General features: G+C 43.0%; 44 protein-coding genes, 1 pseudogene and 1 other annotated feature. Of the genes and pseudogenes, 24 read left to right on the plus strand and 21 right to left on the minus strand.

Annotated features, from left to right (window positions below; all coding sequences use genetic code 11):
• Window positions 1-172: 172 nt before the first annotated feature.
• The 3 genes from AC1DIV_RS22725 to mnmL all read right to left on the minus strand — a co-directional run bounded on the left by AC1DIV_RS22725 (window position 173) and on the right by mnmL (window position 2,233).
• A complete protein-coding gene (locus tag AC1DIV_RS22725) occupies window positions 173-568 on the minus strand; it encodes a hypothetical protein (protein WP_063595932.1) in 396 nt (131 codons plus the stop codon).
• Window positions 569-704: 136 nt separating this feature from the next.
• Window positions 705-1,277: a tRNA 5-(aminomethyl)-2-thiouridylate-methyltransferase MnmM gene (gene mnmM / locus AC1DIV_RS22730; RefSeq protein ID WP_252267924.1), complete on the minus strand. Its 573-nt coding sequence runs from the start codon at window positions 1,275-1,277 to the stop codon at window positions 705-707.
• Window positions 1,274-2,233 carry a tRNA modification radical SAM protein MnmL/YtqA gene (gene mnmL / locus AC1DIV_RS22735; protein WP_048686310.1) on the minus strand — a complete coding sequence of 320 codons (960 nt, stop codon included), beginning with the start codon at window positions 2,231-2,233 and terminating at the stop codon, window positions 1,274-1,276. Before mnmL ends, mnmM begins: the two co-directional genes overlap by 4 nt.
• A 168-nt stretch (window positions 2,234-2,401) precedes the next feature.
• On the opposite strand from mnmL, the gene AC1DIV_RS22740 reads away from it, so the two are divergent.
• From AC1DIV_RS22740 to AC1DIV_RS22760, 5 genes are all read left to right on the plus strand, one after another.
• Window positions 2,402-2,908, plus strand: a complete 507-nt coding sequence (locus AC1DIV_RS22740) for an SMI1/KNR4 family protein (protein WP_052137365.1) — start codon at window positions 2,402-2,404, stop codon at window positions 2,906-2,908.
• 96 nt (window positions 2,909-3,004) lie between these two features.
• A complete protein-coding gene (locus AC1DIV_RS22745) occupies window positions 3,005-3,268 on the plus strand; it encodes a DUF2524 family protein (protein ID WP_034310579.1) in 264 nt (87 codons plus the stop codon).
• 153 nt (window positions 3,269-3,421) lie between these two features.
• Window positions 3,422-3,652, plus strand: a binding site (T-box leader).
• A 53-nt stretch (window positions 3,653-3,705) separates the two neighbouring features.
• Window positions 3,706-6,120 (plus strand): leucine--tRNA ligase, encoded by a 2,415-nt coding sequence (gene leuS, locus AC1DIV_RS22750; protein ID WP_161922125.1) that lies wholly within the window; start codon window positions 3,706-3,708, stop codon window positions 6,118-6,120.
• Window positions 6,121-6,457: 337 nt separating this feature from the next.
• Window positions 6,458-9,625, plus strand: a complete 3,168-nt coding sequence (locus AC1DIV_RS22755) for an Ig-like domain-containing protein (RefSeq protein ID WP_477577443.1) — start codon at window positions 6,458-6,460, stop codon at window positions 9,623-9,625.
• A 127-nt stretch (window positions 9,626-9,752) separates the two neighbouring features.
• Window positions 9,753-9,974, plus strand: coding sequence for a hypothetical protein (locus tag AC1DIV_RS22760; protein ID WP_340877859.1), 222 nt, complete (start codon window positions 9,753-9,755; stop codon window positions 9,972-9,974).
• 571 nt (window positions 9,975-10,545) lie between these two features.
• On the opposite strand, the gene AC1DIV_RS22765 is transcribed toward AC1DIV_RS22760, so the two are convergent.
• The 3 genes from AC1DIV_RS22765 to gltC all read right to left on the minus strand — a co-directional run bounded on the left by AC1DIV_RS22765 (window position 10,546) and on the right by gltC (window position 12,777).
• On the minus strand, window positions 10,546-11,118 hold the full coding sequence (locus AC1DIV_RS22765; protein WP_340877857.1) for a hypothetical protein: 573 nt from the start codon (window positions 11,116-11,118) through the stop codon (window positions 10,546-10,548).
• Window positions 11,119-11,247: 129 nt separating this feature from the next.
• Entirely contained in the window at window positions 11,248-11,742 is a 495-nt protein-coding gene (locus AC1DIV_RS22770; RefSeq protein ID WP_048686288.1) for a spore coat protein, read from the minus strand.
• A gap of 132 nt (window positions 11,743-11,874) precedes the next feature.
• Window positions 11,875-12,777, minus strand: coding sequence for a glutamate biosynthesis transcriptional regulator GltC (gene gltC, locus AC1DIV_RS22775; RefSeq protein WP_063589861.1), 903 nt, complete (start codon window positions 12,775-12,777; stop codon window positions 11,875-11,877).
• Window positions 12,778-12,910: 133 nt separating this feature from the next.
• On the opposite strand from gltC, the gene gltB reads away from it, so the two are divergent.
• Entirely contained in the window at window positions 12,911-17,461 is a 4,551-nt protein-coding gene (gltB, locus tag AC1DIV_RS22780; protein WP_340877854.1) for a glutamate synthase large subunit, read from the plus strand.
• Between the two features lie 16 nt (window positions 17,462-17,477).
• A complete protein-coding gene (gene gltD, locus AC1DIV_RS22785; protein WP_340877853.1) occupies window positions 17,478-18,959 on the plus strand; it encodes a glutamate synthase small subunit in 1,482 nt (493 codons plus the stop codon).
• A 250-nt stretch (window positions 18,960-19,209) separates the two neighbouring features.
• Here the strand turns inward: gltD and AC1DIV_RS22790 are convergent, their stop codons facing one another.
• The 3 genes from AC1DIV_RS22790 to AC1DIV_RS22800 form a co-directional block, all read right to left on the minus strand.
• Window positions 19,210-19,803 (minus strand): MEDS domain-containing protein, encoded by a 594-nt coding sequence (locus AC1DIV_RS22790; RefSeq protein WP_340877852.1) that lies wholly within the window; start codon window positions 19,801-19,803, stop codon window positions 19,210-19,212.
• 90 nt (window positions 19,804-19,893) lie between these two features.
• Window positions 19,894-20,529 (minus strand): FusB/FusC family EF-G-binding protein, encoded by a 636-nt coding sequence (locus tag AC1DIV_RS22795; protein ID WP_034310600.1) that lies wholly within the window; start codon window positions 20,527-20,529, stop codon window positions 19,894-19,896.
• Between the two features lie 143 nt (window positions 20,530-20,672).
• Window positions 20,673-20,936, minus strand: a complete 264-nt coding sequence (locus AC1DIV_RS22800) for a CD3324 family protein (protein ID WP_034310602.1) — start codon at window positions 20,934-20,936, stop codon at window positions 20,673-20,675.
• A 358-nt stretch (window positions 20,937-21,294) separates the two neighbouring features.
• Here AC1DIV_RS22800 and AC1DIV_RS22805 point away from each other — a divergent pair, with 358 nt between their 5' ends.
• The gene (locus AC1DIV_RS22805; protein WP_096340928.1) at window positions 21,295-21,939 is read left to right on the plus strand and encodes an SDR family oxidoreductase; all 645 of its coding nucleotides are present in this window, start codon (window positions 21,295-21,297) and stop codon (window positions 21,937-21,939) included.
• Window positions 21,940-21,981: 42 nt separating this feature from the next.
• Here AC1DIV_RS22805 and AC1DIV_RS22810 read toward each other — a convergent pair whose 3' ends face one another.
• Window positions 21,982-22,548 (minus strand): sugar O-acetyltransferase, encoded by a 567-nt coding sequence (locus AC1DIV_RS22810; protein ID WP_340877850.1) that lies wholly within the window; start codon window positions 22,546-22,548, stop codon window positions 21,982-21,984.
• Between the two features lie 359 nt (window positions 22,549-22,907).
• Between AC1DIV_RS22810 and brnQ the strand changes: the two genes are divergently transcribed.
• The 4 genes from brnQ (at window position 22,908) to AC1DIV_RS22830 (ending at window position 28,612) form a co-directional block, all read left to right on the plus strand.
• Complete coding sequence (gene brnQ / locus AC1DIV_RS22815; RefSeq protein WP_230178467.1) at window positions 22,908-24,239, plus strand: branched-chain amino acid transport system II carrier protein; 1,332 nt, start codon at window positions 22,908-22,910, stop codon at window positions 24,237-24,239.
• A gap of 723 nt (window positions 24,240-24,962) precedes the next feature.
• On the plus strand, window positions 24,963-25,829 hold the full coding sequence (locus AC1DIV_RS22820) for an ATP-binding protein (protein ID WP_289351195.1): 867 nt from the start codon (window positions 24,963-24,965) through the stop codon (window positions 25,827-25,829).
• A 15-nt stretch (window positions 25,830-25,844) separates the two neighbouring features.
• A complete protein-coding gene (locus AC1DIV_RS22825; protein ID WP_340877848.1) occupies window positions 25,845-27,761 on the plus strand; it encodes a vWA domain-containing protein in 1,917 nt (638 codons plus the stop codon).
• 155 nt (window positions 27,762-27,916) lie between these two features.
• Window positions 27,917-28,612, plus strand: coding sequence for a TrkA C-terminal domain-containing protein (locus tag AC1DIV_RS22830; RefSeq protein ID WP_477577462.1), 696 nt, complete (start codon window positions 27,917-27,919; stop codon window positions 28,610-28,612).
• Between the two features lie 49 nt (window positions 28,613-28,661).
• On the opposite strand, the gene AC1DIV_RS22835 is transcribed toward AC1DIV_RS22830, so the two are convergent.
• Window positions 28,662-28,781 (minus strand): DUF4023 family protein, encoded by a 120-nt coding sequence (locus AC1DIV_RS22835; protein ID WP_053536616.1) that lies wholly within the window; start codon window positions 28,779-28,781, stop codon window positions 28,662-28,664.
• Window positions 28,782-29,892: 1,111 nt separating this feature from the next.
• Here AC1DIV_RS22835 and AC1DIV_RS22840 point away from each other — a divergent pair.
• The 7 genes and pseudogenes from AC1DIV_RS22840 to eutC all read left to right on the plus strand — a co-directional run.
• On the plus strand, window positions 29,893-30,180 hold the full coding sequence (locus tag AC1DIV_RS22840) for a hypothetical protein (RefSeq protein WP_323598594.1): 288 nt from the start codon (window positions 29,893-29,895) through the stop codon (window positions 30,178-30,180).
• A gap of 427 nt (window positions 30,181-30,607) precedes the next feature.
• Window positions 30,608-31,981: a sensor histidine kinase gene (locus AC1DIV_RS22845; RefSeq protein WP_477577445.1), complete on the plus strand. Its 1,374-nt coding sequence runs from the start codon at window positions 30,608-30,610 to the stop codon at window positions 31,979-31,981.
• A 9-nt stretch (window positions 31,982-31,990) separates the two neighbouring features.
• The gene (locus AC1DIV_RS22850) at window positions 31,991-32,575 is read left to right on the plus strand and encodes an ANTAR domain-containing response regulator (RefSeq protein WP_048686321.1); all 585 of its coding nucleotides are present in this window, start codon (window positions 31,991-31,993) and stop codon (window positions 32,573-32,575) included.
• Window positions 32,576-32,720: 145 nt separating this feature from the next.
• Window positions 32,721-33,992, plus strand: coding sequence for an ethanolamine utilization protein EutH (gene eutH, locus AC1DIV_RS22855; protein ID WP_034310619.1), 1,272 nt, complete (start codon window positions 32,721-32,723; stop codon window positions 33,990-33,992).
• Window positions 33,993-34,010: 18 nt separating this feature from the next.
• Complete coding sequence (locus AC1DIV_RS22860; RefSeq protein WP_477577446.1) at window positions 34,011-35,417, plus strand: ethanolamine ammonia-lyase reactivating factor EutA; 1,407 nt, start codon at window positions 34,011-34,013, stop codon at window positions 35,415-35,417.
• A gap of 18 nt (window positions 35,418-35,435) precedes the next feature.
• On the plus strand, window positions 35,436-36,800 hold the full coding sequence (locus AC1DIV_RS22865; RefSeq protein WP_477577448.1) for an ethanolamine ammonia-lyase subunit EutB: 1,365 nt from the start codon (window positions 35,436-35,438) through the stop codon (window positions 36,798-36,800).
• A 23-nt stretch (window positions 36,801-36,823) separates the two neighbouring features.
• Window positions 36,824-37,558 (plus strand): annotated as a pseudogene (gene eutC / locus AC1DIV_RS22870) (ethanolamine ammonia-lyase subunit EutC); the annotation flags it as partial.
• Between the two features lie 160 nt (window positions 37,559-37,718).
• On the opposite strand, the gene AC1DIV_RS22875 reads toward eutC, so the two are convergent.
• Window positions 37,719-38,444 carry a DUF4261 domain-containing protein gene (locus AC1DIV_RS22875; RefSeq protein ID WP_340877839.1) on the minus strand — a complete coding sequence of 242 codons (726 nt, stop codon included), beginning with the start codon at window positions 38,442-38,444 and terminating at the stop codon, window positions 37,719-37,721.
• 260 nt (window positions 38,445-38,704) lie between these two features.
• Between AC1DIV_RS22875 and AC1DIV_RS22880 the strand changes: the two genes are divergently transcribed.
• On the plus strand, window positions 38,705-39,424 hold the full coding sequence (locus AC1DIV_RS22880) for a YebC/PmpR family DNA-binding transcriptional regulator (RefSeq protein WP_477577450.1): 720 nt from the start codon (window positions 38,705-38,707) through the stop codon (window positions 39,422-39,424).
• A 99-nt stretch (window positions 39,425-39,523) separates the two neighbouring features.
• Here AC1DIV_RS22880 and AC1DIV_RS22885 read toward each other — a convergent pair whose 3' ends face one another.
• Window positions 39,524-40,930, minus strand: coding sequence for a polysaccharide deacetylase family protein (locus tag AC1DIV_RS22885; RefSeq protein WP_477577452.1), 1,407 nt, complete (start codon window positions 40,928-40,930; stop codon window positions 39,524-39,526).
• A gap of 189 nt (window positions 40,931-41,119) precedes the next feature.
• Between AC1DIV_RS22885 and AC1DIV_RS22890 the strand changes: the two genes are divergently transcribed.
• Both AC1DIV_RS22890 and rsiV read left to right on the plus strand, forming a co-directional pair.
• Window positions 41,120-41,635: a sigma-70 family RNA polymerase sigma factor gene (locus AC1DIV_RS22890; RefSeq protein ID WP_133352702.1), complete on the plus strand. Its 516-nt coding sequence runs from the start codon at window positions 41,120-41,122 to the stop codon at window positions 41,633-41,635.
• Window positions 41,620-42,489 (plus strand): anti-sigma-V factor RsiV, encoded by an 870-nt coding sequence (gene rsiV / locus AC1DIV_RS22895; protein WP_340877837.1) that lies wholly within the window; start codon window positions 41,620-41,622, stop codon window positions 42,487-42,489. Before AC1DIV_RS22890 ends, rsiV begins: the two co-directional genes overlap by 16 nt.
• Window positions 42,490-42,575: 86 nt before the next feature.
• Here the strand turns inward: rsiV and AC1DIV_RS22900 are convergent, their stop codons facing one another.
• The gene (locus tag AC1DIV_RS22900) at window positions 42,576-42,800 is read right to left on the minus strand and encodes a hypothetical protein (protein WP_034310640.1); all 225 of its coding nucleotides are present in this window, start codon (window positions 42,798-42,800) and stop codon (window positions 42,576-42,578) included.
• 338 nt (window positions 42,801-43,138) lie between these two features.
• Here AC1DIV_RS22900 and AC1DIV_RS22905 point away from each other — a divergent pair, with 338 nt between their 5' ends.
• Window positions 43,139-44,632, plus strand: coding sequence for a peptide MFS transporter (locus AC1DIV_RS22905; RefSeq protein ID WP_048686254.1), 1,494 nt, complete (start codon window positions 43,139-43,141; stop codon window positions 44,630-44,632).
• Between the two features lie 278 nt (window positions 44,633-44,910).
• Here AC1DIV_RS22905 and AC1DIV_RS22910 read toward each other — a convergent pair whose 3' ends face one another.
• From AC1DIV_RS22910 to AC1DIV_RS22935, 6 genes are all read right to left on the minus strand, one after another.
• Window positions 44,911-45,231, minus strand: a complete 321-nt coding sequence (locus tag AC1DIV_RS22910; protein WP_477577453.1) for a hypothetical protein — start codon at window positions 45,229-45,231, stop codon at window positions 44,911-44,913.
• A gap of 37 nt (window positions 45,232-45,268) precedes the next feature.
• Window positions 45,269-45,514 (minus strand): alternative ribosome rescue factor ArfA, encoded by a 246-nt coding sequence (gene arfA, locus AC1DIV_RS22915; RefSeq protein WP_340877832.1) that lies wholly within the window; start codon window positions 45,512-45,514, stop codon window positions 45,269-45,271.
• Between the two features lie 38 nt (window positions 45,515-45,552).
• Entirely contained in the window at window positions 45,553-45,825 is a 273-nt protein-coding gene (locus AC1DIV_RS22920) for a YesK family protein (RefSeq protein ID WP_477577454.1), read from the minus strand.
• A 585-nt stretch (window positions 45,826-46,410) separates the two neighbouring features.
• The gene (gene bioA / locus AC1DIV_RS22925) at window positions 46,411-47,793 is read right to left on the minus strand and encodes an adenosylmethionine--8-amino-7-oxononanoate transaminase (protein WP_477577456.1); all 1,383 of its coding nucleotides are present in this window, start codon (window positions 47,791-47,793) and stop codon (window positions 46,411-46,413) included.
• Entirely contained in the window at window positions 47,790-48,497 is a 708-nt protein-coding gene (bioD, locus tag AC1DIV_RS22930; protein WP_477577458.1) for a dethiobiotin synthase, read from the minus strand. Before bioD ends, bioA begins: the two co-directional genes overlap by 4 nt.
• Entirely contained in the window at window positions 48,476-49,060 is a 585-nt protein-coding gene (locus AC1DIV_RS22935) for a biotin transporter BioY (RefSeq protein ID WP_063595970.1), read from the minus strand. Before AC1DIV_RS22935 ends, bioD begins: the two co-directional genes overlap by 22 nt.
• Window positions 49,061-49,509: 449 nt before the next feature.
• Between AC1DIV_RS22935 and bioB the strand changes: the two genes are divergently transcribed.
• Window positions 49,510-50,475: a biotin synthase BioB gene (bioB, locus tag AC1DIV_RS22940; RefSeq protein ID WP_048686316.1), complete on the plus strand. Its 966-nt coding sequence runs from the start codon at window positions 49,510-49,512 to the stop codon at window positions 50,473-50,475.
• Between the two features lie 203 nt (window positions 50,476-50,678).
• On the opposite strand, the gene AC1DIV_RS22945 is transcribed toward bioB, so the two are convergent.
• Window positions 50,679-50,846 (minus strand): hypothetical protein, encoded by a 168-nt coding sequence (locus AC1DIV_RS22945; RefSeq protein ID WP_477577460.1) that lies wholly within the window; start codon window positions 50,844-50,846, stop codon window positions 50,679-50,681.
• Between the last annotated feature and the right edge of the window lie 453 nt (window positions 50,847-51,299).

A 51,299-nucleotide genomic window follows, 5' to 3' on the forward strand; every position in this document is an offset into this window, starting at 1 on the left:
AACTTCAAATATTTTCTGAAGATCCATATAGCTGTGCTTTCCTTCAAGGTAAAGTCGTACAATGAATATTTTCTGTTCGGCAGAAAAATTAGCCATAAAAAACACCCCGTAAATGTTAGTTTGGTGTCTAACATTTACGGGGCAGTTCATTGACTTCGGCAGTTTTTTTGGATCAGCCTGCGTTTTTAAGCAATTCGTTCGACTTGATGACCGGTGCCCAGAAAGTAACCGGATACATAAATTGGTTCAAATGAGTAAGTTCCTTTTTGTTGGATAATGCAGTGGATAGGAGATAAATGGATTTGAAGGTCAAGTCATTGGCGAATAGGTCCAAAAGCGTCGCTTTCATATTCATGATCGCTTCATGGTTTTGGGTGGAAATCATTAAATCGAGCTGTGGCAGGAACTTATCAAAATGATGGTCAAATTGTTTGAGGTCCTCCATGGTTTTTTGTTCTTCTGTCAAAGAGTTGAGCGAGCTGACAAAATCCCCGTATTGCTCACTTGAATCCCTTTTGATTTTTTCAGTCAATATATCGGTCAGTAATGAAGTAGGCAAATGTTCCATTTTCTGCACCCTCTTATCTATTTTCTATCATTATAATCATTTTAGACGAAAAATTCAAAAAGTTATGATTGGTAATTCTGCTGCCTGCGAGCTGGGATTGAAAAAACACCGTTCGTATCGAACGGTGTCGGATTTATCATCTCTTTTCAATCGCGACAATGAATGGCGGATTGTTTGCTTGGTTGATGAACCCGTATCTCAGGATATGGGCTTTCTGTTGAGGGAAGTTCTCTACATAATCCATCAATGCATCCCGTTCTGCCGATCCTCCTGGATGACCATGGTAAATGACGAGGATGATGATCCCTTCAGGCGCCAGCAGTTCGAACAACTGTTCAATGGCTGATATCGTCGTCTCGGCTTGGGTGATGATTGATTTGTCTCCGCCAGGTAGGTAGCCCAGGTTGAAGATGGCACCTGTGACCTTTCCGGAATGTTCTTTCTTGATATATTTGCTTAAATGTTCATGCCCAGCGTGAATGAGAGTGCAGCGCTTTTGTAAATTCTCGGCGTTCAGTTTTGCCGCTGTGGCTTCGATCGCTTCTTTCTGAATATCAAAACTATAGACATGTCCGTCTGCACCTGTAAGTCCTGCAAGAAAGACGGTATCAAAGCCGTTGCCCATCGTGCCATCTATGGTTATATCCCCGGGGCGGACCGCTTTTTCCAGCAGAATCCTGGCGAAAGGCAAAATTCGATCTAGCTTCATGATTGTACCTCCATGTGATGATTTTTCCCCTGCCAGCTGTTGCGGCGTTTCAGTTCGGCGTCAATGGCATTCAGGACATCCCATTTATTGACGCTCCACATTGGACCGATCATCAAATCGATCGGACCGTCACCCGTAATGCGATGAACGATCATTTCTGGAGGGATTATTTCCAGCTGGTCACATACAAGGCTGACATAATCGTCACGGTCAAGAAACTCGAGCAGGCCTTTTTCATATTGTTTGACCATCGGTGTCCCTTTTAATAGATGAAGTAAATGGATCTTTATCCCCTGCACATCGAGTTTGGCGACTTCACGGGCTGTTTCCATCATCATGCCGTAATCTTCCTGAGGAAGGCCATTGATGATATGGGAGCAGACGCGGATGCCATGTTTGCGCAGTTTATCGACGCCTTCTTTGTAGCAATCGAAGTCATGGGCGCGGTTGATCATCGTTGCGGTCTTTTCATGGACCGTCTGGAGACCCAGCTCGACCCAAAGGTAAGTGCGTTCGTTCAATTCCGCTAAATACTCGACTACATCATCTGGAAGGCAATCCGGGCGTGTCGCGATGGAGAGTCCGACGACACCTTCCTGGGTCAATACACTTTCATATTTCTCGCGAAGCTCTGCCACGGGTGCATGCGTATTCGTGAATGCTTGGAAATAGGCCATATATTTTCCATCTTTCCATTTATGGTGCATCCGTTCGCTGATTTTCTTAAACTGGACGTCCAAGGGTTCAACCCTGCTGCCAGCGAAGTCACCAGAGCCTGAGGCACTGCAGAAGGTACAGCCGCCATGTGCGACGGTGCCATCACGGTTCGGACAGTCAAAACCGCCATCCAGGGCAACTTTAAAGACCTTATGTCCAAAATGTTCTCTCAGGTGGTAATTCCATGTATGATATCGTTTGTTGTCCGTTGCATATATAAACGGGTTTGCTTGATTCAAATCAGCAACCTCCTAAATAAAATAAAGCGCAACATATATTATACAACATTCTCGCAGCTAGGTCTTTTTTTGAAAAATAAGCGTATACTGTATACTTGAAGGCTAAATATTTTGCTGCTATTTCCAGTTTATCTTTGAATGACTATATCCAATCGGGAGCTGATGGACATGACCGGTCAAGTTGAAGAAGCGATCAAACAAATGAAAAAGAAATTAGCCGAAAATAATCAGGTGATCGAAGTAAATGAAGATGGGTTCACATACAAAGCCACTTGCACCTTCAATTCACCTGCTTCGGATGAACAAATTCATTCCTTTGAAAAGAAAACCGGACTGCTTCTGCCTGAGGATTATAAGGAGTTTTTAAAAATAACCAATGGATGCCGTCTGTTCGATAATGTGGAATCAGGCGGGGAAAACGATTTATACAGCTTGGATGATATTATTAATTACACATATGAAAATTCCTACGAGGGATGCTATAAAGTGGCCTGCATTTATCAAGATAATATTGTGATCGATGGGGAAGCCGTCGCCAAAGGCGATAAGGAGTATTTAATGGTAAAAGGCCATATCGATGATTTTGAAGAAGGCGAGAAGCTCCATATGGGCTTTGCCGAATGGATCGAGCAGTTCATTTCCCATCAAGGTGAGAAGTTTTGGGATAAAGGTTGATTGCTCAAAAAAAAATGATAATCCTCCCGTTATTTGCTCAAACTAGAAAAGATGATTCCGTATCATCCAAATGAGACGCGAAGGAGAGGGTTTGAAATGGCAACCAGACAATCCGTCGATCATTTTTTAGAGCAATGTGAAGGGGCTCTCCATTTTGCAGAGTTTGAATTTAACGAGGCCTCACGGCAGGAGCATTATGATGATGAACAATTTCAAAATTCGCAAAGGTATATCGAAGAGGCTTTGACGGATATGGAACGATTGTATGCCAGTTCGAATGACCAGCAACGGGAAATGCTTTCGCGGATGAAGCAGCAGTTGAACGAATTGAGGAATGAAATGATTTTACTGCGACATTAAATGGAAGCAGGGGAGCTATGAATGAATAGCTCCCTTTTTTGCACGAATTTTCCTGAATTCGCATATATAATGAAAAACCTGTCGATAATGTTTATGTACGGCTATTGCAATTATCGGTGAAATTGACTAGAATGAAATAAAATCAATATTCTCATAAAGACTATGATGAGGAATAGTAGCGGTTTAAACCAGTAAAGAGAGTTGACGGATGGTGCAAGTCAACCTGGGACGGTCGCGAACTCGCCTTGGAGTCCCGGGTGTGAATTAATAAGTAATGCCTGGCGTTTTAATCCATGTTACGGATGTTTTAAGCTGGGCGGATTTTAGCTATCGCCAATGTGGGTGGTACCGCGGGAAGATATACATAATCCTCTCGTCCCTATTTTGGGATGAGGGGTTTTTTATTGTTTTTTATACGGAAATTAGGAGGAAATCATATGAGTTTTGACCATAGAAGCATAGAAACGAAATGGCAAAAGTATTGGGAAGGCAATAAGACATTCAAAACGGGTGAAGAAAGCGGCAAACGCAAATTCTACGCGCTGGATATGTTCCCTTATCCTTCAGGGGCTGGTCTTCATGTCGGGCACCCGGAAGGTTATACGGCAAGCGACATCCTGGCACGGATGAAACGGGCACAGGGGTATAATGTATTGCATCCGATCGGCTGGGACGCTTTTGGACTTCCGGCAGAGCAATATGCGATCGATACGGGAAATGATCCAGCTGAATTCACGGAGCACAACATCAATACGTTCCGCCGCCAAATCAAAGCCCTTGGTTTTTCTTATGACTGGGATCGTGAAATAAACACGACAGATCCCGACTATTACAAATGGACGCAATGGATCTTCTTGAAATTATATGAAAAGGGTCTTGCCTATATTGATGAAGTGGCCGTTAACTGGTGTCCTGCACTTGGCACGGTATTGGCGAATGAAGAAGTCATCGATGGGAAAAGTGAGCGTGGAGGCCATCCTGTTGAGCGCCGCCCAATGAAACAGTGGATGCTTCGCATCACGGCGTATGCTGATCGTTTAATCGACGATCTTAATGATGTGGATTGGCCGGAAAACATCAAGGATATGCAGCGTAACTGGATTGGCCGTTCCGAGGGAGCGGAGGTTACATTCAATATCGATGGCTTTGATGAAACATTCACGGTGTTCACGACTCGTCCGGATACGTTATTCGGTGCAACATATGCCGTATTGGCACCTGAACATCCGTTTGTCGATAAAATTACGACAGCTGATCAAAGTGCGGCAGTTGAAGCCTATTTAGATGAAGTGAAACATAAAAGCGACTTGGAAAGAACAGACTTGGCAAAGGATAAATCAGGCGTGTTCACGGGGGCTTATGCGATTAACCCGGTAAACGGCGAAAAAATGCCGATCTGGATTGCCGATTATGTGTTGATCAGCTACGGAACAGGAGCAATCATGGCCGTTCCTGCCCATGATGAGCGAGATTATGAATTCGCAGTAAAGTTCGACTTGCCGATCAAGGAAGTCGTAGCTGGCGGAGACGTAACAAGTGAAGCATATACAGGCGATGGACTTCATGTGAATTCGGAATTCCTTGATGGGTTGAATAAGGAAGAAGCCATTTCGACAATGATCAAATGGCTGGAAGAAAAAGAAATCGGCACGAAGAAAATAACATACCGCCTTCGCGACTGGTTGTTCAGCCGTCAGCGTTACTGGGGTGAACCGATTCCAATCATCCATTGGGAAGACGGCACGATGTCTCCAGTGAAGGAAGAAGAACTTCCATTGATTTTACCGAAAACTACGGACATCAAGCCTTCGGGTACAGGCGAATCACCACTTGCGAACATATCGGAATGGGTGAATGTAACGGATGAAAACGGACGAAAAGGACGCCGTGAGACGAATACGATGCCACAGTGGGCAGGAAGCAGCTGGTACTTCCTTCGTTATATCGATCCGGATAACAAAGAAGCACTTGCCGATCCTGAGAAATTAAAAGAATGGATGCCGGTCGACATTTATATTGGCGGCGCTGAGCATGCGGTGCTTCACTTGCTTTACGCTCGTTTCTGGCATAAATTCCTGTACGATATCGGTGTCGTGCCAACGAAGGAACCGTTCCAGAACCTATTTAACCAAGGAATGATCCTTGGTGAGAATAATGAAAAAATGAGTAAATCCAAAGGGAACGTCGTGAATCCGGATGATATCGTGGAAAGCCATGGTGCCGATACACTTCGCATGTACGAAATGTTCATGGGGCCATTGGATGCTTCGATTGCCTGGTCCACAAACGGATTGGACGGTTCTCGCAGATTCCTTGACCGTATCTGGCGTTTATTAGTCAACGATGACGGGACGATCACAGATAAGATGACAGAGACGGATGACACGGGCAAGCTCGAAAAAGTCTATCATCAAACGGTTAAAAAAGTGACCGAGAACTATGAGGAATTGAAATTCAATACGGCGATTTCACAATTGATGGTATTCATTAATGATGCTTATAAAGCGGATTCGCTTCCTAAGGTGTATATCGAAGGCTTCGTAAAGCTGCTTGCACCAGTTGCACCGCATATCGCCGAGGAGCTTTGGTCTAAACTGGGCCATTCCGAGAGTATCACGTACGGAACATGGCCGGCTTTCGACGAAGCGAAGTTAGTGGATAACGAAGTCGAAATCGTCATCCAAATCAACGGAAAAGTCAAAGCGAAATTAATGGTGCCGACTGACACTACGAGAGAAAAACTGGAAGAAATCGCGATGGGTGATGATTCCATCAAAGAACAAATCGATGGGAAAACCGTTCGTAAAGTGATTGCCGTACCAGGTAAATTAGTCAATATCGTCGCAAACTAAATAAAAATGATTGGAAGCTGTCCCGCATATTTATACTGCTGGGACAGCTTTTTTTCGTGGTAGTGGCTGACCATAGGAAAAAGGTCATGTTAGGATACTCACCGATTTAACTCTATTAGCGATCAATCTGCCAAATGGACATCTACTATCGTCATGAGAGGAAATCGGAACGTAAATAACTTGCTTAATTGGTTCATGCGAATCATTTTTCAGCTCTTTGGCCTAATAAATCAAGCATTTGACATAAAAAAGGGAAAAAAATTGGTTGATAAAATTTTACAGTGTGATAGTTTGGTATAGTACTATATTTTTTTAACCAATTATTGGAGGGAAAACCGTGAAATTTAAGAATGTGAGTCGAATTACGGCGTTTGCACTAATTTTTGCACTGATTTTCAGCTTGATGGTTCCACTGAATTCTCAAGCAGCAGCTGCAACACCCATTGAAAATGTAAAAACGATTAAAAATGGGGACACTCTGGACGGAAAGTTTGAAAAACCGGATGTTCAATGGTACCAAATCAGTCCCACAACAGAAGAAGTACAAAAGTTCTCCCATATTGAGTTCGAAGTCAATTCGGACAAAATCTTGAATATCTCCGTATATCAAGATAAAGAAAAAGCAGAAAAAGATGAGAGCAATTATATTATCTCTTCTTATCCTGATGAAAAAGCTGTAGTCGATTTCCCATATGCTTGGGAAGGCACATATTATGTTAAAGTTGAATATTTCGGCGATACGGATGATGAGGGAAATCCCATCCCGGATGCGGAAAATGTAGCTGAATATTCCATCAATGCGCATTCAGTAACATTGCCGCCATCTGCCGGGGACGAAGGGGAGGAGCTTGAATCTTGCCCGGTTGAAGTCAGTGTAAACGATAAGAAAACAGGAGAATCCATGTTGAAAACACTCCGCGTGTTTAGAGATGAAGTTCTCACGAAGTCGTCTGAGGGACGTACCCTTTCCTCTTTATATTATAAAGCTTCGCCATTCCTGGCCCTCCATCTGGCAGGTAATAAAACGGCAAGGGAAGCCGTTTATAATCACTTAGTCGAGATTAAGCCCCTTATCGAGGATCTTAATGAAAATGGAGCAAGCAGTACGGCAGTCATTAGCAACAAGCAGCAAGAAGCGATCAAGGCCTTATTCAAAAAGTCGGCAGATGTTGCTCCGGCCGGATTGAAAAAGGATATGGACGCCATTGCAAAGAAAATCAATCTTGATAAGCTTGCAGGTGAGAGGATCGTCGATATCGCAAGCAAAGCGGGAATCGAACTTCCTGCTTCGAAAAATGTAAAGAACAAATATATCGTCAAACTTAAACCTGGGAAGTCATTAAGCGCTGTCCAATCCAAGATAAGCGGAAAAGGATATGGAACATTATCGGCACCTAAGCAACAAGAGGTTCTGTATGATGATATGTATGTCGTCGAGTTAAAGAACCAAGCTAAAATGAGCACAGCAGCTCTATCCGGTATCGAAAAACTTCCAGAAGTGGAATATATCGAAGCGGTAAAAACGTACAAAGCACTTTCTGCCGACATTCAATCACCGTATCAATGGTCTTTGAATAACGCCGGTGGGGAAGAAGGCGTAAAGGGAGCGGACATCGATAACGAAAAACTGCAGAACCTTATTAAGAAACGCAATTTAAAAGATACGTTGGTAGCGGTTATCGACACAGGTGTCGATGATTCACTTGCGGATCTACAGAGTGTCGTTGAAATGGAGTCAGGTAAGAATTTCATCGATAAGAAAGAAAAAGCAATCGATGACAATGGCCATGGTACACATGTATCCGGAATCATCGCTGCCAAAGCAGATAACGGTTATTCCATGCAAGGAATCAATCCGGCAGCTAAAATCATGCCTGTGAAGGTCTTGGACTCTTCAGGATTTGGAGACAATGAGAAAATTGCACTAGGCATTAAATATGCCGTGGATCATGGTGCAAAGGTCATAAACCTTAGCTTGGGCGGAGAATATAGCAGGACGATCGAATATGCCTTGAAACATGCCGCTGCCAAGAATGTAATGGTTGTCGTGGCAAGCGGTAATGATGGGATGGAAGGTCTTTCTTATCCTGCATCATCAAAATACGCCATATCCGTCGGTGCAACTAATGCCCTTGATTTAGTATCCGATTATTCCAATTATGGATCGAAGTTGGACATGGTCGCACCAGGGACAGCCATCCCAAGCCTTGTGCCTAACGGGAATGTTACTTACATGGATGGTACATCAATGGCAGCTCCCCATGTTGCGGCAGCTACAGCCTTATTATTATCCGGAAACCCTGGGTTGAAAGTGAATGAAGTAAGGGAAATCCTTCATGAGACATCGGAATATGTCGCTTTTGAAGAAGAAGATAATGTAGACCCTTATGAGGACTATGTACCGGAAGATGGCGAAATCATCATACCGGAAGAAGAACTTCCTGTCGGAAAAGATTTAGTCTCTGGATACGGAAGATTGAATGCGTACAGTGCACTTAGTGCAGTGGACTTGAATGCTAAAGTCAATCTTGTGATGGATACGCAAACAAAACTGACTGGTTCAGCTAAAAAAGGGTCAGTGATCGAAGTGAAAAGCGGAAGCAAAACACTCGGTAAAGGAACGGCGTCAGCCAACGGAACGTTCAGCGTTACGATTCCGGTCCAAAAAGCTGAGCAGCTGCTTACTGTGAATATCTCTGATTCTTCCAAACTAGCAGTATCTTCAATCAAAGTATTCGTGAATAAGGGTGCAACCCCTAACAAGCCAACTGTCAAAGCTTTAAGCGACAAAGATACGTATGTAACGGGTCAATCGCAAGCGGACATGAAAATCTCGATCAAAAATAGTGCCAAAAAAGTGATTGGTTCAGGTAACACGGACAGCAAAGGGAATTTCAAAGTGAAAATCAGCAAGCAAAAGGCCGGAACTAAACTTTCAGTCACGGCTACGGACTTAGCAAAACGTGAAAGCAAGGCGGCAACCGTGACTGTTCTCGATAAAACCGCCCCGGATGCACCGAAAGTGAATGAAGTAAGCGATAAAGCTACTTCAGTAACTGGTAAAGCGGAAATCGGTTCAACCGTTACCGTGAAGCACAGCAATAAAAACATCGGAACGGCAAAAGCTGATAGTAAGGGGAACTTCTCCATTAAAATCAGCAAGAAAAAAGCTGGCTCCGCATTATACGTCTCAGCAAAAGACAAAGCGGGCAATACAGGAAAAGCAGCAAAAGTAACGGTTAAAGATAAAACCGCTCCAGGTACACCGAAAGTGAATGAAGTAAACGATAAAGCAACAAAAGTAACAGGTAAAGCGGAAATCGGTTCAACCGTTACCGTGAAGTACAGCAATAAAAACATCGGAACGGCAAAAGCTGATAGTAAGGGGAACTTCTCCATCAAAATCAGCAAGAAAAAAGCAGGCTCCGCATTATACGTCTCAGCAAAAGACAAAGCGGGCAATACAGGAAAAGCAGCAAAAGTAACCGTTAAAAAATCTAAATAAATAGTAGGTGAAGGCCGTTTAACTACATGTTAAACGGCCTTTTTTTGTGAGCGCGGTGTTTTTGCTATGAGCGTGCCTTTTTCCGAGCTGTGATGCTAGAAAATGATTTGTCATGTGCATTTTCTTCATGATGTCAGATTTGGCATGTCCCATTTTAATTATGAAACTTCACATACTCGCCGTTCGCTTGCAAACGATTCAATGGGATATCGACGAAAAAGTGAAAAAGCCAATCGTGATCGAACTTAAAAAGGGCTATAACGTATATATCGATAAAACGGGAAAAGATGGTTACATATCGAATGAAGGTGATCTGGTATTGGAGAGAGAAATAATGAGGACTGAGTAATTTAAGGTGATTTAATACCAGCTTAATTGAGTGATAAGTTTTCTTAGATTCAAATTCCATGATCGTTTCTTAAAATGATAATATTTATTTACTTCCGAAATGATAAGGAATCAAGCGCAAAAGCGGATTCCTTATTTCAAATGTATATACCGAGGGCGGGATTTTCGAGGGTCCATATATCCACCGGTTATTTGATGTCCGAGAGAGCTCGCAATGACTACTGCTGCAAAGAGGAGGATGATTTTCTTCAAATTAATGATCTTCTTTCCGTTTTATTATTTTTAAAGATTACACCCAAATACCTCTTCCTTCAACCCCTTTTTAAAATGTAGAAAAATTTACTACCATCCTATAACTTGGACTGACTCAACTATCAAATGAGCAAAATCAGTCATCCAATGTTTTTTTTCATCTTTAACCATTAGATGACAAACATTTTTTGATTCTTCAAATGCCTCATTTACTTTCTAGAATTCATAGGGTTTAACGTTCAACTTTTGCAATAGTATCGTGTTAAAACAAACTTGCCCCTGCATTTGTCAGCTCATTTAGTAAATTCACTTCTTAGAAGTTAGACCACATCGTATTCCTTCAACTCGTCCATATGGCTATCACTATCGCCATGAAAATCAGTGGGAAGTGAATGTATGCCTTCCTGATTGCTTGAATAACAAATGCTCGCCAATACTGGCTTGTTATCTTTCTTTATAACGATTTTATCTGGACTGCCCGATACGCTGGCATCCTTCTTTTCGATTTTTTCAGGATAAGTAAACGTATCCGTACCATCATGGTTTTGAATGCTGACGTTGAACATCGATCGTTTTTGATCATCATCCGTTTTCGATGTCGTAAAGATGATTGTCCCATTCTTTTCAATCCCCGTTGTCATGCGTCCCATTTCAGGTTCGACAAGTTTGCCAAATTCATATTTTTCGACCCAGACGGACATCTCCTTGTATGTATCATCCACACTGAAATCGATAAGAAAGGAATGTTCACTTGAATTCTCGAGGATGGCTTTCTCCCTTGCTGTCAGCTCTGGAACTGAAAGGATATTCTCGGATTTTTGATCATCGGCCTTACAAGCAACTAAAGAAAAGGAGAGCAGGGATAGGATGATGGATAAATAGATCTTTTTCATGATTTTCACCCCTTGAACACTAATAACCTAATTAAATCCAATTCTTATATATTATAACATTATAATGAAAAACGGAATCGGAACGCGGCAAAAAAGGCAAGCAATCGGTATGCTTGCCTTTTTTCGCATTTAGAAAGGTTGGGAAAGAGCCTTATTGGCAACATCGACGTCATTTTGAAGCAATTGGTTCAAATCGTAAGCAGGATAGAGGTTTCTTTCATAAAGGTAGTTGAATATCTTGGCATGGGTATCGATGGCTCCATTTAAATGTTTCTTAAATACCTTTCGAAGGGAAGGGGTGGCTGTTTCCGTAATCGCCATTGCGTAATTTTTGATAGATGATTTGGCAAAGCCCAGCAATTCCCCGGCAGCGGCGGCCGATGCGTCATCCCTTGATACATCGTCGTCCCTACCTGTTTTAGGCGTCAACGGGTAAAATTGCAGCAGCTCCATGATGTTTTGGGTAAGGGTGTCGATCGTTTGCTTATATATCGTTTTTAGAATGGGGTCTTTTATTTTTGGATAGGCTTTTTTGAATTTCATAAGGGCATTGGACTGGGCGGCGACCAACTCATGAAGCTCGAGTGTTTCATGCCAAGCAAGATGTGAATGGGTGGGTTGCATGTAAATTCCTCCTGAACGAATAATCTTGATACATTATTCGTTCAGTGGGCTATAGGTAAGTTGTCTAGTGAAATATTTATGGGAAGATCTGTCCCATCTTCAATTTCCATTAACAGTTTTGAAGGCCATGTTTTATTGATATTGTTCGAGAACAGAGAAGAACTTTTTGGCAAATTGGTAAAAAAGTTTTTCTGATGGAGCCAAGTCCCTGTTTTTAGGAGTGATGATGCCGACCGTCCGTTTGACTTCGGGTGTATCGATCGGGATCTTGACAGTGAGTCTTGGAATGACTTCATAAAAGGTACTGTCAGGGAGCAGACTGACTCCGATTCCGGCAGAAACGAGCCCTTTTATGGAATCCATGTCTTCACCTTCCGAGGCGATGTTCGGTGTGAAACCGGCTGCTTTGCACGCTTCGAGAGCGATAGTGTGAAAGATATATCCTTTTGGAAACAAGACGAAGGGATCATTTCTTAAATCACTTAGGCGCACACTCTTCCTATCAGCCAATGGGTGAGTGATTGGCAATAAAGCGGATATGTTTTCCGTGAATAGGATATGACCCTCGATATCTGGATCGTTTGTCGGGATCGGTCCAAGGAAGGCTAATCCGATTTCGCGATTTTTGACAGCTTCCTTTAAAGAGGAATAAGATCCCTGTCTTAAGTGGAAGCCGATATTCGGCTGCTCATCTTTAAAAGCGGAAATGACGGTAGGCAGTAAATGGGTGGAGAGGCTCGTCGGGAACCCGATTTTAATGCTTCCGTGTTCAGGGTCCAAAAACTCCTCAATTTGATATTTGGCATATTCAATCGCCTGTATCGCCGTTTTGGCATGGATCAAGAAAATTTTACCAATTGGGGTTAACTGGATATTCCGGCCGATTTTCTCGAATAAAAGTACGCCAAGCTCATCTTCCAGTCTGGAGATTTGCCGGCTGATTGCTGATTGTGCGATATGCAGGTGTTCTGCGGCTTCTGAGACGTGTTCCCTCTCGGCGACTTCAACAAAATAACGTAATTGTCGTAGTTCCATTTATTCATCCTCCTGCCATTCATCTCAAATTGAGATGGATTCTACTAGAATTATATATTGTTTATATCGATTTGAAAACCTAGAATAAATGTAAGTGACATAACGGTGTAAGAATACGATGGGGGCGATTAATATGACATACAATCAAATACCAAAAGCACGAGGGCTCTACCATCCTGAATTTGAACATGATGCATGTGGGATCGGTTTATACGCTCATTTAAAAGGGCTTGCTACACATGACATCGTCAAACAAGGACTGAATATGCTGTGCCAATTAGATCATCGCGGCGGACAAGGCAGCGATCCCCTTACAGGAGATGGCGCAGGATTAATGGTACAGATTCCTGATGAATATTTCAGGCTGGCATGCCCGGAAATGAATTTGCCGGCAAAAGGACGCTATGGTGTAGGCATGCTCTTTTTCTCTAACAATGATGATGAACGGAATGAAATCGAAGCTCGTTTGAATGCATTTATCGAACAAGAGGGCCAAACGTTATTAGGCTGGAGAACGGTTCCTGTTGATGCAACGAAAATCGGGGAGGTCGGCAAGGAGACATGTCCGACGATCCGCCAAGTATTCATCGGGGCAAGCGTAGAGATGACCGATGATTTAGCTTTTGAGCGTAAATTGTTCGTTATTAGAAAACAAGCTGAAAACTGGGCCCGGGAACGCGGCAATCGTTTTTATTTTGCCAGCCTTTCAAGTGCTACGATCGTATACAAAGGATTGTTGACGCCAGAGCAGGTGGATGCTTTTTATCTTGATCTCCAACAGGAGTCTTTCGTTTCCGCTTTCGCTTTAGTGCATTCCCGCTTCAGTACGAATACTTTTCCTAGCTGGGAACGGGCACATCCAAACCGTTACCTGATCCATAATGGTGAAATCAATACGCTTAGAGGTAATGTGAATTGGATGAAAGCGCGTGAGCAGCAGTTTGTTTCGGAAGCATTCGGGGATGACCTGCAAAAGGTCCTGCCTATTCTGGATATAGACGGCAGTGATTCCTCGATTCTTGATAATGCACTTGAATTCTTCGTGCTTGCCGGGCGTAAACCGGCACATGCGGCGATGATGCTCATTCCTGAACCGTGGACGGAAAATCCGCATATGACGAAGGAAAAGAAAGCATTTTACGAATATCATAGCATGCTCATGGAGCCATGGGATGGACCGACGGCCATATCCTTTACGAATGGCAAGCAAATCGGCGCCATCCTTGATCGAAATGGTTTAAGGCCGGCAAGGTATTATGTAACAAAAGATGATTACATCATTTTCTCCTCTGAAGTCGGCGTGATCGATGTGGAGCCGGAGAATGTATTATATAAAGATCGTTTAAGCCCAGGCAGAATGCTTTTAATAGATTTAGAGGAAGGCCGTATTGTTTCCGATGAAGAGATCAAGTCGGAAATGGCGCAGGAAAATCCATACCAGCAATGGCTGGACGAACAGCTTGTTCAATTAAGTGACGAAGAACCTGTCCTCGAAGGGGAGCCTTTGAGTGATTTATTATTCAGGCAAAAAGCGTTCGGATACACGTATGAAGATGTCCAAAAGTATTTACTGCCGGTCATTAACGAAGGTAAAGATCCACTGGGCAGCATGGGCAATGACATTCCGTTAGCGGTCTTATCAGATCGCCCGCAATCGCTTTTCAACTATTTCAAACAATCTTTTGCACAGGTAACCAACCCGCCGATCGATTCGCTGCGTGAACAGATCGTCACGTCAACGATGACATTTCTCGGTGCGGAAGGAGATTTGCTGAAGCCGGATGAAACGAACAGCCGCCGCATTCAATTGGATTCACCTGTTTTGACGCCAGGTCAAATGCAGCAGTTGAAAGAAAATGCCTATCCTGAATTCAGGAGCAAAGTCATTCACACTTTATTTTCAGAAGATTTAGAGAGTGGACTCGATCGCATCTGCCGTGAAGCGGAACAAGCGATCGCTGATGGTGTCAGCCTTTTGATATTATCTGACAAGGATATGAGCAAAGAAAAAGCTGCGATTCCTTCCCTGCTGGCTGCGAGCGCCCTTCATCAAGAGCTGATCCGCCATGGTAACCGTACGAAGGTGAGCATTATCGTTGAATCGGGGGAAGCAAGGGAAGTCCATCATTATGCATCCCTAATCGGGTATGGAGTGGATGCGATTTACCCGTATCTTGCCTATGAAACATATAAGCAGGCGGTATTGGAAGGCAGTTTGGCCACCAGCTACGAAGAAACGGTAAGGAAATATGTAAGCTCTGTGACAGAAGGCATCGTAAAAGTGATGTCGAAAATGGGGATTTCAACGATTCAAAGTTATCGCGGCGCACAAATTTTCGAAGCGGTCGGAATCGGTGCTGATGTGATCGAACGCTATTTCAGCGGTACGGCATCGCAGCTTAGTGGGATCGATTTGGTAACGATCGCAGATGAAGCGTTGATTCGCCATAGGAAAGCTGCAGCCGATTCCCTTGATGAAACGCTTGAAAGCGGAAGTGACTTTCAATGGAGAAAAACAGGGGAACATCATGCTTTCAATCCTAAAACGATCCATACATTGCAATGGGCGTGCCGGAAAGGCGATTATAATTTATTTAAGCAATATTCAAACTTGGCGAATGAAGAGAGACTCGGGTTTTTACGGAATTTATTCTCGTTCGATCAAAAACGCCAAAGCATTTCAATAGATGAAGTGGAATCCGTGGAATCCATCGTCAGCCGATTCAAAACGGGTGCGATGTCATTCGGTTCATTGAGTCAGGAAGCACATGAAACATTAGCGATTGCGATGAACCGTTTAGGCGGAAAAAGCAATAGCGGTGAAGGCGGGGAGCACCCTAGCCGTTACCAACTTGATGAAAACGGCGATAATCGCCGCAGCGGTATTAAACAAATTGCGTCCGGCCGTTTTGGAGTGAAAAGCCATTACCTTGTTAATGCCGATGAACTTCAAATCAAAATGGCGCAAGGTGCTAAGCCGGGTGAAGGCGGCCAGCTGCCCGGGAACAAAGTATATCCTTGGGTTGCAGAGGTCCGCGGTTCCACACCGGGTGTCGGCCTGATTTCACCGCCTCCGCATCACGATATCTATTCGATTGAAGATTTGGCACAGCTGATCCATGATTTGAAAAATGCGAACCGTGATGCCAGGATCAGCGTCAAGCTTGTGTCAAAAGCAGGCGTAGGCACGATTGCAGCCGGCGTGGCCAAAGGAGCCGCAGATGTCATCGTTATCAGCGGGTACGATGGCGGTACGGGTGCATCACCAAAAACGAGTATCAAACATACTGGTCTTCCTTGGGAGCTGGGTCTTGCCGAAGCACACCAAACATTGATGCTGAATGGCCTGCGCAGCCGTGTTGTCCTTGAAACGGATGGGAAGTTAATGACGGGACGCGATGTGGTCATGGCAGCTATCCTTGGAGCGGAAGAATTCGGCTTTGCTACAGCACCGCTTGTGGTCCTAGGCTGTGTCATGATGCGTGCTTGCCATTTGGATACTTGTCCTGTCGGGGTAGCTACCCAAAACCCTGAACTTCGCAGCAAATTCACTGGAGATGCGGATCATGTCGTGAATTTCATGCGCTTCATCGCTGAGGAAGTCCGGGAAACGATGGCTGAGCTTGGCTTTAGAACACTGGAAGAAATGGTCGGCCGCACTGATGTTTTACAAGTGAGCGAGCGGGCGCAAAACCATTGGAAAGCGAAGCATCTGGACTTGACGACACTTCTTTTCCAACCGGAGGGGATTCGTACGTATCAACTTCCTCAAAACCATAAAATAGAAGAATCTTTGGATATCCGTGAGATTTTACCTGTTGTGGAGCCTGCTTTAAATGACCAAACCCAGGTGGATGTCAGCTTCCCGATTACCAACGTGAACCGTGTGGTCGGAACGATTGTCGGCAGTGAAGTATCCAAACGCTACGGTGAGGAAGGGTTGCCTGAAGATACGATTACACTTCGTTTTACAGGATCGGCGGGCCAGAGCTTTGGAGCGTTCATTCCAAAAGGGATGTCGATGTATTTGACTGGTGATGTGAATGACTATGTTGGGAAAGGCTTATCTGGCGGGAAGATCATTGTCACGGCACCTTCTGGCAATCAGATCGAGGCCGGGGACAATGTAATTGCCGGAAATATCGCCTTATATGGTGCAACAAGCGGCGAGGCCTACATTAATGGCCGTGCGGGAGAACGATTTGCCGTACGGAACAGTGGAGTCAATGTCGTCGTTGAAGGAATAGGAGACCATGGCTGTGAGTATATGACAGGCGGACGCGTGGTCATTCTGGGTGACGTCGGCAAAAACTTTGCGGCAGGCATGTCAGGCGGCATCGCTTATGTACTTGCTGATGATGCAGAAGAATTCAAGGCATTATGCAATGGTGAAATGATAGAATTCGAGACGCTTGATGATATGGGTGATGCCAACGAGGTAAAAGAAATGCTTTACAGCCACCTTCATTATACAGAAAGTGCCAAAGCATCGTATGTACTGGAGAACTGGGAGGATTTCGCCAAGAAATTCGTAAAAGTCATTCCGAAAGATTACAAACGGATGATCAAAAGCATCAATGAGCAGAAGCGTGCAGGGCTAACGGATGAAGAAGCGATCATGAGTGCATTCCAAGCAAATGCCGTTCAAGATAAAAAAATCACTAAACAAGCTGTGATGCAGTAAGAAAGGGGAGAGAAAGATGGGAAAAGCAACAGGATTTATGGATTATCCGCGAGAAAAACCAAAAGACCGGAATCCTCTCACTCGTTTAAACGACTGGAGAGAGTATACAGCTCCTTTCTCTGATGAAAAGTTAAGTACACAGGGAGCGCGGTGTATGGACTGCGCTACCCCTTTCTGCCATATGGGCATGGAATTGAACCGAGTCACTACGGGCTGTCCGATTCATAATCTTATTCCGGAGTGGAATGATTTGGTGTACCGCGGCAGATGGAAAGAAGCATTGGACCGTTTATCGAAAACGAATAATTTCCCTGAATTCACCGGGCGCGTCTGCCCGGCCCCTTGTGAAGGGTCTTGTACGGTAGCGATAAGCGATCCTGCCGTTACCATCAAGAACATAGAACGGACCATCATCGATAAAGGATTTGAAAATGGCTGGATAACGCCTCGCATCCCTGAAAGCAGGACCGGCAAGAAAATTGCCATCATCGGTTCAGGCCCGGCAGGATTGGCGAGTGCCGACCAGTTGAATCAAACAGGTCATTCGGTCACGGTTTATGAGCGCTCAGACCGTGCAGGCGGGCTGTTGACATACGGAATCCCGAACATGAAACTTGAAAAGGATATCGTTGCACGCCGAATCAAATTATTGACCCAGGAAGGCATCGATTTCATTACCAATACAGAAGTTGGCAAAGATATAACAGCCGAAGAACTGAAAGATCAGTATGATGCAGTCATCCTTTGCACAGGTGCCCAAAAGCAGCGTGACCTGGTAATTGAAGGACGTGAGGCATCAGGCATTCACCTTGCAATGGATTACTTGACTACATCGACTAAAAGCCTGCTGGATTCCAATTTTGAAGACGGCAAGTTTATAGACACGAAGGGGAAGGACGTCATCGTAATCGGCGGCGGGGATACAGGAGCTGACTGTGTCGCAACTGCCCTTCGCCAGGGATGTAAGAGCGTCGTACAATTCGGGAAGCATCCGATCCTTCCGACAGCCCGTACATCTGATAATATGTGGCCAGCCTACCCGAATGTCTTTTCCCTTGATTATGCGTATGAAGAAGCGGAAGCGAAATTTGGTGCAGATCCGCGTCAATATTCAATCCAAACAAAAAAAATCGTCGCCGATGAAAATGGCAACGTTAAAGAACTGCACACAATCTCCATGGAAAAAATCAAAGGCGATGACGGAATGTACATTTTCAGGGAAGTTCCTGGAACTGAAAAAGTATGGCCTGCACAATTCGTTTTCATCGCAATCGGATTTGAAGGAACGGAAATGCCGCTATTAACTCAATTTGGCGTAGAAACAGTCAATCAAAAAATTGATGCCGTCTATGGCGAATACAGAACGAATGTCGAAGGGGTTTTCGCTGCCGGAGATGCAAGAAGAGGGCAAAGCCTCATCGTTTGGGCAATCAATGAAGGCCGAGAAGTGGCAAGAGAAGTGGACCGCTACTTGATGGGCGCAACCGTATTGCCTTAATTTCAAAAAAAGAAGTGCCATTATGGCGCTTCTTTTTTTCTGTGGTGGGAAATATGTGCCCGCGAGTAAATGCCCCGAATTCTCGAGTAAAACGCCGAACTCACGAGTAAAAGAGCCGAATTCACGAGTAAAATGCCGAAACTCACGAGTAAATGTACAAAACTCACGAGTAAATGCCTCGAATTCACGAAATGCAACGGAAAAAACACGCTTAGGGGAATTCCTATGCGTGTAAGTGTATTATTTCAAGCTAAATGGGCAAGTATTGTTCACAGATGATGATATCATCGTCTTTTAGAACATAAGGATGTGTTTCCAGCAGGATGGTTTTCAGGTAGTCTGGCATCCTTTCACCTTTGTACGCACAAATTAATGGAAATGACAGCAGATTTACAGCTTTGTCTACTGTTCTCTCAAACTCCTCTATGATATGCAGGGGCTCTTCCAAGGTTGCCCATTCCACATGTGCCCATGATCGGAAAGAGATTTTATTATCTACATAGGGCTGTACCGTTTTATTAAAGTATTCTTCGATTGCAGGAGGATGGTAACTGCCGCTTGAGCAATAGAAATCGAAGTTGTTCACAAAGTGAAGGAGCTCCATTTGATCTTTCGTTAACCGAGTGCTTAGTTCTTTATGAATAATGGGGTAAATACGGTCATTTTCAACAAGAATGACGTAATCTCCCGCCATGATGCCATCTTGGATATAACTTAAAACTTGTTTAATGTAATTTTCCATTTCATTATAGGAATACAGCACATGAATATTTTTTTGATCTTCGAACAACTGATTCATTTTGCTTTTCAATATATCAATCCTTCTTTCATGTATCGCTTCCATTATACTAGAATCCCATAGCAGGACAAAATGAGAGTTTTTTTAACAAGGACAAAAAGCAATCCTTCTCCATTGAAGGATTGCTTTTCCGTTTTATTTCAGCCGTTCGATCAGGTCGGTCATTTTATCCAAAGTGGTTATGTTCTGGTTGCATTTCATGCTGTCCAGACAAATATAATTCCCTTTTTTAATGAATGTCCCTTGGACGGTTCCTTTTGTTTCAGACATGAACATCCCTACTTCTTCAAAGCGGCTGCATATGGCACAGATCCCTTTTTTGTTGGCAGGTTTAATGGTTCCATGCAATCCGGTGAGTTTATGATGATGGGGGGCAATGATGAATTTCTTTCCGGATCCGACATCATCCCATCCCAGGTATGAAATCTCTCTCAAATCGATGTTTTCCAGCAAAGGGGTTTTTAATTTCTTTGCTTTAGGAAATAGTTTTTTTATCGTTTTTTCGGTTACTTCTTTAAATGGGATCACAAAGGGCTTCACCTGTAAGAGAAAGGCTTCGGCTTGTGCGGGATCTTTGATGGTATCCACTGGGTCCAGCAGTTGTTTTTGCTCTTCGCTCAAGTCACTGAATAAGCTTAGTACCCTTTCTTTGGCGACTGTTTTCAGGGTGTTGATCACATCCTTATCGTTGGCAGTCGCGTGTCCATTTATGAGAATTTGTGTTTGGGATTTTATGAAGTTATACTGCTCGCTCCTGATAAAAGGTTCCATTTTCTTCACTCCTGTTTCTGCAAGTGTACCGTTTCTCTTTACTTTACATAAATTGCATTTGCTTTAAAAGGGGGAAAACGACTAAGAAACATACTCGGCATACAAATAGCACTGATATCATTATCAGTGCTACCCGTGTAATCCTATTTAGAATAAACGATTTTCTTGATGGTTTCCGCGGAGAGAAAATGTTCCTCGGCTAATTGATGGATGGAATGCCCGTCTTTGAATGCGTATTTTATAGAGGCATTTCGGTCATCGATCAATTCCCGTGATCCCGAACGGGTTCCCCATTTGTGATGGGCTTTTTCGGGTTTAGGGATATATATGGTTTCACCTTGCACATACTTTTGAATTTCAACGATCAGCTTTTCAGGTAAAACGGCCGTCGCTTTTACATACTTCATTTCTGCCAGCCCCTTATTCTTTATTAAGAATGAAATAAGGTGCAAAGCCGAATATTAGAAATGATAAGGCGGGCGATTAAATTTAGCTTAATTCAACCCCATGCAAAGTATCGCCTCCAATACTAGGCTTTGCATGAGACGCTGCAGAAGGTGGCATTAACATTCGTATTGCCATCTTTACACCTCCCCTTTGTGTTTCTGAAGAACACGTGTTGTTCTTATTATAAAATAGATTAGGGTGGTTGCCAAACTTTTTCCAATGTTAAAGCTGAATCGGCGGGCTGATTGTTTGATAATGTTCTGAGTCCATGAAATAATTTGGAGGGAAACCAAACTAACCATTATGGGAGCTGACTTTATGAAAGTATTCGTAGTTGGGGCAAATGGGCAGATCGGTAAACATCTTGTAGATTTATTAAAAGACAGCCCGGATCATAGTGTACGGGCGATGGTTCGCAAAGAAGAACAAAGTGAGCATTTAAAGAAAAATGGAATTGAATCCGCAGTCGTCAGTTTAACTGGATCAGTGGATGAGATTGCGAATGCGGCAAAAGGCTGCGATGCCATCGTGTTCACAGCAGGGTCCGGAGGTAGCACCGGTGCTGATCAAACGCTGTTGATTGATCTGGATGGTGCAGTCAAAACGATTGAAGCGGCAGAAAACCTGGGAATCGACCGATTCATCATGGTGAGTGCTTTTCAGGCCAATAATCGTGAAAACTGGAATGAAGCCATCAAACCGTATTATGTAGCCAAGCACTATGCGGATAGGGCATTGTTACAAAGCGATTTAAATTATACGATCATTCGGCCCGGCGGTCTGGTTAATGAACCGGGAACGGGCAAAGTGACCGCCGCCGAGGAATTGGAAAGAGGCTCGATTGCCCGTGAAGATGTGGCTCGAACGATTCTTGCTTCATTGACCGATGAAAATACCTATAAGCGTTCATTTGATTTAATCTCTGGCGATACTGCAATCGCGGAAGCCTTGAGGAAAATTTAACGTAAAACAGGGGCAGAGCCACTCAGGGGGAGTGGACTCTGCTTATTTAATTCCTTCGATATGCTTGATGACCTTCGCTGGGTTTCCACCGACAACAACGCCTTCAGGAACATCCTTTGTTACGACGGCCCCTGAGGCAACGACGGAATGACTCCCTATTGTAACGCCAGGATTGATGATGGCCCTTCCGCCAATCCATACATGATCACCTATCGTAACCGGTTTTCCGTATTCCACTCCAGAACTGCGTTCAAAGGGATCCAGCGGATGTGTAGCTGTATAGATATGCACTCCGGGAGCCAACATGCAGTCCCTGCCAATTTTCACTTCACAAACATCCAAAATGACACAATCAAAATTAGCATAAAAGTTTTCCCCGACAGAAATATTGTATCCATAGTCACAACGGAAGGTGGGTTCAATATATACATTTAGTCCAGTGGAACCTAAAAGCCGTTTCAGCAGTGCAGTCCGTTTATCTCCTTCGCTTTCCGTTGTCTGATTGTATAACCGGGTCAACCTTCTGGCATTTTCCCTATCTCTGATTAATTCCGGATCAGCGGCGATGTAAGGTTTCCCGCTCACCATCTTTTCTTTTTCAGTATTCATGTGTGCGCCTCCTGTTTCTTTTTTTATATAGTTTGGAAAAAATATCTGAATATTAAAACACTTTTCCTGCAAAATAAATTGCAGTACTTTTTACTCAACTTTTCTGTTGAATCTAAATGCCTCTTTAGTTTTCTTAAAAAGAAGTAAGAAAAGAAAGATTTTTCCGAATAATGAATGAAATAGCTTTGACAAACGTTCCGCCGGATTTTATAGTAAGAAGAGTTATGGATGATTCATAGTTTCATGAAGGTCCATTTTAACAGATAAGTAGAATGGTTCGAAGTTATGTCATTTTTTTCGGAAATTGTGGACAACTTTTTCCTTCGTTAAGATAATCACAAAACAATGGAGGGCTCTATATGTCACAGAAAGCACCGCTGTCTTTTGTCATTGTAACAGGATTAATGCTTTTTGCTTTATTTTTTGGTGCAGGAAACTTAATTTTCCCTGCCATGCTCGGTCAATCCGCGGGGACCAATTTATGGTCGGCAAGTTTAGGGTTCATCATTACTGGTGTTGGACTGCCATTCATTACAATATTGGCCTTTGGTTTTTCAGGCAAAAATGATGTTCAATCGCTTGCAAGCAGGGCACACCCGTTATTCGGCATCATTTTCACAGTCGTTCTTTATTTATCTTTGGGACCGCTGTTCGCGCTTCCCAGAACGGGGAGTGTATCCTACGAAATAGGGATTAAACCTTTCCTATCTAATGATGTCGGTTTTTTACCATTGCTGATATTCACGATCATATACTTTGGGATTGCCTGTTTATTATCCATCAATCCATCAAAAATGCTCGATATCGTCGGAAAAATATTAACACCTTTATTATTGATTTTCATCGGGATCCTCATTGTGGTCGCAATTATTAACCCAATGGGTGAAATCCAATCACCAGCGGCAGATTATTCAGATAATTCTTTCTTCAAGGGATTTAAAGAAGGATATTTGACCATGGATACGCTGGCCGGATTTGCATTTGGGATCATCGTCATCAATGCGATCAAAGATAGAGGGATAACATCAAGAAAAGAAGTGTTGGGCTTCTGTCTGAAAGCCGGCTTAATAGCTGCCACCTTGTTGGTGATCGTTTATGCGTCTATAACTTATGTAGGTGCAACAAGTGTGGAAAAACTCGGTCAACTGGGTAATGGCGGAGACGTTTTGGCTCAAGCCTCGAACCACTTTTTCGGACCGGCTGGTGCCGTGTTGTTAGGGTTGATTGTAATCGCTGCATGCTTGACGACAAGCATCGGTTTGATAACGGCTTGTGCTACGTATTTCAATAAAATACTGCCTGCCGTATCGTATAAATCATATGTCGTCATCTTCTCCGTTTTCAGTGCGGCCGTTGCCAATGTAGGTTTGACCAAGCTGATTTCCATTACAGTGCCTGTGTTAACGGCGCTTTATCCCGTTGCGATCGTTTTGATTGTTCTTACGTTCTTCCATTCCTTATTCAAAGGGAAATCGGAGGTATATTTAGGAAGCTTATTATTAACGGCCATCATCAGCATAATGGATGGAATAGTGGCATCAGGCATTAAACTGGATGCCGTTTCGGACCTTTTCACTCAATACCTTCCACTATATAGTGTAGGGGTGGGCTGGGTGATTCCTGCCATCATCGGCGGTGTATTGGGCTATATGGTATACCTATTGAAAGGTGATCCCAAGGAAGCCTATTAAGGGATATCAGAATGAATCCCTAATAACGTTGATTTCCACTCCAGGCACTCGCTTTCCGCGGGCGGTCCGGGAGCCTCCTCGGCGCTCTTTGCGCCTGTGGGGTCTCCCTTGGCCGCGCTTTTCCGCAGGAGTCTCGTACCTTCCGTCCCAATCAACTGGATTGTCTTTAAAGAAAAAACTGTAGTCGGTTTCATCTTTAAGCTTGATTAAGACAGGGTTACACTTTCGGTTTTTTATTGTTTTATGAACCCTATTGGATTGAAGAAATCAAGCTGGAATGTCTTTTAAAAAAAACTGCAGGTAAACTAGTTCTATATGGTTTTTTATTGTTTTATGAACCCTATTGGATTGAAGAAATTTGCGACACTCCTGCCGAATATCTGGCTAGCTAAGACCCCACAGCCGCTTGCGGTGAGGAGGCTTGGCAGACAGTCGGCGGAAAGGGAGCGGATTTCAGAAATCAAGCTGGAACGTCTTTTACCTAAAAAGCTGCAGCGAACTAGTTCTATATGGTTTTTTATTGTTTTATGAACTCTTATTGGATTGAAGAAATTGGCATCGGAGTAAGAGAGCGGATTTCAGAATGAAAAACTGCAGGGGAGACTCGCTTTATTCCGAGTTTATCTACAGTCGGGGAGCTGTCTTGATGACAGCTCCTTTTCTTAGTGTTTGTTTTTAATGGGAAAGAGCCTTAAAATGTTCAGAAAGGGGTGTAGGAACATAATGATCAATCGATTACCAACAGAAATAGCAAATATATTACAAACAAGCAAAAAGAATCCTGCTCAATTTGAGGAATTGATCAGGAGCGGCGGATATCTGCCTCCCGAGATGGAATTGATGGTGGATGCCATCACGGCCTTGAGCATGGGGAAGAATATCCTTTTGAAGGGGCCGACAGGGGCTGGAAAGACAAAGTTTGCCGAGACTTTATCGAACTTATTCAACCAGCCGATGTTCAGCGTCAACTGCTCAGTCGACTTGGATGCCGAAAGCTTATTGGGCTTCAAGACGCTGGCTTACAAAGAGGAAAAACAAGTGATAGAATTCGTACCTGGACCAGTGACCAATTCGATGAATCACGGTCACTTCTTATATATAGATGAAATCAACATGGCAAAACCGGAAACTCTGCCGCTTATCAATGGTGTGCTTGATTACAGAAGGACGATTACGAATCCGTTCACGAATGAAGTCATAAAGGCAAAAGAAGGCTTTAATGTGATTGCTGCAATCAACGAAGGGTATGTTGGGACAGTGCCGTTGAACGAAGCGCTAAAAAATAGGTTTGTCGTCATTGAAGTTCCATATATCGAAGGGGAGCAGTTAAAACAATTGATAGAAACCAATACAAAGCTGAAGGATCCAAGAAGTATTGATTTGTTCGTTAAACTGTCGAGTGATTTGATAAATGCCGTGAATCAAGGGAAGGTGGCTGAAGATGCGGCGTCGATCAGGGCTTTGCTTGATGCTTGCGATCTGAGTGTGTTGATCCCGCCGAAACGGGCGATTCTTCGTTCCATTGTGGATAAGTTGGACGAGGAACGGGAGCGTGAGTTCGTGAAGAACTTGGCTGACACATTATTCTAACTAGGAGAATGCCTCATGAAGTATATCCGGTTCAATGATTCAATAATAGATACGGCACTTTTTTTACAGCTTCAGGATCTCTCGACTGTTTTATCCGGCATTCCTGAGCTGGAATTCGAATACAATTATGGCTCCTTCATTGATCTGATCGAGAATAAGGTCACTGCCAGCCACTTTTGGGAAAATGGCAATAAGGAAGTGAAGGAAGCAGGGCTGAAAACGGACGTGCTTCTTAGAACGATAGGCACGCTGCATCATACAACAATCCAGAGCATGAAGGAGTACCAGGACAGCATCGGGGAAAGTTCGCTTCCGAAGTTTGCAGCCCAATTATTCGCTTTGCTGGAAGATTTGCGATTGGAAGAATTGGTGAAGAAAGAAAGACCAGGCACGAAGAAATGGTTTTCGGTAAGGGGGGCTTACCTTAAACAATATTTCGAAAGCCAATTGGCGACGAATGTCACCAGAAGTTTTGCACTGGATGAATTATATTGCCTCATATATTTACTGCTTCAATCTGACAGGCCGGATCCGATTTTTCCGAGAGCCAATGAAAGGCAGCTGGAAGAACTGGAGAAACTCAAACCGTTCATCCATGCGGTCTTTGATGCCACTAAAACCAGTGATATCACGAGAATTTGCGAGCAAATCGTTTTCCGTGTGAACGATGGCTACGAAGATACGATGAATGAATATTTCATTTTCCCCATTGCAAGTGTGGAAAAGTATAAAGCAAATACCTTATTTGATGAACTGACTAGAAATGATGAACTGTTGAACGATGATACAGGTGATGCAGACGAAGAAAAAAGTGAGTTCATTGATGAAAAATTCTCGACTTGGCATCGGGAGAACAAGAACAGCGAAAGTAATTCGACGTTTCTCCAATTTGAATTGGAGCAGGGAACGAAAACAAGCCTGATGGGCGGAGGTGCCCGGGAAGCGGAAGATGCCGACCAAGCACTGGCTTCGATCCAGGGTTCATCAGGGGAAAGTCAACAAAAGGAATACAATCAGCAAGAAACGCTGGAGAAGAAACAAACCAATATGGGCAAAAGCGGTGAACATCCATTTGGTGAAGAAAATAAAGACGTCGTTCAGGTAATCAAAGAAGCCAAAGTACCAACACTTACGGAAGAGAAACGCTACCGAGAGTTTGTTGCGGATATCGAACCGTTCAAGAGGAAACTCTCCAGTACCATTGAAAAGACGCTGGAAAATAAAAAGAACGCACCAAGAAAAGATTTGGTTTTTGGCCGTTTATCAAAGAAATTACTCCCGCTTGTATTTGAAGAAAATCCAAGGGTCTTTTATAAAAAGAACCAGGATTCTAATGAAATGGATGCCGTATTCACATTGCTTATCGATTGCTCGGCTTCCATGCATAACAAAATGGATGAAACGAAACGAGGGGTCGTCCTGTTTCATGAAGTGCTGAAGAAGTTAAGGATCCCCCACTCGATCGTGGGTTTCTGGGAAGATGCCAATGAAGTGAGGGAAGGATATCAGCCAAACTACTTCCATGTGATCCAGTCCCATTCCGATTCTCTTTATCTAAACTCAGGAGCTAAAATCATGCAGCTTGAGCCAGAGGAAGACAACCGCGATGGATACAGTATCAGGGTTGCCACAATGGAATTGGAAAAAAGGCGCGAAAAAAACCGTTTCTTGCTCGTATTTTCCGATGGTGAGCCGGCGGCAAGCGATTATGATCAAAATGGCATTGTCGATACACACCTTGCTGTTTCGGAAGCCAGGAAAAAGGGCATCGAAGTCATCGGCCTGTTTTTAGCGGATGGAGGCATCGATGAGAGTGAAGAGATGACGATGAAAAACATCTATGGCAAAGAACGCCTGATGATTCCGAGTGTAGCTGAATTGCCAGAGCAATTTACACCGCTGTTAAAAAAATTGCTGCTGAAATCCATTTAAGAAATATATAGATAAAAAGGCAGTAGGATTCAAGTTTTGGATCTTACTGTTTTTTTTGGCTTTGTCAACTATTGGTGGAAACTTAAAATGAACGTCGAATGGGATTTCTTTTGTCGTGATTGGGGTAAACCATAGATGAGGAAGTGATCATTTTGATGAATGTACTTTTTATGCTGCTTTATTTTATAATCATTGTTCTTGTAATTGAAATATCGGTAACCTTGATGAAATTGACTGGATTAAAAAGCACAGTGGCAAGATTTCAGGTTATTTCCATGCTGACGGGCACTGGTTTTACAACTGACGAGTCAAAATCCATTATCGATCATCCCGTTCGAAGGAAAATAAGCATGTTCTTAATTTTATTTGGTGCATTCTCGCTTGCTGTCATCATTTCATCGATCAGTACATTGCTTACAGATGATCTGCGTTTGATGGAGTTAAGCATCATTATTGGAATCCTGCTGGTTTTAACCTTTTTGGTGAAGGTTCCATTCCTGAATAATAGATTATCGAATAAGATGAAAAGTGAAATGTACAATCATTATGAATTATGGGAACACCCGATAGAAGAGGTCTTATTTTTAGAAGATGAAGACGTGGTCATGGAAATCGATATTTATGAGGACTCGGAGTACATCGATGTCAAAGCCTTTGATGTCATTTCACATGGAGCCGACATCAATATTTTATTTATTGAAAGCGGAGAGGTGAAAATCAGAAAAGAGCTATACGAGTATAAAATCAAATTAGGGGATAATCTCTTTTTATATGGAAATAAAAAAGAGATAGAAGAAACATTCTCAAAAGAAATCGAAGAGATGAAGAAGAAGAAAAGTGCCTCGGACTGAAAAGATCCCAGCCTATATTAAGGCTGGGATCTTTTGAGGATTGTCTTCATTAATGTTTTTTATTCGGTAATTTCTGAGCGGGATTCCCATTACCTTGACGGCGCATATTGCCTTGTTCCTTTTTTTGCTGCTCTTGAATGCTTTCAACAAACTCCTTTGAACTTTTCATGGAATGTACCTCCTCCGTTATTTTCTTTTTTACTATAACCAGAAGAGGTGGAATTCATGAGTATGGAAGAAATGTTGACTTTCTAAATAGGATAGATGGTAATGTGTGGAATTAAAATGTTTTTTATGAAATGAAACCACCCCGACCTACTAGCATAGCACCAAACGAGACTTCTCTAAACCCTTCATTAATAGCCTTCAAAAATTTCTGATAAGTTAAACCCGGCTAATTAAACCAACAACGATACTTTTATATAAAAAGTCCTTCCATTTATTAATAAACAAGCTTTTGCTAAAACGCCAGTTACGTGTCTCAAATTTGGGAATTTGAATTTCAAAGATGAAACTCCATGATGCGATTCAGATGATTTAATTGAATTATTAAAAACCACGTACGTTTTAGATTAGGAGGGATTATATAAAAAAATTATTAGCAGTTTTAGTTGGTTTTTTAATATGCTTAACGATTATTCCATCATTTATATTTGCTGCTGAAAATGAAGGGGAAAATGCATTAGATTATTCGACCGAGGATTTATTTGGAACTTTTGATTATAATATTATTGAATCGCCAATATTATTCACCGAAGAACCTAAAGTTGAATACAGAGAGTTAATGCAACCAACAAACGGTAAACTATCGTCTCGATCTAGTATAGGATGGAAGGATCATACAAAAGTTTCAAGCTGGACAGAAAAGAGTAAAGTGTCTTTACGTTGGCATCCAGCTTTTTCCGGTAAAAACTACAATATAAGTTATTATAATTTTTCTAATTCAAGTACCTCGATTTCTGTAGCTTTAGGAGGGGCATATGGGAGTGTTTCAGTTTCATATAGTCCTAAAGGTTCCGGGTACTCAATTAAAGCGAACCCGAAAAAATGGAGTAGACCTGCGATCTATGGAGATTTAATCGCTACCAAATATCGGGTAAAATCATATACAGGCGCTGGAAAACTAATAAGCACAACTTATGTAACGTACTATCATACAACAAAAACTTATATAAAAATTTTGTATTAGGATAAAGGGTTGATATAAAATTTTCAAAAAATCATCTTTATTTTTTCTAGTTGGCATATTATTAGTTGTTTGTTTTGTTAGCAGTGATAAATTGGGATTATTCGAAGATGTACCACCTTCAATTGTTTGGGAAGGACAATCTTATAGAATTACTGATGAATCTGTTGAAATTCAAGATATAGGAAATGATGCAGGGGAAGTTATTCGAAAAATAAGTAGCAATAAGACTCCTGATAACCATGGAGAATCTAATGTTTTAGAAAAGGGAACAAAAATCTTCGAATCTAAAATACAATTTGAGGATGAAAATTATAAGGAATTAGTCATTCAAATAAATAATAAAGAGTATATAAAAGCGTACCCAATGTTAGGAATTTAATACAAGGAAAAAATGTTCTCTTTTTTTTAAAGTGGACATTTTTTCCTTGCTCATCTTTTTACAAATATTTCTAAAGAGCTACATTTAATAGCCTTCTTCCGCTATTGTTGTATCTCATTAAATGCTAATCTATTCACAACTATTCCAATTTGTCCTATCTTCTGAAGTACAGCAAATATTTCTCAGCTGAAGAATGAGAAAGCCCCTCCTGCTGCAAGCCTGTAGATATACAGTCAGGGGGGTGCTGATGTATTGGTGTTTGTTCCACAAGTGAGTTGAAAAGAATAAGGGTCAATCGTTTTAAATAACGCTATCTAATGTTAGAATACATTACATTAGAATATTTTGAATATTGACAAAAATAGGGTCGATATCTATAATAATCAATAATAATATCCATGAATAAACGTTTATTGGGGTTTTGCCTATGGAACGGACAATGACCGTCCGGGATTTATGTGCGTTGCATACTCAGTTAGTGGACAGTGATATTCAAATTCTTGAAAACCTATCAACGAATTTACCGTTGATAGCCGATTTGAATAAAGCGAATGTGTTTATTGATTGTCCGGTGCGTGAAGGGAAGCATGCCATTGTCGTTGCAGAGGCATGCGGACATTCCGTGAAATCGGTTTACGATCATCCGGTTGTCGGGAAATTTGCTTATGAGGCATTCGAACCGGCCGTATTTTATGTATTGCGCACCGGAAAGGACATGTTCGTGAATCGGGCATTGACTCAAGAGGGAGCGATGGTCCAGCAAAGTGTCGTTCCAATCAAGGGGGAATGCAATCGGGTCATCGCCGTTTTGATCATGGAAAAGGTGATTCATGAAGAACCTGTATCTTTCAATCAGTTTGATAGGCAAGATCAACAAAATTCCTTAGTTCCTGAATTTATCGAAGAGTCCATTTTCCTGATTAATAACCAAAACCGACTTGTTTATACGAATCCTGCTGCCATTAATTTAGTATCGGAAATATGTTTGACGGAATGTGTTTTAGGTGAATCGATATTCGATTACTTTCCTGGCTTTGCGGATGTTCTTGCTTCAAAAGAGGACATTTTGATGAAGGAAATGAACATTGGTAAAAAGATTATCCAACTAAAGAAGTTCCATTTGGGCAACAAGAATTCCAATGAAACGTTCATCATCATCCGGGACCTGACTGAACTGCGGGATAAAGAGAGGGAGCTGATCAGCAAGTCAGTAGCGATTCGTGAAATTCATCATAGGGTGAAGAATAATTTGCAGACAGTGACCAGTTTGCTTCGGCTGCAAATGAGGTTAGGAGCCCCTGAAGAAAGCAAGCCCCATTTATTGGTCAGTTTGAACCGGGTTTTAAGCATATCGTCGGTTTATGAAATCATTTTGGCAAGCAGTCAGGTCGATCATGTGGATTTGCTGGAGCTTATTAGAAAAATAGGCGATATGATCGTTCATACGGAGGGGCAAGCCCGACAATGCCTAAGAATTGAATATAGTGGTGAGCTTCATTCGATTGATTCCGACATTGGCATTTCGGTCGCGCTGGTGGTGAATGAGCTCATTCATAATTGTGTGAAACATGCTTTCAAGGAAGGGACGGAAGGGAACATAACCGTATGCTTGCAAAAGGATGGTCCTGAATTGGAACTTCAAGTAAGAGATGATGGCATCGGATATTCACCTGCAGTGAAACCTTCTTTGGGGCTGGATATCATCCGCATGACGGTGGAAAATGATTTGGATGGGGAGTTTTCGATTCAGCGGATTAAAGAAGGTACCCTGGCTTCTGTAAGATTTCCATACAAGAGGTAGGTGGGAGAAGTGGTCAAGAGGATTTTGGTCGTGGAGGATGAATCGATTGTTCTGCTTGATATAACGATCATGCTCAAGGATGCAGGATTCGATGTGGTTGGACATGCCCGTAATGGGGAGAAGGCGATTGAATTGGCACATGCACTGCAGCCGGATCTCGTTTTGATGGATATCAAAATGCCGAAAATGAATGGGCTTAAGGCTAGCGATGTGATATCCAATACCTTTCAGATTCCTGTCCTGCTTTTAACTGCATTCAGCCAGCGTGAATATATCGACGAGGCGAAGCGAGCGAACATCGTCGGATATCTTGTAAAGCCAATTACGGAGGCGAATCTGATTCCGGCAGTGGAGATAGCTTTGCTGCAAGCAGCCAATACAAAGAAGTATCAGGAACGAAATGCTCAATTGGATGAAACGCTCACAAATCGCAAAGTCATTGAAAAGGCAAAAGGAATCATCATGAAAAGGAAGAATGTTACCGAAGAAATCGCTTACAATAAGCTGAGAAGGCTTAGTATGGATAAGCAGCTTTCCATGGAGACGGTGGCACGTCGAATCATTGCAAATGATCAAAAACAAGTAAATAGATGAAGCAATGGCGCTTTGATGGACCAAATTGGTTGTAGGCAGGCATTTCTGCCGAAAAACCTAAGTTTGGGCTATAAAAGGCGTCTTTTTTTATACCCTTTTTTTAAGTCGATAGGCCAAATCAAATCGGAATTCAGGGGGAATATGTATGGAGATGGTAGGTAAATTCGTTATTTATATCATTATGGTGTGTGCCGTTGTCGGTGCTATTGCATCGATTAAAGACAGTGAGCAGGGCTTGGGGAAACAATTCATGGAAGGTTTGCATACCGTTGGCCATATATTTATCCCGGCAGCTGGAATCATGGCCTCGATCCCTTATTTATCTTGGTTCATCAATACAGTATGCGGCCCGGTTTTCGCTGCGATCGGTGCAGATCCAGCCCTCGCCGCAACAACGATTTTGGCGACGGATATGGGGGGTTACCAATTAGCGGCCGAGCTGAAGGAATCCTATGAAGGCTGGATCATGGCGATGATTGTCGGCTTTATGTCCGGGGCAACGATTGTATTCTCGATTCCAATGGGGCTTGCGATGCTGGAGAAGCGTGATCATAAATACATGGCACTTGGTGTCATGTCAGGAATCCTGACGATTCCGATTGGCGCTTTTATCTCAAGCGTGCTGGTGGTGGCGACGAATTCGAAAATCCGCGAAGTGATTTCCACGAATGCGGATTCTACATACGAATTCGCGTTGAGCTATTTGAAAATTGCCCTGAACCTTTCCCCGCTTCTTATTTTTGTGGTCTTGCTCGCGTTAGGTCTTTATTTCCTGCCGGATTTGATGATCAAAGGTTTCATGTGGTTTGGAAAAATATTGGATGCTGCGATTAAACTTGTACTCGTGTTTTCGATCGTGGAAATTTTCACAGGATTGTTTTCCAAAGTATTTGGTGCTTGGGGTTTCCATCCGATCATGGCCGATAAGGCAGACCAATTCCGTGCCCTGGAAACGGCGGGGTATATCGGGATAATGCTGGCAGGTGCATTTCCAATGATTTACCTGATTCAAAAATATGCAGGCAAGCCATTGGAAGCGATGGGCGGGAAAATCGGGTTGAGCAAAGCCGGGAGTGCAGGAATATTAGCCACGGTAGCCAATATATTAGCAATGTTCAAGCTTGTTAAAGAAATGCCGCCGAAGGATAAGGTCATAAACATTTCCTTCGCTGTGTGTGCGGCCTTCCTATTGGGTGATCATTTATCATTTACAGCCAACTTTCAGCCTTCCTTAATATTACCGATCATTGTCGGTAAGCTATCTGCCGGAGCGATTGGAATCGGTCTTGCTTACTGGCTGTCCGTTCCGAAAGCTTTGGAATTAGAAGAAAAGGATCGTGCAGCAGGAGTTATCGGCATAAATGAATATAAAACGAAAAACGAGGAAGAAAACAGCAATGAAATCCAAGTGGTGTAAAACTGGGGTGTGATTTTAATGAATGAACAGGTGGAACGAATCATCAGTGCAGGAATTGATATTGGCACCAGTACGACGAAACTTGTTATCAGCGAGCTTTCGCTTATGAATGTGGCGGGTGGCGGACAGGTGCCAAAAATCGAAATTACCGATAAGGAAATTCTGTATCGAAGTCCCATTTTCAGGACCCCGCTTGTATCCGAGACGGTAATTGACATACCTGCTGTTCAAAGAATGGTGGAAAGTGAATACCAAAAAGCAGGAATCACGATCAAAAGCATACAAACAGGGGCTGTCATCATCACTGGGGAAACGGCAACCAAACAAAATGCAGAAGAAATGGTGTACCGGTTATCTAAAGCGGCGGGGGAATTCCTTGTAGCGGCAGCCGGTCCGGATTTGGAGGGGATCATTGCCGCCAAGGGGTCCGGCGCCTATCAACATTCCATCAAGACAAGAAAGACTGTAGCGAACATAGACATTGGCGGGGGGACCGCAAATATTGCCGTATACCGTTCAGGCATGCTTTGCGGAACCTGCACACTGCATATAGGAGGCCGTTTGGTGGAGTGGGAAGGAGCGAGGGTAAGGGTTGCTCCTTCAATAGGAAAATGGCTGAAATCAAAAGGGCACTCTCCTTTGAATGGTGAAGGGGCAATCATCGCAAATGAAATGGCGAAGGTGCTTTCGAGGTTTTTGGCTGGCTCCTTCACAAAAGAAGATGAACTTCTATTAGTTGGGAAGGAGCCATCTTGGACAGAACGAATTGACGTGTTGATGTTCTCGGGCGGTGTCAGTGATTGCATCTATCATGAAGAACGGGAGGATGAAAGCTTCCGGGATATCGGCATGATGCTTGCCGCCTCTATCAAGGAAAGTGAAGAATTGGCCGCATGGGAGTGGGAACATCCCGTTGAAACGGTTCGGGCGACTGTACTTGGAGCAGGCGCACATACAACTGAAATCAGCGGAGCAACCATCGAAGTGAATGATTCTCATCTGCCAGTCCGTAATATTCCAGTCTATCGGGTCGATTTTCATGGCGTGCTTGATGATGTAGCCGCGAAAATGGCACAAGCTGTTCAGGATGCAATCACAATATATGACGCTTTGCAGGAGGGGCTGAATATTGCCTTTTATTTAACGAATTTACCCTATCAATCATTTCGGGACATTCACCGGCTCGCAGTCGCTTTTACCGAGGCACTGAAGCAAAAACCGAATCGGCAGCAGCCTCTGATCATTGTCATGGATAGTGATTATGGAAAGGCACTTGGTCAAACCATTCTAGCGAATCAACCGGATTTGCCGGTCATCTGTATTGATCAGACAGAAGTGGAACATGGTGATTATTTAGATATAGGAAGGCTGCTGCGGACAGGGGTCGTTCCGGTTGTAGTAAAAACGCTAACCTTCCAGAGTTAGGAAAAGGAGGATCATACGATGAAATTATCCACTCAATATTTTGGGGAAATCCATCAATTCAAATCGTTGAAAGAAGTCCTGGCCAAAGCGAATGAAGAGAAATCAGGAGATAGGCTTGCGGGAATTGCAGCAGATTCCGTTCAAGAACGGATTGCGGCGAAAGCGGTGCTTAGCGAACTGACTTTGGCGGACATCAGGAACTATCCCCTGCTCTCCCCGGAAGAGGATGAGGTGTCGCGGATCATAGACGGTCTAATCAATGGAACCATCTATCAATCTGTGAAGAATTGGAGCGTTGCCGAACTGCGTGAATATATCTTGAGTGACGAAACGACAGGCGAGGACTTAAAGCGATTAAGCAGGGGATTGAATAGTGAAATGATTGCAGCGGCAGCCAAGTTGATGTCGAACCTCGACCTTATCCATGCAGCCAATAAAATCGAAGTACTCACCAAGAATAATAGTACGATCGGATACAAAGGAACGCTTGCTTCGCGCCTTCAGCCTAACCACCCGACAGACAATGTCGATGGCATGCTGGCCTCTTTAAAAGAAGGCCTCTCCTATGGAATCGGGGATGCACTCATTGGAATCAACCCTGTCGATGATTCGGTCGAAAGCGTAAAGCGGCTGCTTCATGCAACACAGGATGTCATCCAGAAATGGAACATCCCGACCCAAAATTGTGTGCTTGCGCATGTGACCACGCAAATGAAGGCCGTTCAGCAGGGGGCGCCTGCTGATATGATCTTTCAAAGCATAGCCGGAACGGAAACGGCCAATCGCTCTTTTGGAATTAACGTACAACTGCTCGAAGAAGCTAATGAGATCGCAAAGGCCTATGGCACCGGCACAGGCCCGCAGCATCTTTATTTTGAAACGGGGCAAGGCTCCGAGTTATCGGCCGAAGCGCATTTCGGTATCGATCAGGTGACGCTTGAAGCCAGAAACTATGGATTTGCCCGTTATTTTGACCCGTACATTGTCAATACGGTCGTCGGATTCATTGGACCTGAATATCTATATAACAGCAAGCAGGTCATCCGGGCCGGGTTAGAAGATCATTTCATGGGGAAAATGCATGGACTGCCGATGGGGGTTGATATTTGCTATACGAATCATATGAAGGCGGATCAAAATGATATCGAGGACTTGGGTGTACTTTTAACGGCGGCTGGTGTGAATTTCATCATCGCAACTCCGATGGGGGATGACTGCATGTTAAACTATCAGTCTTTGAGTTATCACGATATAGCGACTTTGAGACAAACGATGGATAAGCGGCCTGCCCCATTATATGAAGCTTGGCTGGAGAAGATGGGGATTATGGAGAACGGAAAATTAACGAAGCATGCCGGTGATCCAACTATATTTAACCATTAGGAGTGGATGATATGGGAATGAATAATAAGGAAAATTTGGATGCCATGATAGCGAAAACCCCTGCGCGGATAGGGGTAGGCAGGTCAGGGACCCGGCCGAAAACAGATTCTTGGCTGAAATTCCGTTTTGACCATGCCGCGGCCGTCGATGCTGTATATGGTGAAGTCAGTGATATTCTTTTGAAGCGCTTGGATTTATTCAAGGTGAAAACGAAGGCCGATGATAAGGAAGTCTATTTACGGCGTCCGGATTATGGCAGGAAGCTTTCGGATGAAGCAAAGCGGGTCATAGATGCCAAATGCATAAAGGCCCCAACGGTTCAAATCATCATTTCCGATGGCTTAAGTGCCAAGGCGATCGAAGAAAATGTCGAGGACGTCTATTTATCTTTCAAACAATCTTTGGCAGTGGCAGGTCTGGATACGGGTACACCTTTTTATATTGAAAAGGGCCGGGTTGCCGTGATGGATGATATCGGTGAAATCCTTGGACCTGAGGTCATTGTCCTGTTGATCGGTGAACGGCCCGGTCTTGTCAGTGCTGAATCATTAAGCGCTTACATTTGCTATAAACCACGTTTGGGCACCATTGAAGCGGAGAGGATGGTCATTTCCAACATCCATAAAGGAGGGATCCCCCCTGTTGAAGCTGGAGCGCATCTAGGCACGGTCATTCAAAAGATCCTCAAATACCAAGCGAGCGGCATGTCCCTCGTGAAGAAGGAACATGCAGAAGAAAAACGTGAAAAACTCGGTTGAACCCCTAGTGTCTAAAAAAGGAAGTTCGGAGGGTCTCATTCCTGACGATCATTAAGACTAGGTCGTTGATTTCCGAAATCGACTGGAATACTTTTAAAATAAAAAAACTGCAGGCACTCGCTTTATTTGCCTGCAGTCTGGGGGGGAGCGGATCGCTCCCCTATTTACTTGTCCCTAAATTCCATAAACCAAACGGGTTGTAGAAGGGATTGTCTTCTTCATATCTAAAGTCCTGAAGGCCCGTCAATATAAAGTCGGGTGCATCTTGCCGAATGCTAAAGGTTTCGCCATTCTTAAAGAGAGGCCGTTCACCTACATGGTAATAATTGAATGTGTTAAGCAGGGCAGCCGCCTCTTTCGGACTCATTGTGTTAAGTGTCACGGCATCCGGAAGACCAAAGGCTTTCATTCCGAAAGAACAATAATAGTCTTCCTCTCCTATGATCGTGACAAAATGGGCATATACCGAGAGAATATCCGGGCTATGATGAAGATGCTGCCAATCTTCCTTTGAATGGGCAATTCCAGCCGTTTCTATTTTCACTGCCATTCCGCCTGCCTTGAGGATCGCTGCCCCGGCATCGATCAAATCGATAACAGTTCCGGTATCGGATACATCGGCTATTATATAAACGGTAAAGGTATGGCCATTGATTTCCTCTAATGCATTCTCTGAAAAGGCGTCTTTACTGGCGTAAGAAAAGCTTTCTTTTAAAGTGGGTTCATAATCATGGATCTCCGCCTGAAACGTAATGTTCTTATCACTGTTATGAAAAACATTCCCGGCTAACAGATACCCTTCGCTTTGGGAAGCGACCGTTTGAATCAATTCTGTCCGGTCCTTCCATTTACCGGGTATCCCGATGATGATTTGGTTGTCCTTCATGGATCATCTCTCCTTTCCGATCACTTCATACTATACCACTACTGATGTTTTCCATAGCATTTCATGAAAAATGGCGCAAAGTACCGATAAATGCCAGTGAGGGATGTGCAGGACTTTTTCAAAATTATACAATTGATGTATAATATAATCTAGTAAACGTATAGCCTATCTTCAAAGGAATTCCCCTTGTGGGTTTTCTCATAGGGCCGTATCTTAATTATCTATTCGTATATATCAATGATGAAAGAGAGTGGAATATAATGGGTCGTAAGTGGAATAACATTAAAGAAAAAAAAGCGTCAAAAGATGCTAATACTAGTCGGATTTATGCTAAGTTCGGACGGGAAATATATGTAGTGGCAAAACAAGGCGAACCAGATCCAGAATCCAATCAGGCATTAAGGGTCGTACTTGAGCGTGCGAAAACGTACAATGTTCCAAGAGCGATCATTGACCGTGCGATTGAAAAAGCCAAAGGCGGTTCGGAAGAAAACTATGACGAACTTCGTTATGAAGGATTCGGTCCCAATGGTTCAATGGTCATCGTGGATGCATTGACAAACAACGTGAACCGGACGGCATCCGATGTACGTGCCGCATTCGGGAAAAATGGCGGGAATATGGGTGTCAGCGGATCTGTTGCTTATATGTTCGATGCAACGGCTGTCATCGGGATTGAAGGTAAAACGGCTGATGATGTTCTTGAACTGTTAATGGAAGCGGATGTTGATGTACGTGACATCATTGAAGAAGAAGAAAGTGTCATCGTTTATGCCGAGCCTGAACAATTCCATGCTGTACAACAAGCATTCAAGGATGCAGGAATCAGCGATTTTACAGTGGCAGAGCTGACGATGCTTGCACAAAATGACTTAACCCTTCCGGAAGAAGCTCAAGCACAATTCGAAAAAATGATTGATGCATTGGAAGATCTGGAAGATGTTCAACAAGTTTACCATAATGTAGATCTTGGTGAATGATGAAATGAGCAGGCCTTTGCTATATGATCAAAGGTCTGCTTATTTCATTTGAAAGGAAAGAGCCTGTTCCGAATCACGAAACAGGCTCTTTCCTTTTGATTATTCACTTATGGTGATTCCGGAAAGTTCACGGTCTTTCTTTACCTTTTCCAATTCGGAAATAGTAACAAGTTGATAACCTTGGTCATGCAGTTGTTTAATGATTTTTCCTGCAGCCAGGGCGCTAGTTTGATAGATATCATGCATTAATATGACTCTGCCATCTTTGGCTTTGCTCATCACTTTGTTTACGATTTTCTTTTCATTGCGTTCTTTCCAATCCTCTGGATCGACATCCCAAAGGGAGACTTTCATATCCTCCATGAATTCCCGAACATTATGGTTAATCGCTCCATATGGGGGACGGACGAGATTTGGCTCAGTACCTGTAGCTTTTTTTACAGCGTCTTGGGTCTTTTCGATTTGATCTTCGATTTTGTTCTTGCTTAAGCGCGTCAGCTGCGGATGATCCCATGAATGGTTGCCAATCTCATTTCCTTCCTGCAGCATTTTTTGCAGAACTTCCGGATAATGCTGTACGCGGCTTCCAAGTACGAAAAACGTCGCGTGACCATCAAATTTTTTCAGGTCTTCCAGAATGGACATGGTATGACTTGGATGCGGCCCGTCATCGAACGTCAAGGCAATGACCTTTTTAGAAGGGTCGATCCATTCATTTTGCACGGGCAGTTTGGCGACGATATGTTTCGGCTGCCATTCCTTTACACGATCCTCATTCAAATCTTGACTTTGATATGAAGCTAGCAAACTATCTTTAAAAAGATCCTTCTTGATGGCTATTGTATGGGTCTTGGTTGAATCATCAGTCTTAACGTAGAAAACGAGCGTATTTTTAAAGACTGAAAAAGAATTGAAGTTGGCTGCCTTCAGTTTGTTTTCCTTTTTAATGAGACTGTTTGAAATGCCTTCTTCTTCCTTCTGCGTTAACTCTTCAAAAACAATATCGGATAAAACGGATAAATAATCAGTATCCGTGGCAAAGATGTCTTCTATAGAGAGCTTTTGCTGAGATGGAATATCATAAGTGAAGATCTGGGTTCCAGACTGCTTCTTTCCTTCCACTTGCTCATATTTATCGAAGGAAATCGTAATGGTCTGTTTGCTGAAATGGAGGATCGTATAGGTGAGGTTAAGCTCGGAAGCTTTTCCGTTGGATGCTTTCCATTTCTTTTCATAATTCTTAATTTCTTTCTTTATGTAGGCTTCTAGCTGCTTGTCGATATTTTCTAAATGCAGAACAGGCCTGCTTGCTGAATACCCGCCTTTCGTATTATCTTTCACATACGTTTGAATATCGGCTTCTGGGTAATTTTTATCAGTTGTATAGGCCGAAACGGTTCTCTTCTTATCAAAAGCAAGGCTTTTAATGGCTAACCCCAGCGTTCCTACAGCAGCTGTTAGACATAATAGAAAAATAAAGACTTTTTTATAATTTAATTTCCTCATGATGCACTCCACCTCGATAATCATTCTACTATATAGACGCGCCAAAAGTCTTAAAAGTTTGTAAAAAATTTCATTTTTTTATATTTATATTTTTCCTTGCTCATTTTCAAACTTTTATGGCTGCACCAACGTCTATTCTTTGTACGTACCTAGGATACGTAATTTAAATGTAAGGAGCTCTAACATGTAATGAAAAACCCAGATATGAATCAATTAATCGCGGCCCGGATAACCGAAAGGCAAGAGAATTTGTACAGACTTGCTTTTTACTATGTCAAAAACCAAGAGGATGCCCTGGATATCGTGCAGGAATCAATCAGGAAAGCGCTAGCCTCCAGCAGCAAAATTAAAGACGCCGCTTCTATAGATAGTTGGTTATATAAGATCATCGTCCGAACGGCACTGGATGTTTTGCGGAAGAAGAAGAAATTGACCGTCGCCGATGATGAAACAATAGAATACTTGCGCCGCGGTGAGGAGGATCACTATCCTGACCTGGATTTGCAAAAGGCCCTGGAAGGACTTTCAGTCAAGTACAAAACGGTAGTCGTCCTCCGTTTCTTTGAGGACCTGAAGCTGGACGAAATAGCGGAAGTTCTGGAAGAGAACGTAAGCACGATTAAAACGAGATTATATAAAGCGCTGCAACTATTGCGGATCAACATGACTGAACGGGAGGAAACGAAAAGATGGAAAAAAAATTAAAAGATCTGCGGGAAGAATATCTTAAAATACCGATACCAAAGGAATTGAATGATGTCGTTCAAGCAGCCTTGAATCAAAAGCCAAGGAAGAAGCCGAGGGTTGGCAGGAATATCCTCGTGTCAGCGGCTGCAGCGCTTCTGATCGTGACAGCTTCCGTAAACATCAGTCCGGCAGCGGCGAAAGCCATGAGTGATATACCGATAGTCGAGAAGGTCATCAAAGTGATTACCTTCGTCGAATGGAAAGAAGAAGCGAATAATTCTTCTGCAGTAATCAAAACGCCTGCTATATCCGGTCTCGAGAATAAACAGCTCGAAGATAGCTTGAATGATAAATACTTATCGGAAAGCAAGCAGCTTTATAAGGAATTCACGGACTCCATGTCAAAACTGAAGGAAGGGGAAAAGGGCAATATCTCGGTGGAAAGCGGATATGTGATATTGACGGATAATGAAACGATATTATCCGTACAGCGTTATACGGATACGATTCAGGCGTCCAGTTCTACAGAAAGTCAATTCGATACAGTCGACAAGAAAAACGAAGTGCTGTTAACGCTAAATAGCTTATTTAAAGATGATCGCTATCTTCAGGTGATCAGCGAGAACATCAAGGAACAGATGAAGCGGCAGATGGCTGAAGATCCGGAAAAGATATATTGGGTGGAAGATGATGATTTTACTGCTTTTAAAGGCATCGATGAAAACCAAAACTTTTATATAAACGAAGATGGCAAGCTAGTCATCGCCTTTAACAGCTATGAAGCTGCGCCGGGGTATATGGGGGCCGTCGAGTTCATCATCCCGACAAAGGTGCTGTCAGACCTTCTTGTTGGCGATCAATATATCCATTAAAACGGCCCTAATGTAATTCTTATGACGGGCGGAAGGTTTTTAAAACGGCACAATATCCATTAAAAAAGACGAACAACGTTACTGACCTACAGTAACCTTGGTTCGTCTCTTTTTTGTTCGAATTTCATCTGGTCCAGTTCCAGCCTCATTTTTTCCGTCTCCATAAGGAAGTTTTCATGTTTAAGTTTTTCAAGCTCCAGTTCAACTTGCAGCATCTTATGTTTGGTTTTTGACTGTTTTTCGAAATGGCTTGTCAGTATGGCGATTATAGGGATGGAAAAAATCATCACCACGGTTATGATTCCGAACATTATGGTGCCTCCTCTTTTTTTATATCTATTATACGGTGAATAGAACGGTTGTGGTGGGGTTATTTCAAAATTTTCCATTTACTATACTCATTAATAAGTGCATGGCAACCAAAGTGATATTAAACGTAATACCATGGGGAAAGTTAGGGCAATATATCATTGATGACCGCTTTCTATTAGATTATATGGACTGTTTTTTAGTGCGAAATCCGGACTTTTGCTTGAATGGTGGAAAGTTACTTCTATTTATATTGAAATTAATTATTTAAATATACTAAATATTTGTTTACAATAGTGAAAATTAAAGTTATTATACAATAATAAAAGGAGGGCTAGGTATGGCAACGATAAATAAACAGAAAATTGTGGATAGTGTACCTCAAAAAGGTTTTTTTGGAAACCCTAAAGGATTATTCACCCTTTTCTTTACTGAGTTCTGGGAGCGTTTCTCCTATTATGGCATGAAGGCCATTCTTGTTTACTATATGTATTACGAAGTTTCTAAAGGGGGACTAGGCCTTGATGAAACGACGGCCCTTGCCCTTGTATCCATCTATGGATCTTTAGTATATATGTCAGGTATAATTGGCGGATGGCTCGCCGATAGGATTTTCGGGACTTCAAAAGCCGTATTTTACGGTGGTATCTTGATTATGCTCGGGCATATTGTCCTTGCTGTACCAGGCAGTCTTTCCATGTTCTTTGTTTCCATGGTACTCATTGTTCTGGGTACTGGTTTATTAAAACCGAATGTTTCCAGCATTGTTGGGGAAATTTACGCAGAAAATGATGAACGCCGGGATTCCGGTTTCAGTATATTCTATATGGGTATCAACATGGGTGCATTCCTTTCGCCGTTTGTTGTCGGTACAGTCGGAATGGACTACAGCTTCCATCTTGGATTTGGACTTGCAGCAATTGGTATGTTGATTGGACTCATCGTCTTTGTTACAACAAAGAAAAAGAACCTGGGCTTGGCTGGAACTCTTCCTGCTAACCCATTATCACAGAATGAAAAGAAAAAAGTATTCACTAAATTGGGGATAGCCGCACTTATCATAGCTGCCATCATCGGCATCACTGCTTCTGCAGGCATCTTAACAATTGAAACTTTTATTAATCTTGTAGGTATTCTAGGAATCGTAATTCCGACCCTTTATTTCATTTTCATGTATCGCAGCCCGAAAACGACTTCTGTTGAACGTTCACGCTTGATTGCCTATATTCCTTTGTTTATAGCAGCTGTCATGTTCTGGGCGATTCAAGAGCAAGGTGCTACAATATTGGCAAGCTATGCAGACAAACGGACACAGTTGAACTTTGCAGGATTGGAAATAAACCCGGCATGGTTCCAATCTTTGAACCCTTTGTTCATCATTACCCTTGCACCAGTATTCGCATGGTTATGGATTAAATTAGGAAAGCGTCAGCCGACCATTCCTCAAAAATTCTCAATAGGTCTACTGTTCGCCGGTTTATCATTCCTGGTTATCCTGCTTCCTGTTTATTTCGGTGGATCAGACGCATTAGTCAATCCACTATGGCTTGTACTAAGCTATTTCCTTGTAGTACTTGGAGAGCTTTGCTTATCGCCAGTAGGACTTTCTGCCACTACTAAATTGGCTCCAGCTGCATTCTCGGCACAAACGATGAGCCTATGGTTCCTGGCAAGTGCAGCAGCACAAGCACTGAACGCACAAATCGTCAGATTCTACACACCTCAAACCGAAATGGCTTATTTTGGAGTGATCGGTGTTGCTTCAATAGTCCTTGGACTGGCTCTGATGGCCTTATCACCAAAGATTCAAGGTTACATGAAAGGCATTCGCTAACGCATTAAAAAGATGACCTCGGAATTAACGGGGTCATCTTTTTTTCATTTTTCGTGCCCTCGAAAATTCTCGAATGGATGCTATATCGATTTTTATTTGAGGTCGTGATTCAAACCTTTAACTTTTTTTTAATAGGATCCACAGTGAACACTAAGACAAAAAATAAAATAATCTTGGGAATGGGCTCGATATCGAAGATAAAAAAAATACAATATCCTAAAATGAAATATATCGAAAATAGAATACCTAAGTACAATTTATTTTTCATTTGAACCCTCCTAATATCTTGCTATGGAACGAGCAGAGTATCCATTCCAATTCCGCTTAACGCAATGGTCTTGCTTAGCTTTTTTTTCAGCTGCAGCGGCATTATTCCATTTAGAAGTTGAAATACCTAGTCCTATTGCGAAAACACCCATACCTGTACCTATATATTTATTAAACCAACCAACAGCAAGAGCTAATCCATTAACTTTGTTAGAAAATGAAGACATTTGAGCAGCTGCTTGAACATTTGGTACAATCATACTGAAAAATAAAGAAATACCCAAAAGAATAATTAATGCAGGGTTTACGAACATCTTATACCTTTTTATCATTACCTCCTCACTATATATCTAGTGATTCCATAATAAACTAATTTTCAACTTGATAGATTCCAAAAGAGAGAAGTGGAATTTCAGAAATGATACGGTTACCATAAAGAACTAAGCTAATATGAAAAAAAGAGCATCCTTTATAGGATTGCTCTTTTTTCCGGTTGTAAGAACCTTTTCCTTTTTTGTTTTTGATAATACGGGTGGAGGGGTCAAACGCCCAACGCATTCGGCTATTTGCCATTTCACCAATGGTTTTCTTATTGGTTTTATTCGTTTTAGTCATTGAATATATTCCTGCTTTCATAGTATTTGAACTGAATTTTAGCTTTGTACACCTTTGTTCTTGCTTGCAATAATTGAAGCCGCAATTGCAAAGGGAAGTAAAAAGAAAGCCAGTATTCCATATCCAGCTCCTTCAAACCCTCTAATGTTCACAAAACCCATATAAAACAAAATAAATGAAGCTATAACGGTTAATATGCCTGGTAAAAGCCTAACAAATAAAGATAAATGTAATTTCCTAAACCACCACGCTAAAAATATTACTAGCATTCCAGGGACGCAAGCAACCAGGAGGGGAACTACCAACATCATTTTGTAACCTCCTCTAATTCATTATGTAAATAATACCATAATAAGTAAAAAGTCGAACGTAAAGGTGAGGTAAACTAAATTCTTAATATTGTTGGATAGGGGTTCTATCTAAATTCTAAAACCAAGTTGATTGGAACAGGTGTACGAGACCCCTGCGGGAAAAGCGCGCCTAAGGGAAACCCCGCAGGCGCATACCGCCGAGGAGGCTTCCCGACCGCCCGCGGAAAGCGAGTGCATGGAGTGGAAATCAACGTTCATTGTACAAGCCCTAATAAAACTGTAGAACAAAAGGGGTTTACCTAAAATTACAAAACAAAGTTGATTGGAGTGAAAGGTGCGAGACTCCCGCGGAAAGCAAGTGCCTGAAGCGGAAATCAACATCCAAATCGTACAAGCGATTAGAAAAGCTGGGGCAAAATGGGGGTCCACCTCTGTCCTTTATTTCACTTAATTTCTTTCTAGGATTCAACATCTGCCTCTTCATGAATAGCCAAAGATGTGTGATATCTTCGGTATAATTCATATGTTAATGAAGCTAAGAAAGGAAAGGACCGGATGAGCGCTGCTCTTCCGGTTCTTTGTGTATCAGTTTGCTGCTGGGATCAATCCTTTATGAATGGAGACTTCCTGAATGGCACGGTAGACGGTTTCGACCATGAAATCGAGTTCCTTTTCTGACATGGAAAGGATTGGCATCATCGTGATGACTGGACCGAGTTCCCGGATGATCAGGCCATTTTCCCGTGCTGTATGGATGATTCCGGAAACGACATTCTCTTGGAGGGTGAACGTTTCTTTTGTTTGGCGGTCTTTAACGATTTCCACTCCAATCATGAAGCCGCGCTGGCGGATATCGCCGACTATCGGAAGTTCGTATAGCGATTGCAGTCTTTGTGATAGGTATTTTGATTTTTTCTGGATGTCTTTAATGAGATTGCGGCTTTCCATTAGTTCGATATTCTTCAGGGCCAGGGCACAGGCAAGCTGATTTCCTGTATAGGTGTGACCATGATAGAAGGTTTTATGTTCTTCCCGTTCTCCCAAGAAGGATTGAAAGATCTGCTCGTTCATGATGGTGGCGGCGAGTGGCATATATCCCCCAGTGATCCCTTTACCCATACACATGATATCGGGTACGACGTCTTCCTGTTCGCAGGCAAACATCGTACCGGTGCGACCGAACCCTACAGCCACCTCATCACAAATTAAGAGGATATTGTACTTTTTGCATAATTGCCCGACCTCTTTCAAAAAGCCAAGGGGATGGGTAATGATACCTGCTGCTCCCTGCACAAGCGGCTCGATGATCAATCCTGCAATTTCGTCTGATTGTTCTTGCAGTAATTTCTCCAGTTCCTTCAAGCAATGGTTTTTCACGGCTTCTGGATCTCCATACTCAGTCATGTGATAGGCATATGGTGAAGGGGCGGAAATCCGTTGAAATAAGAGGGGCTTAAAGATTCTATGGAATAGATCCATACCGCCCACACTCACAGCTCCGACAGTATCGCCGTGGTATGCTTCGTCAAGGGAGACGAATTTGTTTTTATTCTGATGCTTGACGGGGTCGATATTCTGCCAATATTGATAAGCGACTTTAAGGGCGATTTCCACAGCGGCAGATCCCGTGTCGGAGTAAAAGACTTTCGATAAAGGACCAGGAGTGATCTCTGCCAGTTTTTTCGCCAGTAAGATCGATGGTACATTCGCAGATCCCAGCAGCGTGGAGTGCGCGACTTTATTCACTTGTTCAATAAGGGCGCCGTTTAATTCCGGCTCGTTATGCCCGTGCACGTTCACCCATAATGAAGCATAGCCATCTAGGTAGCGTTTGCCATCCACATCAATCAGGTAGCTACCTTCGCCGCGTTCGATGATCAGTGGTTTACTTTCCCGATACGTTTTCATTTGTGTGAACGGATGCCATACATATTCCTTATCCCATTGTTCTAAATCCTGACTGTTCATGCTTCGAACACCTCTTTCAGTTGTTGGGTATATTCTTGATCACCAAGCAAATCAAGGATGCAGATCCTCAAGTCTTTTCTAACATCGGCCAGTGTCGGGATGCAGGCGAGGCCATTCAGCCCAGTCAGCTTTTCAATGGTTTCGATATTATCTTGATGAATCCGATCTTCTGGCCGGTAATGATTATACAAAATGGTTTTCACGTTTATATCATGGACTTGGGCATAAGAATGGGTCGTCACAACATCATGAATCGCCCCTAAACCGCTTGTGGATACGAAGAGGACAGGCATCCCGCAATCCCTTATGAAATCTGCCGTCATATAGAAACCTTTCGTTCGTTCAATAAGCGGCACAGCCAATCCTCCAGCGCCCTCGACTAATACGATGTCATACATTTCCTCAAGTTCATGAACCCTTTCCACGACTTTCTTCTCATCGATGAGACTGCCGGTTAATTTAATCGCCAAATGTGGGGAGGTTTCGGGTTCCAGTGTGTAAAACCCCGATTCCTTCACACCGAGTTCCTGCTCAAACCAAGATATATCTGGGTATGTATGATTTTCCTCATTGATTCCAGTTTGAAATGGTTTGAATATCGTGACGCTTTTTCCCAATGTTTGAAGAGACAGATAGAGTGCACTCGTGACGATGGTCTTTCCAATATCCGTGCCAGTTCCGGTTATAAAGTAGGCTTGGCCCATGGATGATTCAGCTCCTTTACGTTTATATATCTTGCAATGCGCGGGCGTACTTGCTGAATGATGACAGCACATAGAATGCATAGCATTAAATCACCGGGTACAGGTAACAAGAAGCCGTAAAGAATCGTTTGGCTGATGGAAAGCGGCGTTTCCACAATCCACTTCATCGAACCATACAGCCAGATGCAGCCGAAAAGGTAAACGGTCAGCAAAGTGGCGGCATTAGCAAAGAATATGGAACGAATTGTGGAGAGGGAAAACCGGTTGATCAGCCATCCATTTACATAGGCTCCCAGTATATATCCGAGCAAATAGCCGAAAGTGGGTTTGAATATATAGCCGAATCCCCCGCCTTCAGCAAACACGGGCACCCCGATAAGTCCGATCAAGACGTAGCATAACTGACTGAGCATTCCAAGCCGGGGCCCCAACAATGCGCCTGCCAAATAGACTGCCAGAATTTGCAGCGTGAATGGTATGTAAGGGATAGGTATCTTAATAAAGGCGCCAATGGCAGTTAACGCGGTAAAAAGGGCCACATAAGAAATCGTCCTTGCTTTCAAGTTTTTAACCCCCTTTTTTGAAAGTGCTGGCAGAATGCCCACTATTAGTTTGCCTGATTCCTATTTTATATGTCAACTAATTTGTTATTTGGTTAACATATAAAATGCCAGTTTTCTTAGGATTTAAAGGACTACTAGGAAAATATTGAAAAAAGGCCATTGAATAATATTTTGTTTGTATGTTATTATTCTAACGATATGTTAACTTAATATATTTTAGGTTAACAAATATTATCACTCCATTGATACTGCTAAATGTTAATTGCCCATTGAGGCTGATGGTGCACATGCGACGCAGCAGGTTGCAGGAAGCAGGTCTATTACTGGATATCTTCCGTTTTATGTGCGGAGAACCGGAACAGGATATGTTCCTTTTCAAGGAATGGCGATTCGGCACACAATAAAAGAAAAGAGGGATAGGTTTGGAAACATTGGTAAGGGATTGGAAGATGTTAGCGGAGAACGTTATCAAAGGATATAAAGTGACGGAGGAAGAGGCATTATCCATCGTCCAAGCCCCAGACGAAGAGGTTTTGGAAATTCTGAATGCAGCCTATCTCATACGTAAACATCATTATGGGAAAAAGGTAAAATTGAATATGATCATCAATACGAAATCAGGATTATGTCCCGAGGATTGCGGCTACTGCTCGCAGTCGATCGTGTCGGAAGCCCCAATCGATAAATATGCTTGGCTGACTAAAGAAAAGATTGTCGAGGGAGCGCAAGAATCCATTCGCCGGAAAGCGGGTACTTATTGCATCGTTGCTTCTGGCCGTCGTCCGACAAACAGGGAAATCGATCATGTCATTGATGCGGTAAAAGAAATCCGCGAAACGACGGATCTTAAAATCTGCTGCTGTTTAGGTTTCCTGAATGAGGAACATGCCGGTAAACTAGCGGAAGCAGGCGTTCATCGCTATAACCACAACTTGAATACATCACAGGAAAATTACAGTAAAATTACATCGACACATACATATGAAGACCGGGTAGATACAGTGGAAGCTGTGAAAGAAGCCGGAATGTCCCCATGCTCTGGAGCCATTTTCGGAATGGGCGAATCTGAGGCGGAAGCGGTGGAAATCGCTCTATCCTTACGCAGCCTTGATGCAGATTCCATTCCTTGTAATTTTCTCAATGCAATTGACGGAACGCCGCTTGAGGGAACTTCCGAGCTGACTCCCACTAAATGCCTGAAATTGATTTCGATGATGAGATTCGTTAATCCAAGTAAGGAAATCCGCCTGGCCGGCGGCCGGGAGGTCAATCTCCGTTCCATGCAGCCCATGGCACTTTATGCGGCCAATTCCATCTTCGTCGGCGACTATTTAACGACAGCTGGTCAAGAACCCACAGCGGATTGGGGAATCATTGAAGACCTGGGATTTGAAATTGAAGAATGTGCCCTTTAATTGATAAAGAAGATTATTGAGAGAAACTAAAAAAACACCCTTAGGGTGTTTTTTTTCAGTTTGTCGATAAAAGGAGGTTCGGAATAATCCCGCTTCGAACCATAATCTTAAACAAGACTAGTTGTTTTTTTACAGTATTCCTTATTGGATTGAATGAGCGAGACTCCTGCCGAATAACTGGCTAGCCAAGACTTCACAGCCGCTTACGGTGAAGAGGCTTGGCAGACAGTCGGTGGAAGGGGAGAGGATTTCCGGAAGTGGGTATGTGTAATGATTTCCACTCCAGGCACTGCTTTCCGCGGGCGGTCCGGGGAGCCTCCGTCTCCCTTGGCCACGCTTTTCCCGCAGGAGTCTCGTACCTTACGTTCCAATCAGCTGGAACTTCTTTTTTTAGAGATATTGTAGGAAACTGGCTCTTCTTCTCCAATTCGTATACAGTCTGGCGGTCCATCAATTTTCCGGCAAAAGGAGTTTCGAATGCTCTCGCCCCGAACCATAATTTTAAACAAGACTAGTTTATCCTTCATGCTTTTTTACAGTACCCCTTAATGGATGGAAGAAATGAGCGAGACTCCTGCCGAATAACTGGCTAGTCGAGACCCCACAGCCGTTTACCGGCGAGAAGGCTCGGCAGGCAGTCGGCGGAAGGGGAGCGGATTTCCGGAAGTGGGTATGTGTAATGATTTCCACTCCAGGCACTCGCTTTCCGCGGGCGGTCCAGGGAGCCTCCTCGGCGTTCGCCTGCGGGGTCTCCCTTGGCCACGCTTTTCCCGCAGGAGTCTCGTACCTTACGTTCCAATCAGCTGGAACTTCTTTTTTTAGAG

It is taken from the genome of Peribacillus sp. 05N428 (assembly GCF_056397085.1).

What these genes read in the sequence shown, in the direction of transcription:
- AC1DIV_RS22725 (WP_063595932.1), bottom strand. Translation starts at nt 568, where the DNA reads ATGGAACATTTGCCTACTTCATTACTGACCGATATATTGACTGAAAAA.
- mnmM (WP_252267924.1), bottom strand. Translation starts at nt 1,277, where the DNA reads ATGAAGCTAGATCGAATTTTGCCTTTCGCCAGGATTCTGCTGGAAAAA.
- AC1DIV_RS22740 (WP_052137365.1), top strand. Translation starts at nt 2,402, where the DNA reads ATGACCGGTCAAGTTGAAGAAGCGATCAAACAAATGAAAAAGAAATTA.
- AC1DIV_RS22745 (WP_034310579.1), top strand. Translation starts at nt 3,005, where the DNA reads ATGGCAACCAGACAATCCGTCGATCATTTTTTAGAGCAATGTGAAGGG.
- leuS (WP_161922125.1), top strand. Translation starts at nt 3,706, where the DNA reads ATGAGTTTTGACCATAGAAGCATAGAAACGAAATGGCAAAAGTATTGG.
- AC1DIV_RS22760 (WP_340877859.1), top strand. Translation starts at nt 9,753, where the DNA reads ATGATGTCAGATTTGGCATGTCCCATTTTAATTATGAAACTTCACATA.
- AC1DIV_RS22765 (WP_340877857.1), bottom strand. Translation starts at nt 11,118, where the DNA reads ATGAAAAAGATCTATTTATCCATCATCCTATCCCTGCTCTCCTTTTCT.
- AC1DIV_RS22770 (WP_048686288.1), bottom strand. Translation starts at nt 11,742, where the DNA reads ATGCAACCCACCCATTCACATCTTGCTTGGCATGAAACACTCGAGCTT.
- gltC (WP_063589861.1), bottom strand. Translation starts at nt 12,777, where the DNA reads ATGGAACTACGACAATTACGTTATTTTGTTGAAGTCGCCGAGAGGGAA.
- gltB (WP_340877854.1), top strand. Translation starts at nt 12,911, where the DNA reads ATGACATACAATCAAATACCAAAAGCACGAGGGCTCTACCATCCTGAA.
- gltD (WP_340877853.1), top strand. Translation starts at nt 17,478, where the DNA reads ATGGGAAAAGCAACAGGATTTATGGATTATCCGCGAGAAAAACCAAAA.
- AC1DIV_RS22790 (WP_340877852.1), bottom strand. Translation starts at nt 19,803, where the DNA reads ATGGAAGCGATACATGAAAGAAGGATTGATATATTGAAAAGCAAAATG.
- AC1DIV_RS22795 (WP_034310600.1), bottom strand. Translation starts at nt 20,529, where the DNA reads ATGGAACCTTTTATCAGGAGCGAGCAGTATAACTTCATAAAATCCCAA.
- AC1DIV_RS22800 (WP_034310602.1), bottom strand. Translation starts at nt 20,936, where the DNA reads ATGAAGTATGTAAAAGCGACGGCCGTTTTACCTGAAAAGCTGATCGTT.
- AC1DIV_RS22805 (WP_096340928.1), top strand. Translation starts at nt 21,295, where the DNA reads ATGAAAGTATTCGTAGTTGGGGCAAATGGGCAGATCGGTAAACATCTT.
- AC1DIV_RS22810 (WP_340877850.1), bottom strand. Translation starts at nt 22,548, where the DNA reads ATGAATACTGAAAAAGAAAAGATGGTGAGCGGGAAACCTTACATCGCC.
- brnQ (WP_230178467.1), top strand. Translation starts at nt 22,908, where the DNA reads ATGTCACAGAAAGCACCGCTGTCTTTTGTCATTGTAACAGGATTAATG.
- AC1DIV_RS22820 (WP_289351195.1), top strand. Translation starts at nt 24,963, where the DNA reads ATGATCAATCGATTACCAACAGAAATAGCAAATATATTACAAACAAGC.
- AC1DIV_RS22825 (WP_340877848.1), top strand. Translation starts at nt 25,845, where the DNA reads ATGAAGTATATCCGGTTCAATGATTCAATAATAGATACGGCACTTTTT.
- AC1DIV_RS22830 (WP_477577462.1), top strand. Translation starts at nt 27,917, where the DNA reads ATGAATGTACTTTTTATGCTGCTTTATTTTATAATCATTGTTCTTGTA.
- AC1DIV_RS22835 (WP_053536616.1), bottom strand. Translation starts at nt 28,781, where the DNA reads ATGAAAAGTTCAAAGGAGTTTGTTGAAAGCATTCAAGAGCAGCAAAAA.
- AC1DIV_RS22845 (WP_477577445.1), top strand. Translation starts at nt 30,608, where the DNA reads ATGGAACGGACAATGACCGTCCGGGATTTATGTGCGTTGCATACTCAG.
- eutH (WP_034310619.1), top strand. Translation starts at nt 32,721, where the DNA reads ATGGAGATGGTAGGTAAATTCGTTATTTATATCATTATGGTGTGTGCC.
- AC1DIV_RS22860 (WP_477577446.1), top strand. Translation starts at nt 34,011, where the DNA reads ATGAATGAACAGGTGGAACGAATCATCAGTGCAGGAATTGATATTGGC.
- AC1DIV_RS22865 (WP_477577448.1), top strand. Translation starts at nt 35,436, where the DNA reads ATGAAATTATCCACTCAATATTTTGGGGAAATCCATCAATTCAAATCG.
- AC1DIV_RS22875 (WP_340877839.1), bottom strand. Translation starts at nt 38,444, where the DNA reads ATGAAGGACAACCAAATCATCATCGGGATACCCGGTAAATGGAAGGAC.
- AC1DIV_RS22880 (WP_477577450.1), top strand. Translation starts at nt 38,705, where the DNA reads ATGGGTCGTAAGTGGAATAACATTAAAGAAAAAAAAGCGTCAAAAGAT.
- AC1DIV_RS22885 (WP_477577452.1), bottom strand. Translation starts at nt 40,930, where the DNA reads ATGAGGAAATTAAATTATAAAAAAGTCTTTATTTTTCTATTATGTCTA.
- AC1DIV_RS22890 (WP_133352702.1), top strand. Translation starts at nt 41,120, where the DNA reads ATGAAAAACCCAGATATGAATCAATTAATCGCGGCCCGGATAACCGAA.
- rsiV (WP_340877837.1), top strand. Translation starts at nt 41,620, where the DNA reads ATGGAAAAAAAATTAAAAGATCTGCGGGAAGAATATCTTAAAATACCG.
- AC1DIV_RS22900 (WP_034310640.1), bottom strand. Translation starts at nt 42,800, where the DNA reads ATGTTCGGAATCATAACCGTGGTGATGATTTTTTCCATCCCTATAATC.
- AC1DIV_RS22905 (WP_048686254.1), top strand. Translation starts at nt 43,139, where the DNA reads ATGGCAACGATAAATAAACAGAAAATTGTGGATAGTGTACCTCAAAAA.
- AC1DIV_RS22910 (WP_477577453.1), bottom strand. Translation starts at nt 45,231, where the DNA reads ATGATAAAAAGGTATAAGATGTTCGTAAACCCTGCATTAATTATTCTT.
- arfA (WP_340877832.1), bottom strand. Translation starts at nt 45,514, where the DNA reads ATGACTAAAACGAATAAAACCAATAAGAAAACCATTGGTGAAATGGCA.
- AC1DIV_RS22920 (WP_477577454.1), bottom strand. Translation starts at nt 45,825, where the DNA reads ATGATGTTGGTAGTTCCCCTCCTGGTTGCTTGCGTCCCTGGAATGCTA.
- bioA (WP_477577456.1), bottom strand. Translation starts at nt 47,793, where the DNA reads ATGAACAGTCAGGATTTAGAACAATGGGATAAGGAATATGTATGGCAT.
- bioD (WP_477577458.1), bottom strand. Translation starts at nt 48,497, where the DNA reads ATGGGCCAAGCCTACTTTATAACCGGAACTGGCACGGATATTGGAAAG.
- bioB (WP_048686316.1), top strand. Translation starts at nt 49,510, where the DNA reads ATGTTAGCGGAGAACGTTATCAAAGGATATAAAGTGACGGAGGAAGAG.